Source organism: Rhodococcus sp. NPDC058532 (assembly GCF_042719255.1).
Taxonomy (GTDB): Bacteria; Actinomycetota; Actinomycetes; order Mycobacteriales; family Mycobacteriaceae; genus Rhodococcus_G.
This window is the reverse complement of record NZ_JBHXNU010000012.1, coordinates 112,738-159,264: the sequence shown is the minus strand read 5'-3', so window position 1 is coordinate 159,264 and position 46,527 is coordinate 112,738. Positions and strand designations below refer to the sequence as shown.

General features: G+C 70.1%; 54 protein-coding genes (1 of these 54 only partly in view). 22 read left to right on the top strand and 32 right to left on the bottom strand.

All coding sequences use genetic code 11. From position 1 onward, the window contains the following. Window positions 1–445: 445 nt before the first annotated feature. Complete coding sequence (locus ACFWQG_RS15885; protein ID WP_378508585.1) at window positions 446–1,150, bottom strand: TetR/AcrR family transcriptional regulator; 705 nt, start codon at window positions 1,148–1,150, stop codon at window positions 446–448. A gap of 112 nt (window positions 1,151–1,262) precedes the next feature. Between ACFWQG_RS15885 and ACFWQG_RS15880 the strand changes: the two genes are divergently transcribed. Beyond that, window positions 1,263–2,738: an MFS transporter gene (locus tag ACFWQG_RS15880; protein ID WP_378508584.1), complete on the top strand. Its 1,476-nt coding sequence runs from the start codon at window positions 1,263–1,265 to the stop codon at window positions 2,736–2,738. Between the two features lie 503 nt (window positions 2,739–3,241). On the opposite strand, the gene ACFWQG_RS15875 is transcribed toward ACFWQG_RS15880, so the two are convergent. Then, window positions 3,242–4,039, bottom strand: coding sequence for a helix-turn-helix domain-containing protein (locus ACFWQG_RS15875; protein ID WP_378508583.1), 798 nt, complete (start codon window positions 4,037–4,039; stop codon window positions 3,242–3,244). 138 nt (window positions 4,040–4,177) lie between these two features. Here ACFWQG_RS15875 and ACFWQG_RS15870 point away from each other — a divergent pair, with 138 nt between their 5' ends. Together ACFWQG_RS15870 and ACFWQG_RS15865 are read left to right on the top strand one after the other, a co-directional pair. Further along, window positions 4,178–4,399 carry a hypothetical protein gene (locus ACFWQG_RS15870; protein WP_378508582.1) on the top strand — a complete coding sequence of 74 codons (222 nt, stop codon included), beginning with the start codon at window positions 4,178–4,180 and terminating at the stop codon, window positions 4,397–4,399. 77 nt (window positions 4,400–4,476) lie between these two features. Continuing rightward, entirely contained in the window at window positions 4,477–5,421 is a 945-nt protein-coding gene (locus ACFWQG_RS15865; RefSeq protein ID WP_378508581.1) for an aldo/keto reductase, read from the top strand. 36 nt (window positions 5,422–5,457) lie between these two features. Here the strand turns inward: ACFWQG_RS15865 and ACFWQG_RS15860 are convergent, their stop codons facing one another. Further along, complete coding sequence (locus tag ACFWQG_RS15860; protein ID WP_378508580.1) at window positions 5,458–6,021, bottom strand: transposase; 564 nt, start codon at window positions 6,019–6,021, stop codon at window positions 5,458–5,460. 78 nt (window positions 6,022–6,099) lie between these two features. On the opposite strand from ACFWQG_RS15860, the gene ACFWQG_RS15855 reads away from it, so the two are divergent. After that, window positions 6,100–6,564, top strand: a complete 465-nt coding sequence (locus ACFWQG_RS15855; protein ID WP_378508579.1) for a MarR family winged helix-turn-helix transcriptional regulator — start codon at window positions 6,100–6,102, stop codon at window positions 6,562–6,564. A 64-nt stretch (window positions 6,565–6,628) separates the two neighbouring features. Here ACFWQG_RS15855 and ACFWQG_RS15850 read toward each other — a convergent pair whose 3' ends face one another. From ACFWQG_RS15850 to ACFWQG_RS15830, 5 genes are read right to left on the bottom strand one after another with little or no spacing between them, the layout of a single operon-like run. After that, window positions 6,629–7,552 (bottom strand): CopD family protein, encoded by a 924-nt coding sequence (locus ACFWQG_RS15850; RefSeq protein ID WP_378508597.1) that lies wholly within the window; start codon window positions 7,550–7,552, stop codon window positions 6,629–6,631. 41 nt (window positions 7,553–7,593) lie between these two features. Next, the gene (locus ACFWQG_RS15845; RefSeq protein WP_378508578.1) at window positions 7,594–8,121 is read right to left on the bottom strand and encodes a copper resistance protein CopC; all 528 of its coding nucleotides are present in this window, start codon (window positions 8,119–8,121) and stop codon (window positions 7,594–7,596) included. Beyond that, window positions 8,118–8,759, bottom strand: coding sequence for a YcnI family protein (locus ACFWQG_RS15840; RefSeq protein WP_378508577.1), 642 nt, complete (start codon window positions 8,757–8,759; stop codon window positions 8,118–8,120). Before ACFWQG_RS15840 ends, ACFWQG_RS15845 begins: the two co-directional genes overlap by 4 nt. 39 nt (window positions 8,760–8,798) lie before the next feature. Then, window positions 8,799–9,329 carry a hypothetical protein gene (locus ACFWQG_RS15835; protein ID WP_378508576.1) on the bottom strand — a complete coding sequence of 177 codons (531 nt, stop codon included), beginning with the start codon at window positions 9,327–9,329 and terminating at the stop codon, window positions 8,799–8,801. Window positions 9,330–9,345: 16 nt separating this feature from the next. Then, window positions 9,346–9,963: a DUF6474 family protein gene (locus ACFWQG_RS15830; protein ID WP_378508575.1), complete on the bottom strand. Its 618-nt coding sequence runs from the start codon at window positions 9,961–9,963 to the stop codon at window positions 9,346–9,348. 220 nt (window positions 9,964–10,183) lie between these two features. Here ACFWQG_RS15830 and ACFWQG_RS15825 point away from each other — a divergent pair, with 220 nt between their 5' ends. After that, entirely contained in the window at window positions 10,184–11,749 is a 1,566-nt protein-coding gene (locus ACFWQG_RS15825; RefSeq protein ID WP_378508596.1) for a TM0106 family RecB-like putative nuclease, read from the top strand. 46 nt (window positions 11,750–11,795) lie between these two features. Here ACFWQG_RS15825 and ACFWQG_RS15820 read toward each other — a convergent pair whose 3' ends face one another. The 3 genes from ACFWQG_RS15820 to ACFWQG_RS15810 all read right to left on the bottom strand — a co-directional run bounded on the left by ACFWQG_RS15820 (window position 11,796) and on the right by ACFWQG_RS15810 (window position 13,646). After that, window positions 11,796–12,563 carry an SDR family NAD(P)-dependent oxidoreductase gene (locus tag ACFWQG_RS15820; protein ID WP_378508574.1) on the bottom strand — a complete coding sequence of 256 codons (768 nt, stop codon included), beginning with the start codon at window positions 12,561–12,563 and terminating at the stop codon, window positions 11,796–11,798. 289 nt (window positions 12,564–12,852) lie between these two features. Further along, entirely contained in the window at window positions 12,853–13,206 is a 354-nt protein-coding gene (locus ACFWQG_RS15815; protein ID WP_378508573.1) for a TraR/DksA family transcriptional regulator, read from the bottom strand. 41 nt (window positions 13,207–13,247) lie between these two features. Then, window positions 13,248–13,646 (bottom strand): PPOX class F420-dependent oxidoreductase, encoded by a 399-nt coding sequence (locus ACFWQG_RS15810; protein WP_378508572.1) that lies wholly within the window; start codon window positions 13,644–13,646, stop codon window positions 13,248–13,250. Between the two features lie 117 nt (window positions 13,647–13,763). Between ACFWQG_RS15810 and ACFWQG_RS15805 the strand changes: the two genes are divergently transcribed. Both ACFWQG_RS15805 and ACFWQG_RS15800 read left to right on the top strand, forming a co-directional pair. After that, entirely contained in the window at window positions 13,764–14,345 is a 582-nt protein-coding gene (locus ACFWQG_RS15805) for a TIGR03086 family metal-binding protein (RefSeq protein ID WP_378508571.1), read from the top strand. A gap of 12 nt (window positions 14,346–14,357) precedes the next feature. After that, window positions 14,358–14,909: a YaeQ family protein gene (locus ACFWQG_RS15800; RefSeq protein ID WP_378508570.1), complete on the top strand. Its 552-nt coding sequence runs from the start codon at window positions 14,358–14,360 to the stop codon at window positions 14,907–14,909. Window positions 14,910–14,979: 70 nt separating this feature from the next. Here ACFWQG_RS15800 and ACFWQG_RS15795 read toward each other — a convergent pair whose 3' ends face one another. Together ACFWQG_RS15795 and ACFWQG_RS15790 are read right to left on the bottom strand one after the other, a co-directional pair. After that, window positions 14,980–15,600, bottom strand: coding sequence for a response regulator (locus ACFWQG_RS15795; RefSeq protein WP_378508569.1), 621 nt, complete (start codon window positions 15,598–15,600; stop codon window positions 14,980–14,982). After that, window positions 15,597–16,730 carry a sensor histidine kinase gene (locus ACFWQG_RS15790; protein WP_378508568.1) on the bottom strand — a complete coding sequence of 378 codons (1,134 nt, stop codon included), beginning with the start codon at window positions 16,728–16,730 and terminating at the stop codon, window positions 15,597–15,599. The genes ACFWQG_RS15795 and ACFWQG_RS15790 overlap by 4 nt, the downstream gene beginning before the upstream one ends. A gap of 142 nt (window positions 16,731–16,872) precedes the next feature. On the opposite strand from ACFWQG_RS15790, the gene ACFWQG_RS15785 reads away from it, so the two are divergent. Beyond that, window positions 16,873–17,460 (top strand): heme-binding protein, encoded by a 588-nt coding sequence (locus tag ACFWQG_RS15785; RefSeq protein ID WP_378508567.1) that lies wholly within the window; start codon window positions 16,873–16,875, stop codon window positions 17,458–17,460. 71 nt (window positions 17,461–17,531) lie between these two features. Continuing rightward, a complete protein-coding gene (locus ACFWQG_RS15780) occupies window positions 17,532–18,230 on the top strand; it encodes an ankyrin repeat domain-containing protein (RefSeq protein ID WP_378508566.1) in 699 nt (232 codons plus the stop codon). Window positions 18,231–18,319: 89 nt separating this feature from the next. Here ACFWQG_RS15780 and tnpA read toward each other — a convergent pair whose 3' ends face one another. Continuing rightward, window positions 18,320–18,736 (bottom strand): IS200/IS605 family transposase, encoded by a 417-nt coding sequence (gene tnpA / locus ACFWQG_RS15775; RefSeq protein ID WP_378508565.1) that lies wholly within the window; start codon window positions 18,734–18,736, stop codon window positions 18,320–18,322. 22 nt (window positions 18,737–18,758) lie between these two features. Here tnpA and ACFWQG_RS15770 point away from each other — a divergent pair, with 22 nt between their 5' ends. Then, window positions 18,759–19,907, top strand: a complete 1,149-nt coding sequence (locus tag ACFWQG_RS15770) for an RNA-guided endonuclease InsQ/TnpB family protein (protein ID WP_378508564.1) — start codon at window positions 18,759–18,761, stop codon at window positions 19,905–19,907. 91 nt (window positions 19,908–19,998) lie between these two features. Here ACFWQG_RS15770 and ACFWQG_RS15765 read toward each other — a convergent pair whose 3' ends face one another. From ACFWQG_RS15765 to ACFWQG_RS15750, 4 genes are all read right to left on the bottom strand, one after another. Further along, window positions 19,999–20,703, bottom strand: a complete 705-nt coding sequence (locus ACFWQG_RS15765; RefSeq protein ID WP_378508563.1) for a TMEM165/GDT1 family protein — start codon at window positions 20,701–20,703, stop codon at window positions 19,999–20,001. A 276-nt stretch (window positions 20,704–20,979) separates the two neighbouring features. Then, window positions 20,980–21,507: a peptidase gene (locus ACFWQG_RS15760; RefSeq protein ID WP_378508562.1), complete on the bottom strand. Its 528-nt coding sequence runs from the start codon at window positions 21,505–21,507 to the stop codon at window positions 20,980–20,982. Window positions 21,508–21,615: 108 nt separating this feature from the next. Further along, window positions 21,616–22,446, bottom strand: coding sequence for an SMP-30/gluconolactonase/LRE family protein (locus tag ACFWQG_RS15755; RefSeq protein ID WP_378508561.1), 831 nt, complete (start codon window positions 22,444–22,446; stop codon window positions 21,616–21,618). 138 nt (window positions 22,447–22,584) lie between these two features. Then, window positions 22,585–23,208 carry a superoxide dismutase gene (locus tag ACFWQG_RS15750; protein WP_378508560.1) on the bottom strand — a complete coding sequence of 208 codons (624 nt, stop codon included), beginning with the start codon at window positions 23,206–23,208 and terminating at the stop codon, window positions 22,585–22,587. Between the two features lie 244 nt (window positions 23,209–23,452). On the opposite strand from ACFWQG_RS15750, the gene ACFWQG_RS15745 reads away from it, so the two are divergent. Further along, window positions 23,453–24,619, top strand: a complete 1,167-nt coding sequence (locus ACFWQG_RS15745) for an acyltransferase family protein (RefSeq protein WP_378508595.1) — start codon at window positions 23,453–23,455, stop codon at window positions 24,617–24,619. A gap of 9 nt (window positions 24,620–24,628) precedes the next feature. Beyond that, complete coding sequence (gene msrA / locus ACFWQG_RS15740; protein WP_378508559.1) at window positions 24,629–25,297, top strand: peptide-methionine (S)-S-oxide reductase MsrA; 669 nt, start codon at window positions 24,629–24,631, stop codon at window positions 25,295–25,297. 38 nt (window positions 25,298–25,335) lie between these two features. Here msrA and ACFWQG_RS15735 read toward each other — a convergent pair whose 3' ends face one another. After that, window positions 25,336–26,265: an LLM class F420-dependent oxidoreductase gene (locus ACFWQG_RS15735; RefSeq protein WP_378508558.1), complete on the bottom strand. Its 930-nt coding sequence runs from the start codon at window positions 26,263–26,265 to the stop codon at window positions 25,336–25,338. Between the two features lie 253 nt (window positions 26,266–26,518). Here ACFWQG_RS15735 and ACFWQG_RS15730 point away from each other — a divergent pair, with 253 nt between their 5' ends. The 4 genes from ACFWQG_RS15730 to ACFWQG_RS15715 all read left to right on the top strand — a co-directional run bounded on the left by ACFWQG_RS15730 (window position 26,519) and on the right by ACFWQG_RS15715 (window position 29,501). Next, on the top strand, window positions 26,519–26,863 hold the full coding sequence (locus ACFWQG_RS15730; protein ID WP_378508557.1) for a rhodanese-like domain-containing protein: 345 nt from the start codon (window positions 26,519–26,521) through the stop codon (window positions 26,861–26,863). An 87-nt stretch (window positions 26,864–26,950) separates the two neighbouring features. Beyond that, a complete protein-coding gene (locus ACFWQG_RS15725) occupies window positions 26,951–27,772 on the top strand; it encodes a DUF4328 domain-containing protein (RefSeq protein ID WP_378508556.1) in 822 nt (273 codons plus the stop codon). Continuing rightward, complete coding sequence (locus ACFWQG_RS15720; RefSeq protein ID WP_378508555.1) at window positions 27,769–28,524, top strand: glycerophosphodiester phosphodiesterase; 756 nt, start codon at window positions 27,769–27,771, stop codon at window positions 28,522–28,524. The genes ACFWQG_RS15725 and ACFWQG_RS15720 overlap by 4 nt, the downstream gene beginning before the upstream one ends. Before the next feature lie 41 nt (window positions 28,525–28,565). Next, window positions 28,566–29,501 carry a DUF5926 family protein gene (locus ACFWQG_RS15715; RefSeq protein ID WP_378508554.1) on the top strand — a complete coding sequence of 312 codons (936 nt, stop codon included), beginning with the start codon at window positions 28,566–28,568 and terminating at the stop codon, window positions 29,499–29,501. A 68-nt stretch (window positions 29,502–29,569) separates the two neighbouring features. Here ACFWQG_RS15715 and ACFWQG_RS15710 read toward each other — a convergent pair whose 3' ends face one another. The 3 genes from ACFWQG_RS15710 to ACFWQG_RS15700 are packed head-to-tail and all read right to left on the bottom strand — an operon-like array spanning window position 29,570 to window position 32,450. Continuing rightward, complete coding sequence (locus tag ACFWQG_RS15710) at window positions 29,570–30,193, bottom strand: lactate utilization protein C (RefSeq protein WP_378508553.1); 624 nt, start codon at window positions 30,191–30,193, stop codon at window positions 29,570–29,572. Next, a complete protein-coding gene (locus tag ACFWQG_RS15705) occupies window positions 30,190–31,704 on the bottom strand; it encodes a LutB/LldF family L-lactate oxidation iron-sulfur protein (protein WP_378508552.1) in 1,515 nt (504 codons plus the stop codon). Before ACFWQG_RS15705 ends, ACFWQG_RS15710 begins: the two co-directional genes overlap by 4 nt. After that, the gene (locus ACFWQG_RS15700) at window positions 31,701–32,450 is read right to left on the bottom strand and encodes a (Fe-S)-binding protein (RefSeq protein WP_378508551.1); all 750 of its coding nucleotides are present in this window, start codon (window positions 32,448–32,450) and stop codon (window positions 31,701–31,703) included. Before ACFWQG_RS15700 ends, ACFWQG_RS15705 begins: the two co-directional genes overlap by 4 nt. Before the next feature lie 188 nt (window positions 32,451–32,638). On the opposite strand from ACFWQG_RS15700, the gene ACFWQG_RS15695 reads away from it, so the two are divergent. Both ACFWQG_RS15695 and ACFWQG_RS15690 read left to right on the top strand, forming a co-directional pair. Then, a complete protein-coding gene (locus tag ACFWQG_RS15695) occupies window positions 32,639–34,306 on the top strand; it encodes an L-lactate permease (protein WP_378508550.1) in 1,668 nt (555 codons plus the stop codon). 23 nt (window positions 34,307–34,329) lie between these two features. Beyond that, entirely contained in the window at window positions 34,330–35,043 is a 714-nt protein-coding gene (locus ACFWQG_RS15690; RefSeq protein WP_378508549.1) for a FadR/GntR family transcriptional regulator, read from the top strand. On the opposite strand, the gene ACFWQG_RS15685 is transcribed toward ACFWQG_RS15690, so the two are convergent. The 5 genes from ACFWQG_RS15685 to ACFWQG_RS15665 form a co-directional block, all read right to left on the bottom strand. After that, complete coding sequence (locus ACFWQG_RS15685) at window positions 35,044–35,592, bottom strand: ferritin (RefSeq protein ID WP_378508548.1); 549 nt, start codon at window positions 35,590–35,592, stop codon at window positions 35,044–35,046. A 127-nt stretch (window positions 35,593–35,719) separates the two neighbouring features. Continuing rightward, window positions 35,720–36,265 (bottom strand): ferritin, encoded by a 546-nt coding sequence (locus tag ACFWQG_RS15680; RefSeq protein WP_378508547.1) that lies wholly within the window; start codon window positions 36,263–36,265, stop codon window positions 35,720–35,722. Window positions 36,266–36,291: 26 nt separating this feature from the next. After that, window positions 36,292–37,476, bottom strand: coding sequence for an LCP family protein (locus ACFWQG_RS15675; RefSeq protein ID WP_378508594.1), 1,185 nt, complete (start codon window positions 37,474–37,476; stop codon window positions 36,292–36,294). A gap of 288 nt (window positions 37,477–37,764) precedes the next feature. Continuing rightward, window positions 37,765–38,577 (bottom strand): CPBP family intramembrane glutamic endopeptidase, encoded by an 813-nt coding sequence (locus tag ACFWQG_RS15670; RefSeq protein WP_378508546.1) that lies wholly within the window; start codon window positions 38,575–38,577, stop codon window positions 37,765–37,767. Between the two features lie 31 nt (window positions 38,578–38,608). Further along, a complete protein-coding gene (locus ACFWQG_RS15665) occupies window positions 38,609–39,376 on the bottom strand; it encodes a DUF2470 domain-containing protein (protein ID WP_378508545.1) in 768 nt (255 codons plus the stop codon). Between the two features lie 129 nt (window positions 39,377–39,505). On the opposite strand from ACFWQG_RS15665, the gene ACFWQG_RS15660 reads away from it, so the two are divergent. From ACFWQG_RS15660 to ACFWQG_RS15645, 4 genes are all read left to right on the top strand, one after another. After that, window positions 39,506–40,234 carry a hypothetical protein gene (locus tag ACFWQG_RS15660; protein WP_378508544.1) on the top strand — a complete coding sequence of 243 codons (729 nt, stop codon included), beginning with the start codon at window positions 39,506–39,508 and terminating at the stop codon, window positions 40,232–40,234. Between the two features lie 123 nt (window positions 40,235–40,357). Continuing rightward, the gene (pheA, locus tag ACFWQG_RS15655) at window positions 40,358–41,278 is read left to right on the top strand and encodes a prephenate dehydratase (protein ID WP_378508543.1); all 921 of its coding nucleotides are present in this window, start codon (window positions 40,358–40,360) and stop codon (window positions 41,276–41,278) included. A gap of 1 nt (window position 41,279) precedes the next feature. Continuing rightward, window positions 41,280–41,945: a histidine phosphatase family protein gene (locus tag ACFWQG_RS15650; protein ID WP_378508542.1), complete on the top strand. Its 666-nt coding sequence runs from the start codon at window positions 41,280–41,282 to the stop codon at window positions 41,943–41,945. Window positions 41,946–42,056: 111 nt separating this feature from the next. After that, the gene (locus tag ACFWQG_RS15645; protein WP_378508541.1) at window positions 42,057–42,407 is read left to right on the top strand and encodes an antibiotic biosynthesis monooxygenase; all 351 of its coding nucleotides are present in this window, start codon (window positions 42,057–42,059) and stop codon (window positions 42,405–42,407) included. An 8-nt stretch (window positions 42,408–42,415) separates the two neighbouring features. Here the strand turns inward: ACFWQG_RS15645 and ACFWQG_RS15640 are convergent, their stop codons facing one another. The 5 genes in view from ACFWQG_RS15640 to ACFWQG_RS15620 are tightly spaced (at most 27 nt apart) and all read right to left on the bottom strand, a layout consistent with a single transcriptional unit that may run on beyond the window. Continuing rightward, on the bottom strand, window positions 42,416–43,573 hold the full coding sequence (locus tag ACFWQG_RS15640; RefSeq protein WP_378508540.1) for an acyl-CoA dehydrogenase family protein: 1,158 nt from the start codon (window positions 43,571–43,573) through the stop codon (window positions 42,416–42,418). Between the two features lie 20 nt (window positions 43,574–43,593). Next, window positions 43,594–44,577: an NAD(P)H-dependent flavin oxidoreductase gene (locus ACFWQG_RS15635; protein ID WP_378508539.1), complete on the bottom strand. Its 984-nt coding sequence runs from the start codon at window positions 44,575–44,577 to the stop codon at window positions 43,594–43,596. Between the two features lie 23 nt (window positions 44,578–44,600). After that, the gene (locus tag ACFWQG_RS15630) at window positions 44,601–45,221 is read right to left on the bottom strand and encodes a TetR/AcrR family transcriptional regulator (RefSeq protein WP_378508538.1); all 621 of its coding nucleotides are present in this window, start codon (window positions 45,219–45,221) and stop codon (window positions 44,601–44,603) included. Window positions 45,222–45,245: 24 nt separating this feature from the next. Next, on the bottom strand, window positions 45,246–46,007 hold the full coding sequence (locus tag ACFWQG_RS15625) for a 3-hydroxyacyl-CoA dehydrogenase (protein WP_378508537.1): 762 nt from the start codon (window positions 46,005–46,007) through the stop codon (window positions 45,246–45,248). 27 nt (window positions 46,008–46,034) lie between these two features. Beyond that, window positions 46,035–46,527, bottom strand: the end of a protein-coding gene (locus ACFWQG_RS15620; RefSeq protein ID WP_378508536.1) for a thiolase family protein. It continues 701 nt past the right edge of the window; the window shows 493 of its 1,194 coding nt (coding positions 702–1,194); its start codon lies beyond the right edge, outside the window; its stop codon occupies window positions 46,035–46,037.

The following is a 46,527-nucleotide window of genomic DNA, read 5'->3' as shown; positions in this document are numbered from 1 at the left end:
TACTTGCCGTATCGGGTAGGTCCAGGATCTTCGGCGTAGTCGTGGTGCCGCAGCGGTGCGGATGCTTGGCTCGGGCAGCATTAAGCACCCGCCGAGGATCGGCGGCCTTGTCCGCTGCCTAACCGAAGTGGATGTCGGCGGGCGTGTGTCGCTCGATGCCGGTGTGGCGGTGCTCGTGGTTGTATTACTCGGTGAACAGAATTATGAATTCCCTTGTCTAGAACGGTGATTCAAATAGATCAGGGAGCTCCGGTTTGTATTGCCGGTCTGAACACTGCCTCCGAATGCGGGTTGTCATCTGAGACCCGCGAGTTCATGGACGAGTTCGTGCACACCTGCAACCACCACCGGCATCCCGGGATCGGCATGCACACCCCCGTCGACGCCAATTTCGAACGAGTAGCGCGATTCGCAGGGGTGTCTCGCGGTAGTCAGTGTCCGCACGTTAACGCGCGGTTCGGAGGTGCCATCGAATCTGTGTGATGACGGTTCCGACGAGCGTCTCGAACTGTTCGTCGGGGGTGGGCGTGGGGAACGTGGAGGCTTCCCGGAGCACTGGGATGTCCAGATCAGAGTGCTCGGTCAGCCACATTTCGGGGACGAGCGGGGCCCGTTCCGCTTCGTCGACGCCATCGGACTGATCGGTGCGGTGGTCGACCATGAGCGCGAAGGCGAGGATGAGCAGTGCCTGGTGACGATGCACGTCGAGTGCGGCAGGAAGGCTGAGGCCGACGGCGCGTAGGAAGGCTAGGAATCGGTCGAGCTGGATCAGTCGGTTGGGATGGATCGAGGCTGGCGGCGCATCCTCATCCAGGGCGATCAGGAGAGCCCGTGGCCAGCGGCGGTACAGCTCGCGCAGTGAGTTGGCGTAGTCCGTGACCGAGGCTTCCCACGCTTCGGGGTTCAGCTCGGGCGGGTTCCAGGCGGTGATCATCAGCCCGACGGCCAGGTCGATGACCTCCTGACGATCTTCGACGTAGTTGTAGAGCGCCCGCACGGTCACGCCCAACTCAGCGGCCAGCGCGCGCATCGTGATCGACCGGAATCCTTCTGCGCCAGCCATCTCCAGTGCCTTGGCGCCGATGATCTCGCGGGTCAGCACGGGACGACCCTTGCGGGTGGCTGGACGGCGACGCTGCGAGCTGGCCATGGCCCCATCGTAGGGCTTCCTCATTAAACTTCACATGCGTTGACTTTTATCTTCCGACGACCCACGATGAGTAAGGCAACCCTTCACCGCACACCGAGAAGTCGAGGACCGCATGACAGCCGAGAAGTCCCGCCGCCTGCCACCGTTCAGCGGTGTCCTGGTACTGGTCATGGCCTCCACCGGGCTGGTGGTCATCGACATCACGATCGTCGCGCTCGGGCTACCGTTGATCAGCTCCGATGTCGCCGCTGGGGCCTCTGCCGAGTCGGTGGTGGTGACCTACATGGTCGCGATGGGGGCGCTCACCCAGGTTGTCGGAAGCCTGTCGGACCGGTGGGGCCGCAGGTCGTTGTTCCTCTCCGGGATCGTGGTCTTCACCCTCGCATCCCTGGCCGCGACACTCGCACCGACGCTGTGGTTCCTGAACGTGGCCCGCGTGATCCAGGGCGCCGGGGCGGCGGTCATCATGGTCAACGGCATTCCGCTGCTGGCTGGCCGCTACGCCGGCGAGGAACGCAACCTCGCCATCGGCGCCTGGGGGTCCTTCGTGACCGCGGCCGGGCTGCTCGCCCCCACGCTGGGCGGAGTCTTGATCGACGCCTTCGGGTGGCGGGCGATCTTCGCGATCAACCTGCCGCTGGGCGTCGCGACCTTCGCGCTGGCTGCTCGGGTGCTCCCCCGTACACCACAGGCGGCCACCCCCGATGCCGGGCCGGATTGGCTCGGCAGCCTGCTGCTGATGGCTGGCCTGGGCTCGGCCACCATGCTCATGCTCCGCCCCGAGGGGCCGTGGAGTAGCCAGGACGCTGCGCTGTTGGTCGTCGCTGTTGTGCTCCTGGCGGCGTTCATCGTGGTGCAATTTCGTGTGTCATCCCCGACGCTGGAACTGCGGTTGTTCGCCCAGCCCGCCTTCAGCGGGGCGATGCTGGCGGTGTTCCTCTCTCGGGTGCTGACCATCGGCGGCACGGTCTACCTCGTCCTCTACTTCGCCGATGCCCTGCGCCTGAGCCCGATTGCCGCCGGACTGCTGATGACCCCGATCTTCATCGCGCAGATGATCACCGGACTGGTTGGCTCCAAACTGCTCAGCTATTGGGCGCCCGGCCTGGTGATCGGCCTCGGCTACGCGCTCAAAGGCGCCGGACTCATCGCACTCGCGCTGCTCATCACTCCCGACACTGCGTGGTGGGTGCTCCTCGTTCCTCTCCTGGCGTGGGGAGCAGGCGGCGGCATCGCCGGGGCTCCCGTGATGGCAGTCGCGGTCAACGTCACGGCTCCCGAACGGGTCGGCATGGTCGCTGGCAGCGTCTCCGCCCTGGCCTCCATCGGCGCCGGTGTCGGCACCGCAGCGCTCGGTGCCGTCTACACCCTGTACGGCGGCGCCGACCCGCAAGCGGTCACCGACGGCACCCGAGCCGTTCTCACCGCGTCCGCCCTGCTCTCCGCCCTCGCGGTGGCCACCACTCTGCTCCTGATCAACCCCCGCCGCGTCCCGGCGCCAGCCCGCCGCCACGAGGAACCGGCCGACAGGATTCCCGCGGGACTGGACCGCCTCAGGGAGCAGGAATCAGACACCAGAAAGGTGTAGACCACTGCATCGTCCCTCACGCAACAATGGCGACCGGTCGGCCAATGCTGGAGCAATGCCAAGGACAGCGCTTCGCGGCGGGAAGTCGTCGCCTGGCGTTCTCGACACCGCGCCTGTGAATGCTCACTGAGTTGCTGCGACGGCAGCTTCTAACGGGGGCGAGATACGGTCGCAGCCATGTTCCCGTGGGCCATGCGGGTGGTCCCTGCCTGTCAGGGTGAGTTGAGCCCTGCTCCACCGTCCCTGATTGAGATCTGACCCTCGACCATTGCGGGCGTGGTCCCGGATTCAGGACACGGCTGAACTACTGGCCTGACCGGAATTTCCACTTGTGTCCGCGGTCGACCCTGCTCGGGCCTGTGGTCAGGTGACTGCTTGTTTTGAGCCGGCCGCGGTGTCGAACAGGTGCGCCGCCAGGCCGAGTCCGGGCGGGAATGTTGATGGATCCAGGCTCAGCTCAGAGCGTCAAGAGGAATTGTCAATAGTTGTGGATCTGGGCTGAATCACTCCCCCGAAACGGGGGCGGTGTAGACGGAGATGCGTAGTCCGTCGTCGGGTAGGTGCAGGGTCTCGAAGTCGTAGGCGACAGCACCGAGGTCGGGGTGGTTGAACGCCTTCCTGGCGTGCCGGCGAGGCCCGACCGCATGATCTGCCCACAGGCGCCGGAACAGCGGGTCGGCGGCCTCGAGTTCGGCTACCACCGCGAGCAGGGGCGGGTCGGTGGGGCAGTGCGCGTTCATCGCGCGCAGTTGGGCGACACTCGCCCGCGCCGTGGCCTCCCAGTCGACGAACAGGGTGCGGGCGGGCGGGTGGGTGAAGATGTAGCGGACAGTGTTGCGTCGCTCGCGAGGCCACGAGCCGATGCCATGGAACAGGGCAAGACCCTCCGGGTTGGCGGCGACCATGTCGCTGACCCGGTTGAGCACATACGCAGGTGCCGGACTCAGCCGGGCCAACAACACATCAATACCGGGCCGCACCACCGTGGTGGGGGCCGGTGCATTGGCCGCGGGCGGGTCGGAAGCGAGTGCCGCCAGGCGCATGAGATGGCGCTGGTCGTCGGCGGTCAGTTGCAGTGCCCGGGCCAGGCTGTGGAGCACGGCACGACCGGGCCGGCGTTCGCGTCCCTGCTCCAATCGCGTGTAGTAGTCGAAGCTCACCCCGGCGAGGGTGGCCAGCTCTTCCCTGCGCAGCCCGGGGATGCGACGCAGTCCCGGGCCGGTGGGCAGGCCGACGTCGGACGGACGGACGAGCGCTCGTCGCGACCGGAGGAACTCGCCCAGAGGGCCGGATGTGCTCACCTCCTAGATTCTGCCGACAACCGGTGCGGGCGTTCCTGGCCCCGTCACTGCCAGGAACAGTTCGGCCTTCACGCCAGGTGCCCGCGGTTCGACACTCGACTGCACAGAACGACCGGCAGACGAACCTGGAGGTTTGAAGTGACGACGACTCGTGCACCGCGCCGATGGAAGGTGTGGCTATTGACCGTGTGCGGGATCTACCCGGTCCTCACCGTGCTGGTGACGCTGTTGACCCCGATGCTGGACGGTGTCCCGCAACCGGCCCGGCTGGCGCTGATCGTGCCCGTGGCCGTCGCATCCATGGTGTGGGTCATCACCCCTGCCCTCACCCGACGTCTCCACGGATGGCTGAGTCGATGATGCCCGACGCCAGCACCCGGATCCGGACGGGAGACCGACCGATGGAGTACCGACGGCTCGGAACGAGCGGCCTGCCGGTGTCGGAGCTGATCCTGGGATGCATGACCTACGGCGATCCCGGGCGCGGAACCCACTCCTGGACCCTGCCAGCCGAGGAGGCGAAGCCGTTCTACCGCAAGGCCATCGAGGCCGGGATCACCACCTTCGACACGGCGAACATGTACTCCGACGGCACCAGCGAGGAGATCACCGGCCAGGTGCTGGGTGAGTTCGCCCGCCGCGACGAGCTCGTGCTCACGACCAAGGTGTTCTTCCCCATGCGCCCTGGACCGCATGGATCGGGGCTCTCCCGCAAGCACATCCTCTGGCAGATCGACGAGAGCCTGCGCCGCCTGCGCACCGACTACGTCGATCTCTACCAGATCCATCGGTGGGATCCCGAGACCCCCATCGAGGAGACCATGGAGACCCTGCACGACGTCGTCCGCGCCGGCAAGGCCCGCTATATCGGCGCTTCCTCGATGCGCGCCTGGCAGTTCGCCAAGGCCCAGCACACCGCCGATCGCGGCGGGTGGACCCGCTTCGTCTCGATGCAGGACCAGTACAACCTCCTCCAACGCGAGGAAGAACGCGAGATGCACCCGATGTGCCAGGACTCGGGCGTCGGCGTGCTCGCGTGGAGCCCACTCGCACGCGGGACACTGGCGCGAGCGAACGGCACATCCAGTGCCCGCGCCGAAACCGACACCGTTCTCCGGTCCTACTACCGGCAGACGGTCGAGTCCAACCGGGCGATCGTCGACGCCGTCGGTGTCGTCGCCGAACGGCATGGCGTGTCTCGGGCGCAGGTGGCACTGGCCTGGGTCCGCCAACGGGACCAGGTCACCGCTCCCATCATCGGTGCGACCACGCTCGAACACCTCGAGGATGCGATCGCGTCACTCGGCGTGACGCTCGAACCCCACGACATCGAACTCCTCGAAGCGCCGTACACCCCACGTGATCCGGAGGGCTACCGGTAGTCAGGAAGCGCATCAGTCCCTCACCCAACAGGAGAATTATTCGAGTTCCTGTGGACCTGGGCATGTCAGGCAACCTCGGGCACCGGCATGTCCGGTGACGGTTCCGGGGGTGTCGACGGGTCGTTCGAGGAGCTTGCCCTTGTGGAACAACGCACCGGCGCGGACCAACGCCACCAGATGCGGTGCGTTGACGGCCCGACACCAGGCCTGGACGGCCTCAATCAGCTTGTAGGCCATCGCCATCCCCGCCGCCTTCGACCCCGGGCCCATGGTGCCCTTCGTCCGCAAACGCACTGTCGCGAAGGTGGATTCGATTGAGTTGGTTGGTGGTGCGCAGGTGCGCCCAGTGCTCGGCCGGATACCGGTAGTGCTCGAGCAGCACGTCGGTGTCGTCGGTGATCTTCGCGACCGCCTCGGGTACTTCGCGCCGTAGTCCTGTGCGCCCGCCGCGATCGCGAGCTGTGCCTTGTCGATGTCCTCCGCGTTGTAGATGGCCTTCATCGCCGCCAACGCGCCCGGGTGCGCGGTCTTCGGGAGCGAGGACAAGACGTTGGACTGTTTGTGGAACCAGCAGCGCGGCTCTCGGGTATCGGGGAACACTGCCCGCAGCGCCTCCCAGAACCCGAGCGCGCGCTATCGTTGGCCCTGGTAAAGATTAGGTAGACCTATAATTGGGGCATGAGCACGCCCCAGTACACCCATCGGCTGGCACGACGTCCGGGATTCGTCTTCGTCCGTGCCGCGCTGCGAGTCAGGCAGTTGTACGCAGACGCGCTCGCTCGGGTCGGACTCCTCCCCAACCAACATGCGATCCTGAGCACGCTCGAAGAGTTGGGTCCGGCTCACCAGAAGATGCTTGCCAGTCGTGTCGTCCTCGATCCGGGAGACATCGTCGCGTACCTGGATGGACTTCAGAACGGCGGATACGTCGTCCGTCAACGAGACCCCAAGGACCGGCGACGGCAGATCGTGGCGATTACAGATGCCGGTCGAAAGCTGCTTGCCGAGAGTGACCGGGTCCTCGATCGGGTCGAGCAGGAAGTCTTCACACAGCTCAGCGAGAACGACCGAGGCGAACTCGTCCGGCTGTCCGCGGTTCTGTATGCCGCGGCACACAAGGACGCTCCGCCAGCACAACCGTGATTCCACTGGCGCCTCGGCCCAGCCGGAATTGTCCTGGGAATAAACGACGTCGCGGCGCCGGACCTCAACCGGTCGTGGCGAGGCCCGCGGCGAGGCCGAACACCACTGCGAGGGCGACCACCTCGATTGTCGAGCGTCGCAACGACTCCCGCTCGGTGGCACGGTGGGTCGCGGCGGCGGGCACCCAGGTGCGCCGCCACCACCAGCCGAGCGCGGCCAGGCCGGCCAGCGCGACGGCCTTGGCGAGCAGGATCCGGCCGTAGCCGGTGTCGACGAGCGCGCCCGGGCCGCCGAGCGCGACGGCGCCGTCGACGATCCCGGTCACCGCGAGGACCGCGACACACTTCCATGCCAGCGTCGAATAGCGGGGGAGCAGTGTCGCCCACGGGCTGCGGCCACGCAGCAGCCACGCCATCGCGACGAGCGGGCCGAACCACAGCGCCGCCGCGAGGACGTGGGCTGCCACCAGCGCCGACCCGAGGACCTGCGCGGACATGTGCCCGGTCACCGGCCGGGCGAGCAGCGCGACGGCGGCGACCGCGGCCACCGGCGTCACCGACCGGGTGGAGTCGCTGCGGTGGCCGAGCGCCGCCGCGACCGCGACCGCGGCGGCGCACAGCACCGTCGCCGCCCCGACCTGCCCGACGCTGATGCCGCCGATGAACCGTCCGAACGCGGCCGGGGTCAGCGCCCCGACCGCGACCTCGGATGCCGCGGCGACCAGCAGGATGAGTTCGGTCGCCGCCCACGCCGCCGCCGTGACCGACAGCGGACGCCACAGCCGGGCATGCGGCACCGCGGGGCGCCGGTCGTCGCGTTGCAGCCAGGAGAGGACGCACAGGCCGAGCACGGTCGATCCGAGCAGGTCCGACAGTGCGCGGACCGCGGCCGCCGGGTCCGGGCCGTCCGGGGTCGCGAGCAGCCACGCCAGCGCGACACCGGCGGGCGCGGCGACGAGGCACGCCGTGCCCGCGCGCCCGCCCGGCAGCCGCGGCCGCCGGACGGACGCGCGGGCGCCGGACGTGCCTGTCACTTTCCGGGTTTGCGCAATGCGAACGCCAACCCGCCACCGAACACCACGACCGCTGCCCCGACGAGAACCCAGATCAGCCAGGACTGATCGGACGTGTCGTCGGTACCGGTCGCTGCCTGCCCGCCGGGCTTCGGACCGGGCGTGCCGGTGCCCTCGACGGTCAGGGTGAACCTGCTGGTGCCGCTCACCGGGTGCCCGTCCGCGGACGTGACGCGGTACGCGATCGTGTACTCGCCGGTCGGGCCGAGTTCCCCGACGGGAACGCTGATCGTCGACCCGGACACCACCGGATCACCCTTCGACCACAGGTTGCCGTCCGGACCGACCACGGTCAGGGTCGCGAAACTGCTCTGCACCGGCTCGTTGAAGGTCAGCGTGACCCGGTCGGGACCCGCCGTGACCTGCGCCCCGGCCTCGGGATCGGAGCCGGTCACCGCGGAGTGCGCTCCGGCGACCCCGACACCGAGGACGGCGGCCAGCGCGGTCAACGCGCCGAGCACCAGGATCCGGATCCGGGCGCTCATGAGCGCCTGCTCCGGATCGTGGCGCCGAGCCCGAGGGCGGCGCCAAGCGCGCCGAGGAGCAGGCCGATGCCGCCGAGCCAGCGGGCGGTGCTGTCGGTGGTGTCGGCTGTCGCGGCTGCGCCGTGCGCGTCGCCGGGGGCGGCGGCCGCGCTCAGCGTCAGGCTCGGGGCGGGCTTGTCCGGTTCGGCGCCGTCCGCGCCGGGCTGCTGGTTCCAGGCGACGACCTCGCCGTCGCTGTAGGTCTGCACCGTGTCGAACGACACCGTCTCGGTCTCGGGGAGCGGCCCCGCCGACAGCGCGAACTGCTGGAACTGGCCGGGGCCGACGGACACACCGGGGTCGGCGGTCCAGGTCACCGAGGTGGCCTCCCCGGTGGACGGGTCCTTGACGACCTGCGAGGTCCAGCCCGGGATGGGTTCGGTGCGCGCGGACTTCAGGTTCGGCAGGGTGACCTCGAGGCGGGTGGTTCCGGCGGTCTCGGACTCGGTGGGCACCTTGAAGGTCAGCACCGTGTAGCCGCCCTGCGCGGCGTCGGGGGCCGCGACGGACACGTGCGCGGTGGCGACACCGGACCCGCACAGCAGCAGGCCAGCGGTCGCGCACGCGGTGAGCACGGCGCGGGAGGAACGGATGTTCATTTGTCTCTTTCGTTTCGGGGAGATCGGGTCATCGGCTGGTCAGGCCGCGACCGGGGGTCCCCGTCTCGAGAGGGCATGGTGGAGCAGTCGATGCGGGAGCGTCTCCGGCTCCGGGGGGGTGCGGCGCCCCGGCTCGGGCCGGGGGTCGGGTGTCGGGCCGCGCAGCACGATCCGCAGCACCCGGGTGATCGGCCCGTACAGCTTCTCCGCGGCCAGGATCAGCGCCGCGCACACCAGTGTCGCCGCGGCGTGCGCGGCCAGCATTGGGAGCGCGCGGGGTCCCTGGTCCGCGTGCTCGTGGATCAGGGTCGTCGACAGGGCCAGGTGCCCGGCGAGCTGTCCACCCGCCAGCGCCGCGACCAGGGAGAGGCGGCCACCGCGGTGGCCGCCCGCGACGCCCCCGGCGACCGCACCGACGCCTCCGCAGCACAGGACGAGCAGGGTCAGCGCCGCCGAGGTCGGGTGGCCGCCCCCACCGACGCCGTGTCCGGCGACCGCGAGCGCCGCCGTCAGCGCACCGACCGCGCCGCCACGCAGGGTGGCGGCGTCGCGGGTACTGGTCGACGGCACGGGGGAACCGATCGGGTCAGCGGACGCCGAGTCGGGCGAGGAGGTCGGCCTCGACGCCGTCGAGTTCGGCGGCGACCGCGTGGTGCGCGGCCTTGCGACGCTGCGCGGGCATCTGCTCGGCGGCGTGGACCGCGGTCTCGAGTTCGCCGAGACGGCCGCGGACGCCGGCGAGGAACGAGGTGGTCTCGGCGTCCGGGAAGCGGGCCGAGATCTCGTTCGTGGTCCGCTCGGCCCCGGCGATCCGGGCGCTGAGCCGCGCGCCGTGCCCCGTGTAGGCACCGAGGTCCTCGGCGGCGATGCCCATCCGGTTCGCCTTCTGCTGGTCGAGCTTGCCGCGGACCAGGACGGCCCCGCGGTAGGCGAGCGGCGCGAGGACCGGGGTGAGCAGCCGTGCGATGCCGAGGTAGCGGCGCACCTGGGCGACGCTGACACCGGACCGTGACGCCGCCTTCTCCTGCGCCTTCAGGGTCGCGACCTGCGCCTTTTCGATCTTCTTCGCGGACTTCGCCTCGGTTCGCAGCTTCTTGCGTTCGTTGCGGGCGCCGTGCTTGGCCTCGAGCTTCGCCTTGTGCTTGAGTGCCTTGGCCTCGGCGCGCCGGGTCGCGCGCGACTTGCGTTTCTTGAACAGACCCATCCGGGTGGCCCCTCCATCTGGTGCTCGTGCGCCGAAACCCTGCCGAGTACAGCGTATCCGTGACTGCTCCGCGCGTGTCCGCGGCGTCGGCAAGGAGTGCCGCGTGCACCGGGTGTCGGACCGGCGGACCATACTCTCTGTCATCGTGAATTCTTTGCAAGGCCCGGGGGAGCCGATCCGGCCCGACACCGAAACCGCCGCGTCCGAGCGGCGGCGGCCGGTGCTCGTCGACCCGAGGGCGCTGACCGGGTGCCGACACCGGGTTCACCTCGACACCGCATTCCCGGAGGTCGTTGCCGACGTTCCCGAGGACATCGGGGTGCAGCAGCGGCGGGAGGCGGCGCGGGCGTTCCGGGAGGCGATGCGCGAGCGGTTGATGGCGCCGCGGGCCGGCCGCACCGGGCTCATCGTCGATCCCACCGGCCGCGCCGCGGATCGGGCCGCCGCCACCCTGCAGGCGTGCGTCGACGGCGTCGATCGGATCTGGGGTGCCGTGCTGCCCCTCGAGCCGGACACCGGGCGCCGGGGCCGGGCCGAACTGCTGATCCGGGACCGGGAGCGGGGCGGCTACTTCCCGCTGATCGTCGTCAACCACAAGGTCACCGACCCGGGCAGCGGAGCCGTCACCTCCGGTCTCGACGACTGGGCGCCGCGGGTCGACGAAACCAGGAAGGTGCGGGCCCAGCTGCGCGACCAGTTCCGGCTCGCCCAGCTGCACCGGATGCTGGCGCGGCACGGCCACGCAAGTCCCCGCCTGCTCGGCGGCGCGGTCGGCTACGGCGGCGAATGCATTCTCGTGCACGACCTGGCCGCCGTGATGGATCAGTACGACGAACGGTTCGCCGATCGGCTCGCCGTTGCGCGGGGCGAGGTTGCGACGGTGCCGTCGCAGGTGGGTGAGTGCCGATCCTGCCCGTGGTGGCCGGACTGCCGGGCGGCGCTGACCGAGGCGCGGGACGTGAGCCTGGTCGCGACGGGATCGCGTGCGGACGTGCTGCGCGGGGTCGGGGTGCACACCATCGACGCGCTCGCCGACTGGGCCGGTCCCGCGCCGGAGGAGTGGCAGGGCAACGGATTCGACGACGCCGTCGTGCTGGCGCGGGCCTGGCTGGCCGGGGTGCCGCTGGTGCGTCGCTCCGCGGAGGTGACGGTGACGCGCGCCGACGTCGAGGTGGACGTCGACATGGAGAGCTACCAGGAACACGGCGCCTACCTGTGGGGCACGTTGCTCACCGAAAACGGTGTGACGCAACCTTATCGGCCGTTCGTCACGTGGGATCCCCTGCCGACGGTCGACGAGGCGCGCTCGTTTGCCGAGTTCTGGTCCTGGCTGACCGGGACGCTGAATCGCACCCTGGCGGCGGGGAAGACCTTTGCCGCGTACTGCTATTCGAGGTCCGCGGAGGACAAGTGGCTGCTCGAGTCGGCGGCCCGGTTCGCGGGACTGCCCGGCATCCCCACCAGGGCCCAGGTCCGGGCGTTCATCGACGGACCGCACTGGGTGGACATCTACCAGGCCGTCAGCGACCAGTTCATCTGCCCGAACGGCAAGGGGCTCAAGAAGATCGCACCCGTCGCCGGCTTTCACTGGCGAGACGCCGAGGCGGGCGGTGAGGCGTCGATGAGCTGGTACCGCGAGGCCGTCGGCTACGACGGCGCCCCCGACATCACCCAACGGGAGCGGCTGTTCGTCTACAACGAGGACGACGTGCGCGCGACGAAGGTGCTGCGCGAGTGGATGACCGACCGCGCGGCGGCCGAGGTGCCGCTGGCATCGGAGCTGTAACGGCGGCCCCGGTTTCCTGCAGCGGCGCCTCCGGCCGTCGGATGGTCTATCGCGGGGTCATCCGCAGGGCGCCGTCCATGCGGATGGTCTCGCCGTTGAGGTAGTCGTGCTCGACGATCATCTGCGCGAGCTGCGCGTACTCGGCGGGCAGGCCGAGGCGGGACGGGAACGGCACGCCGGCCTCGAGGCCCCTGCGGTACTCGTCGGTGACGCCGGCGAGCATCGGGGTGTCGATGATGCCGGGGGCGATGGTGTTGACCCGGATTCCGTACTGGGCGAGGTCGCGCGCGGCCGGGACGGTCATGCCGTGCACGCCGCCCTTCGACGCCGAGTAGGCGATCTGCCCGATCTGGCCTTCGAACGCCGCGACCGAGGCGGTGTTGATGACGACCCCGCGCTGACCGGAATCGTCGACGGCGTCGGTGCCGGCGATCGCGTCCGCGGCCAGGCGCATCACGTTGAAGGTGCCGAGCAGATTGACCGTGATGACCGTGCGGAACAGCTCCAGGTCGTGCGGGCCGTTCTTGGACAGGATGCGGCCCGCCCAGCCGACACCGGCGCAGTTGACGACGGTGCGCAGCGGCACCCCGGAGGCAACGATCTGGTCGACCGCAGCCTGCACCTCGTCGCCGCTGGTGACGTCGGTGGCGATCAGCGTGACGCCGGCGGGGACGTTGTCGCCCGCACGCTCGATGGACTGGGCCAGGTCGAGCCCGAAGACGGTCGCGCCCGCCGCGGCGAAGCGCTTGGCGGTGGCGGCGCCGAGGCCGGAGGCCGCTCCGGTGACGAGTGCTGCGGTGCCCTGAAGTTCCACGGGTCCCTCCCCTTTCTCGACGGCCATTACTTGGTCGTCCTAGTACTTGGGGACACGATAGCGCAGAACGGGCCAGTTGAGTTAGAAGTGGTTCACCGAATGGCAGAACATGGGTGCCTCATCCGGTCGGGTGCAGGCGTTGCGTACAACAGTTGACCTGCGCATAAGTGGATTTCCGATTTCGCTGACCGGGTCCATAGCCGGTCCCTATGCTGGCGCGGTCGGGGGGCGTTCGCAGACGGTGGTCGCCCGTCATGGGAGTACCGCGCTCAGGAACCCGGATCGCCGGTCATGCGCAGTCAATGCACCGCCGCGCCGCGGGCAGCGCGTCCAGGCGTTCCGGACCGATCGGGCGCCCGCACCGCTCGCAGACGCCGTAGCTGCCCGCGTCGAGGCGGCGTTCGGCGGCGTCGAGTTCGTCGAGCTCGTGGCGGGCCTCGGTGAGTAGCGACGCCGTCTGGGCGCGTTCGAAGGCGACGGTCGCGCCCTCCGGGTCGTGCTCGTCGTCGTCGGTGGTCAGGTGCGAGCCCTCGATGATCTCGTCGAGTCGGGCGGTGAGGAAGTCGATGCGGTGCACCGCGTCTGCGCGTTCGGCGGCAATGCGTTGACGCGACGTGACGATGCCCGATTCCGGAAGCGTCATACCCGGTTCAACGTGAAACCATGCCGATCCGATACCCCGGGTCACTCGGTCGGGTGGAAGTCCGTGAGCTCGTAGTGCAGGGTCGGCGTCCGCATCGCCCGGTGCGTCGCGCGTACCAGCAGGTGCTGGAGTACTGGGAACCGGTGGTCGATCGCCCGGGCAGCCGCGGCGTTGTCGGCGCCCGACAACAGGTGCGCCGTCGCGGCGACCGGTTCCGGTCCGGTCGGCTTGCCCGACCAGGTGCAGGGTCGAATCCGGACCTCCGGGAAGTTGCGCAGGCGCTTGTTCTTCGATGCCCGGCCCGGGGTCCGGAAGTAGGTGTGGCCGCCGTCGACGGCGACGTTCACCGGTGTGTCCACCCAGGTCCCGTCCCGTTTCCGGGTTTGCAGGAGCACCACCTTCGCGGCGGCGACGGACTCCGGGGGTCTCTGCTCGGTCATGTCCAACCCTCCCGTGGGTGACGACGCGACACCCCCAGTGTCCTCCCCGCACCGATGATTTTCCCGTGCCCGCCGGGTCCACACATCGACGACACACAGTCACCGACGGAGGCAGCCATGACCATTGACCACGATCTCGGCCCGGCGGCGGGGCAGGTGTCCGGGCTCATCGCGGGTGTGCGTGAGGACCACCTGAGCCTGGCAACACCGTGCGAGCAGTGGACGGTGGACGACCTGCTGCGGCATCTGCTCGACCTCACCGCGGCCTTCGCCGCGGCCGCCAGCAAGGCGCCGTATCCCGCGGGCGTCTCCGGGGGACTGGCGGGTGACTGGCGGAACCGCCTGGACACCCAGCTCGACGATCTGGTCGCCGCGTGGCGCACCGCCGAGGCGTGGGAGGGCGACGCCTCGGCGGGCGGCGTCACGATGCCCGCGCCGGTGATGGGGGTCGTCGCGCTCGACGAGCTGGTCCTGCACGGGTGGGACCTCGCGCAGGCCACCGGCCAGCCCTACGACGCCGACCCCGCCTCCGTTCGGGCCTGCCTGGGGTTTGCCGCGTCGATGTCGGTGCCGGGGGAGGAGGCAGGCCGGGAGGGCCTGTACGGGCCCGTGGTTCCCGTCCCGGACGACGCCCCCGACCTCGTGCGGCTGCTCGGGTTCGCGGGCCGCGATCCGGGCGACGGGTGGCGGGATCGCTAAGCTCCTGCTCTCATGGCACTCAGCGCAACCCTGTACACCTTCACCCTCCAGCTGGCCGACGTCGATCGCGGGGTCTACCAGGACCTGGAGCTGCGGGTCGCGCGGCATCCGTCCGAGACAGCCGAGTTCATGCTCACCCGGCTGCTGGCCTACTGCCTCGAGTACGAGGACGGCATCGCGTTCAGCGACGGCGGCGTCTCCAGCACCGACGAGCCCGCCGTCCTGGTCCGCGATCTCACCGGCCGCATCACGGCGTGGATCGAGGTCGGCGCACCGGACGCCGACCGCGTTCACCGGGCGGCCAAGCTCGCCGACCGGGTCGCGATCTACACCCATCGCGACCCGGCCAAGGTCCTGGCCCCGCTCACTGGCAAGCGGATCCACCGCGCCGACGCGATCCCCCTCTATAGCTTCGACCGCGACTTCGTCGACGCCGCCGCCGCGGCCGTCGAACGCCGCAATACCGCCACCGTCTCCGTCACCGAACGCGAAGTGTTCCTGGACCTGAACGGCACCGGATTCGGCACGCCGATCGAGGAGCGCCGGCTGACATCCACCCCGTGACCGGGTGAAGGGCACCTGTGCCCCGGCTGCCGCCGTGCGGGTGCCCGTCACCCCGGGGTGCGGCAAGTGTTCAGCGAATCCCGTCCCGCCGCAAGGCAATCGAGACGGCCGCGGCACGATTGTCGACGCCGAGCTTGGCGTAGATGTGCGCCAGGTGGGTTTTCACGGTTGCCTCGCTGATGAACAGGCGCCTGCCGAGTTCCCGGTTCGTCAGGCCCTCCGCCAGCAATCCCAACAGTTCCGCCTCCCGCGCGGTCAGCGCCTGGTCGGGGCGCCGCATCCGGTCCAGCACCCGGGCCGCGACCGGCGGGGACAGGGCGCTCTCGCCCGCGACGGCGCCGCGAATCGCGGCGAAGATGTCGCGGGGGGCGGAGTCCTTGAGCAGGTAGCCGATCGCGCCGGCGTCCAGCGCCCGGACCACATCGGCGTCCGTGTCGTAGGTCGTGAACACCAGCACCGCCTGACCCGGTGTGTCGGCCCGGATCCGGCGGATCGCGTCCACGCCGTCGATGCCCTCGCCGAGCGCGAGGTCCATCATCACCAGGTCGGGGGAGTGGCGCGCGGCAAGGTCGACGGCGTCTTCGCCGGATCCGGCCTCGCCGACCACCTCGATGTCCGGCTGCGAGTCCAGCAGGGCCCGCAGTCCCGCCCGCACCACGAGGTGGTCGTCGACCAGCAGCACCGAGATCACGCCGCACCGCCGACCGGGATCTGCGCGGCGACGACGGTGCCCTCGCCCGGCGTGCTCTCTACGGCGAAGGTGCCGCCGAGGGCCTCGACCCGCTGCCGCATCGCGGGCAGCCCGAAGCCGTCCCGGTCACCGACGACGAAGCCGACGCCATCGTCGAAGACATCGAGCGCGATCGCGCCAGGCAGATAGGTCAGGGTCACCCCGACAGTGTGCGCGTCCGCGTGCCTGCGGACGTTCGACGCGGCGCTCTGCGCGACCCGGAGCAGCGCGTGCTCGACCTCGGACGGCAGCGCCATCACCGTCCCGACCACCCGGAGATGCGCGGCGGGGACGTACCCGCGGACCGCGGCGAGCAGCGCGGCGTCGAGCGACTGCGTCCTCAGGTCGGGGGAGCCGAGATGGTGCACCAGATCTCTTGTCTCGGACAGGTTCTCGCGGAGCAATCCCGTTGCTGTGCGGATCTCGTCGTCCGCGCGCGGCCCCGGCCCCACCTCGTCCGCGGCCTCGAGGTGCAGCAGCGCGCTGGTCAGTCCCTGCGTGACGGTATCGTGGATCTCGCGGGCCAGCCGCTCGCGTTCGGTCAGCACACCCGCCTCCCGCTCGGTCTCGGCCAGTTTCGTTTTCGCGTCGATGAGCTCGGAGAGCAGCTGCTCCCGCTCGACGGCGCCGCGTTGGACCTGCCCGTAGGCGAGGACGATCAGCGCGCCGGTGCACAGCGGCGCGAGCAGCACCGGCCACTCGGTGCGGCCGCTGAACGACATGAACTCGACGCCGGCGAACACCGCCAGCGCGGCGACGACCGGGTACGCCGCCCACCGCGGAAACGCCCGCGTGCACAGGAAAAAGATCGGGAAGGCGGTCCACGCGAAGCTCGGCGTCAGCCACACCAGCACCACCCACGATGTCAGCACCGGCCACACCCACGGCCGCCACGCACCCCCGCGGCGGGAGAGCACCACGATCACCCCGTACAGCGCGGCGAGGACGGCGATCAGGCCCGCGACGACCACCCAGCGGCCGCTGACCCCGTGGTAGGTCAGGTAGCGGGCCGTCGACGCCGCGAGCAGCAGGTAGAACGAGAGGTGGATCGCGACCGCGATCGGTCCCCGGAAGGGTGTCTTGTCCGGCACCGGGCCGATCCTACGGGCGGTGGTCCCCGACCGGATCGCCCATTCGGATGATCCCGCGGCAGCCGCGCGGGCGATGCCGCGGCACGGGGCCGGCGGCCAGGCTTGGAGCCGATCGAGTTTCCGATGCCCGAAAGGTTCGACGATGACCACCTCCCGCCGCCTGCCCCGCGCCCTCGCCCTCGCCGTCCCCGCGGTCGCCCTGCTCGCCGCAACGGCCTGCGGGTCCCCCGAGAACGCCGCCTCCTCGGCGACGACCGCGGAGGTGACCCCCGCCGCGGCGGTGCAGCAGGCCCCCGGCGGCGACCAGGGCACCATCACCGCGAACCGGCTCTCGGTCGGGGCCGCGGGCCGCGCGGCCCAGGCCGCCCTCGCCAGGTGCCAGGCCGACGGGCTCGGGTTCGTCACCATCGCGGTCGTGGACCGCGCGGGCAACGTGCAGGCGATGCTCCGCGGTGACAACGCCGCCCAGCACACGGTCGAGTCGGCCCGGCAGAAGGGCTACACCGCAGCCGCGTTCGGCGCCGACACCTCCGACCTCGTCGCCAGGGCGAAGGGAGACGGCCCGACCGTTGCCGACCTGCCCGGCACCCTGTTCCTGCCCGGCGGCGTGACCGTCAAGGCGGGGAACGCCTCGATCGCGGGCATCGGGGTCGGCGGGGCGCCGGACGGCAACGCCGACCAGGCTTGTGCCGCTGCGGGTCTCGCCGCGATCGAGGGAAGCCTGCGGTGAGGACCACGGTCGGAGTGATGCTCCTCGCCGTGGCGGTTCTGGCCGTGAGTGGCTGCGGGAGCGGCATTTCCGTGGAGAACCCCACCCCGCAGGCTGCCGCCGACGCGGGGACCGCTCCGCCGATGACACCGGAACCGGCGGTCGTTTCGAATCCCGGTCCGCCCGTGTCGACGCCGGAACTCGAGCGGGCACTGTTCGCGGCGGCGGTCACCGACGACGCGGACTCGGTGCGCGCCGCCGTGCGTCGCGGCGCCGCCATCGAGGCACGGGACGACGGCGGCCGCACCCCGCTGGTTGCGGCGACCAAGGCGAACGCGGCGGCGGCAGCAGCGGCCCTGATCGCGGCAGGCGCGGACGTGAACGCGAAGGACGACATGCAGGACTCGGCCTTCCTATACGCCGGCGCCGAGGGCCTCGACGAGATCCTCGCGGGAACGCTCGGGCACGGCGCGGACGTGCGGAGCATCAACAGGTTCGGCGGCACCGCGTTGATCCCGGCGGCCGAACACGGGCTGGTCGAGACGGTGCGCACGCTGATCCGAGCCGGCGTGCCGGTGAACCACGTCAACCATCCGGGGTGGACGGCGCTGCTCGAGGCCGTCGTCTACGGCGACGGGTCCGCCCGGTACGTCGACGTCGTTGGTCAACTGCTCGACGCGGGTGCCGATCCGACGATCCGGGACTCGCAGGGCCGCACCGTGCTGCAGCACGCGCGCGGGCTCGGGCAGCACGACATCGTGGCGCTGCTCGTCGCGCGGGACGGGACCTGACCGCCGCTACCGGAATGTGCGCTAGTGCTCCGTCGTTCACGGCGGAGGTGAAAGCACACGCGGGAGGCCCACCAAGGGCCGAGCGTGCCCTAGACCGGACGGTCCTGCTGCTCGATGTACTGCCGCAGCACCGAGAGCGGGGCACCGCCGACCGAGCCGGCGAAGTACGAACCCGACCACAGCCGTTGCGCCCGCCAGTAGTGCTGAACCAGCTCAGGGAACTCCTGCCGCAGCCGCCGCGACGACACACCTTTGAGGCTGTTCACCAGTTTCGACACCGCGACCTTCGGCGGGAAGTTCACGAGCAGGTGGACATGGTTGCTTTCGCCGTTGAACTCGACCAGTTCGACCTCGAAGTCGGTGCACACGTCTCGCATGATCGCCTCCATCCGTTGCAGGTGCTGGTCGGTGAACACTCGATGCCGGGATTTGGTCACGAACACCAAATGGGCGTGAAGGAGAAAAATGCAGTGTCTACCAGTGCGAATGTCGTCGCGCTCTGCCATAAACCAATGGTAGACTGTTGGGGTGCAGCTCCGATACCGGTACCGCCTCAACCCCACATCGGGGCAACAGGCGGCGCTGGCGCGAGCATTCGGATGCGCCCGAGTGGTGTTCAACGACGCGATCGCCGCCCGCGAACATGTACGACGGACCGGTCTGTCGTACCCGAAAGATGCGGAGCTGTCGAAAGCGTTGACCGCGGTGAAGAAAACGCCCGAGCGGGAATGGCTCACCGAAGTATCGTCGGTCGTGTTGCAGCAGGCCCTCGCCGACGCTTTCGCCGCGTACCGCAACTTCTTCGCCTCCCTCTCCGGGAAACGCAAAGGCACGAACCTGGGGGCACCCCGGTTCCGGTCCCGCCGCGACAATTGGCAGTCGATCAGGTTCACCCGCAACGCCCGCTTCACGGTGACCACGGGTGGGAAACTGCGACTCCCGAAGATCGGCGACGTGCCGGTGCGTTGGTCCCGCGACCTGCCAGCGGAACCGTCGTCGGTGACGATCGTCAAAGACGGTGCGGGCCGGTACTTCGCATCGTTCGTTGTTGAGATGGACGCCGAACCGTTGCCGTCGATCGAGTCCGAAGTGGGCATTGATCTGGGCCTGACCACGTTCGCGGTCCTGTCGAACGGCAAGACCATCACGTCCCCGAAGTTCTTCCGCCGCGCCGAGCGACGGTTGAAGAAGGCACAACAATCCTTGTCCCGCAAGGACAAAGGATCGAAGAATCGGGCCAAGGCGCGCCTGCGGGTCGCCAAGGCTCACGTGAAGATGGCCGACGCCCGACGCGACTTCATGCACAAGCAGTCCACGGCACTGATCCGCGAGAACCAAGCGGTCTACGTCGAGGACTTGTGCGTGAAGGGACTGGCCCGCACCCGCCTCGCAAAGTCGGTCCACGACGCCGCCTGGGGCATGTTTCTCCGCATGGTGGAGGACAAAGCCGCCCGATACGGGCGGACGGTCGTGAAGGTCGACCGGTGGTTCCCGTCGTCCCAGACCTGCTCGGTGTGCGGGCGGGTCGACGGACCGAAACCGCTGTCGATCCGATCGTGGTCGTGCCCGTGCGGCACGGTCCACGACCGCGATCTGAATGCTGCACGAAACATCCTCGCCGCCGGACGGGCGGAGAGGCGAAACGCCTGCGGAGAGACTGTCAGTCTTTCCGTCTAGCGGAAAGCGATTCTCTGTGAAACAGGAACCCACCGAGAGCGCCCACGCGGGTGCTGGTAGGAATCCCCGGCCTTCAGGGCCGGGGAGGACGTCAACTGTCGAGGTGCTCGCGCGACTCCGCGGCGGGCAGGGGCGCCGCCCGCCGGGACCGCGCCCGGTGCACGACCCCCGCCGCGATCGCGGCCGCCAGAATCGCCGCCGCCGCGATCGGTCCCGCCGGGCTGCCGGGGAACAGGCCGTCCAGCAGCAGCAGGACACCGAACACCAGGAACAGGGTCGCGGCGGCGAGCTGAATGAACCGCTCGGGCAGGTGCCTGCCGAGCACCGCGCCGACCACGATCGCGAGGGCGTCGGCGGCGACCATGCCGACCGTCGAGCCGATCCACACGCCAACCCAGTCGTTGTCCGCGGCGAGGGTGATCGTCGCCAGCATCGTCTTGTCGCCGAGCTCGGCGAGGAAGAACGCCGACGCAACGGCGAGGAACGCGGAGGTGCCGACCCGGCCGGCCTTGCCCTGCTCGTCCTCGCTGAGGCTGTCCCCGCGCAGCGTCCATGCCGCGAAGCCGATGAAGGCCAGGCCGCCGATGATGCTGATCAGGTGGGTCGGGATCGCGACGCCGAGGTAGTGGCCGACGGCGACCGAGACCAGGTGGACGACGGTGGTGGCGACGGTGATGCCGCCGATCACCACCCACCAGCGGTAGCGCAGTGCGAACGTCATCGCCATCAATTGGGATTTGTCGCCAAGTTCGGCAACGAAGATGACCCCGAAACTCAGCAGCAGGGCGGCAAGCACATTCACTCCTCCGGTCGAATTCTCGGAGGATGTTGGGACGTTCCTCCGGTCCCCGACGCGGGATGCGTCGACGACCGAAGGTCTCGCCCACCGGCATTCGCCGGTTCGAGCAGCCGGGCGGACCCAGGGATTCAAGGAACCGTGGGTCTGGCCAGTATGTCGACTGCTCGATTGGGGGCTACTCCCCTTCGCTGATCGCAACAGTACCCAGAGGACGGCAATTTGCCAACTGTCACAACAAGTTTGGAAACCCGAACTTTGAACTTCCGGTGTTGCTCAGGCGGCGAGCAGCATGGCCAAAACGGCGGTGTCGGGGTCGCTGCTCGGGTCGAGGCTTACCCGGCTGACCATCGAGGTGACCGTGCCGTCGGGTTCGGCCTCCACCCACGCGGCCCGATGGTCGAGGCCGAGATACGGCAGTCCGGGTAGCAGGACGCAACCCGACGCGACGCCGACGCATTCCGGCAGGGACGGCACCGTCTCGGAGGGGGGATGCAGCATCAGCAGGGCCGGCGGCTGGTGGTCGGCGAAACATCCAGGGGAGACGGCGGATTCGCCGACGATGGGGCCCTCGGCGACGACCAGGCCCACCGTGTCCGGCTGAGGATCATCGGGCAGGTCCTCGCGCGCGCCGAAAACCGTTGATGTGGAGAGCAATCCGGGGATCGATGCCACTCGGACCGCGAGCACCAGCAGCTGCGCCCACTCCTTGGTGGTGTCCGGCCAGCGGCCGGAGATGACGAATCCGCGCAGGATCCCCGCGGCATGGAACGGGGAAACCCCGATGTAGTCGCTTCGACTCATGCCCGCCCCCTGACCACACTCGCTCGTCCCGGCAGCGTCGCCGGCGGATACCTCCAGAATGCGCCCGAATCGGCTGGCAGACAACTCCGGTCGAGTGCCAGGACGGCGTCAGAAGCCGGGTCCCGGAACGGTCACCCGCAGCCGGAGCGCCGCGCCGGAACCGGCCGCGACCGCCGCCATCGGGTCGGTGCTCGGGGCGGTGCAGACGAATAGGTCCCGCCCATCCGCGCCGCCGAGCGCGACGGCGTACGGCCTGCGCACCGTGAACCGGTCGCCGACCGCGCCCTCGGCGTCCACCAGGAGGACGTCCCCGGTGGTCGGGGAGACCACCCAGATGCCGTTCGCGGCGTCGATCGCCAGGCCCTCCGGCCGCATGTCCGAGCCGAATTCGGCGAAGGTCCGCTGCTGTTCGAGGCCGCCGTCGGGGGCGATCGTGAACGTGGTGAGGCGGGGCGGCACCGCGCGGCTCTCGGCCACCGTGAGGGTGCCGCCGACGGCGTCGACGACCAGGCCGCCCGGGCAACGGAGCGAGCAGGCGACGTCGTGCACGGTGCCGTCGGGTTCGACCATCGCCAGGTCGTCCGTCGCGTGGTCGTCGCCGCGGCACCCGACATACGCCCGCCCGGTGACGTCCACCGACAGGTCCGCGAGCCGACCATCGGTGACCCCGGCGAGGTCGGCGTGCACGACAAGCTCCCCGCTCGCCTCGCGGCGCAGCAGCAGCCGGTCGGTGCCGCAGGCGATCAGCAGCCGACCGTCCGGCAGAAACCCGAGGCCCGCGGGGTGGCCGGGCAGTTCGGCGACGGTGTTCAGGGCGCCGGTGCCCGGGTCGAGGGCCAACACCGTGCCTGCGCCCTGGTCGGCGACCCAGAGGTGTCCGGCGTGCCACCGCGCGCTCACCGGGAACGTGAGCCCCTCGACGAGTGTGTCCACCGTCATGGTCACCACTCCACGATACGACTTCTCCCGGACGACGAACCCCCCGAAACGGCAGTCGCCGCGCTCCGTAGGGGGCGCGGCGACTGTGAGCTGTGAGCACTTCTGGCCCCGTCATGGGCCGAAAGGACTCACGGGCCGTCAGGCAATCAGGCCTGCGGTGGCGGTGCGGGCCTTCTCGAAGCGCGCGGACACGTCCGCCCAGTTGACGATGTTCCAGAAGGCGTTGACGTAGTCGCCCTTGACGTTCTGGTAGTCGAGGTAGAAGGCGTGCTCCCACATGTCGAGCATGAGCAGCGGGGTCAGGCCGATGGAGATGTTGCCCTGCTGGTCGTAGAGCTGGACGATGATCAGCCGCTGGCCGATGGAGTCCCAGGCGAGGATGGACCAGCCGGAGCCCTGGATGGCGTTGGCGTTGGCGTTGAAGTGGCTGCGGAACTTGTCGAAGCCGCCGAACTGGTCGTCGATTGCGGCGGCCAGTTCGCCTTCGGGCTTGTCGCCGCCGTTCGGGGAGAGGTTGTTCCAGAAGACGGTGTGGTTGGTGTGGCCGCCGAGGTGGAAGGCGAGGTTCTTCTCGTGCAGGTTCACCACGGGGGCGAGGGCGTCGGCGTCGCGGAGTTCCGCGAGCTTCTCGAGGGCGGTGTTGGCGCCTGCGACGTACGCGGCGTGGTGCTTGTCGTGGTGCAGCTCCATGATCTTGCCGGAGATGTGCGGCTCGAGGGCGGCGTAGTCGTAGGGCAGTTCAGGCAGCGTGTAGACAGACACTTCGGTCCCTTCCTTACGGGCGCGGGTGACGCCCGGCGTGTACCTATTCGATCCTTGCTCGGGCTCTAACCCAAACTCATTGGTACACCGTCCGCAATATTTGGCGTCACGCGCCCGGCGCCTTCCGGCGCTTCCCGGGCGGCGTCGGCGTCGTGTCTGCGCAGGGTGGGGCCCCGTCAATTCGTCCCGGTGGTGAACGGAACATTAAGATCGAGTGGTGCCCGAGCCGACCGTCCCACCCCCGGTGCGCGGTGTCGGCACCGCCGCGGCGCGGCGGCCCCACTTCGGCGGCGCGAACCTACTGCGGACGCTTGCGGTGCTGGCGGTCCTCTACTCGCACATCTCGTACTACCTGATCGACGACCTCGGCACCGGCTGGTGGATGATCGACACCGTCTACGAGGTGTTCGTCAAGGGCCTGAGGCTGCACCAGCACCTGTCGTTCCTCGGCGTCGCGGTGTTCATGGTGCTCACCGGGCTGCTGCTGACCGCGTCCGTGTCCGGTAACCATCCGGGCCGCTTCCTCGTCAACCGGGTCGGGCGGCTGCTGCCCGCGCTGTGGGTGGCGGTCGCGTTGGCGGTGCTGCTGGTCAAGGTCGGGATCAACGGCATGTTCAGCGGTCACGACGGCATCACCACCGGGCAGGCCGCGCTCAGCTTCGTGCTCGGCGGGTTCTTCCTCAAGCCCGAGGTCGCGGTGCTCGGGGTGACGTGGACGCTGGTCGTGCAGATCACCTTCTACGTGTACAGCGTCGCGACCCGTCCGCTGCTGCGCCGGGCCCCGGCCGCCGTGCCGATCCTCGGCGCCGCGCTGTGCTGCGCTGTGCTGATCTACAACCAGTACATTCCGCAGCCGTACTCCGTCCCGATGCTCACCAAGGTGGCCGCGACCCTGCCCGCGGTGTTCGTCGGCCAGGTCATCTACATGGCATGGACCCGGATGGCGAGTTGGCGGTGGCTCGCGGTCGCCGCGCTCGCGCAGGTGGAGGTCGTGCTGCTGGCCACCGACATCCGCGCCTACTGGGCCGGTGACCGATACCTGTGGACGATCGTGGTCGTCGCGAGCGCGGTGCTGGCGCTGGCGCGGTACGACGGCCCGATCGCCCGTTGGTCGGTCGTCCGCTGGACCGGAACCCGCAGCTACGCCATCTATCTGCTGCACACCCTCATCCTGTACCGGGCATACGACTGGACCGTCGGGCTCGTCGGCAAGACGGGTGCGGTCGTGGTGTTCCTCGCCGCGACGGCGGTCGCCTCGGAGCTGCTGTACCGGGCGGTGGAGGTGCCTGCCGGCCGCTGGATCGGGTCGGTGGCGGCGCGGGTCGGGGCGCCGAAGGCCGACCCGGGGGGTGCTGCCCGCCCCGGATCCGGGGCCGTCCGCGACGGATCCGAGGTGGCGGAGCGCGCGTAGCATCGGATCATGTCCTGGTTCGACGACATCCTCCGGCAGTCCACCGCGAAGTCCGTCCTGGTCACCCCCGATCAGGCCTTGCCGGGGCGGCCCGACCCGCTGCCGGTGCCCGCCGCCCACCACGTGAACGGCCACCGCCTGACGCCGCCGTTCCCGGACGGGTTGCAGACCGCGGTCGTCGGGATGGGGTGCTTCTGGGGTGCCGAGAAGGAGTTCTGGCAGGCCGGCGGCGTGTACAGCACCGCGGCCGGGTACGCGGGCGGCTTCACCCCCAACCCGACCTACGAGGAGGTGTGCTCCGGCCGCACCGGGCACACCGAGGTGGTGTTGGTCGTCTTCGATCCGGCGGTGATCACCTATGCGGCGGTGCTCCAGCTGTTCTGGGAGAACCACGACCCCACGCAGGGGATGCGTCAGGGCAACGATCAGGGCACCCAGTACCGGTCGGCGATCTACACCGTCGACGCGGAGCAGGCGGCGACGGCCACCGCCACCGCCGCCGCATACGGGAAGCGGCTCGCCGCCGCCGGATACGGCGAGATCACCACCGAAATCGCTCCCCTCGCCGCGTTCTACTACGCCGAGGACTACCACCAGCAGTACCTCGCGAAAAACCCCGGCGGCTACTGCCCGGTGCACGCGACGGGCGTCAGCTGCCCGATCGGGCTGGACGCCTGACCTGCTGTTTGGTGCTGCCCGCGCCATCCCTGAGGGGGTCAGCCCAGCTGCGGCATGACCTCGCTTGCCACCAGGTCCAGGTGGTCGAGGTCGTCGAGGTCGAGGGTCTGCAGGTAGATCCGGCTCGACCCCTGCTCGCCGTAGCGGCCGATCTTGTCGACCAGCTCCGCGGGTGACCCGGCGAGACCGTTCGTTCGCAACTCGTCGACCTCGCGGCCGATCGCGGCGGCACGCCCCGCGACCTCGCCGTCGTTCCGGCCGCAGCACAGCACCAGCGCGTTGGAGTAGACCAGGTCGGCGGGATCCCGGTCGATCGCGCGGCAGGCCGCCCGGACCCGCTCGAACTGGGTGGCGGTCGCCTCGAGCGACCCGAACGGCAGGTTGAACTCGTCGGCGAACCGTGCGGTGAGCGCGGGCGTGCGGGTTCGGCCGTTGCCCCCGATCAGGATCGGCGGTCCCGGGTGCTGATGCGGCTTCGGGAGGGCGGGCGAGTCGGCGACGCGGTGGTGCGCGCCGTCGTAGGAGAACGTCTCGCCGATCGGCGTCTTCCACAGGCCGGTGATCACCTCGAGGGTGTCCTCAAGGCGGTCGAACCGCTCCTTCAGCGACGGGAACGGGATGCCGTATGCAAGGTGCTCCTCCTCGTACCAGCCCGCGCCGATCCCGAGGTCGATGCGACCGCCGCTCATCGCGTCGACCTGGGCAACGGAGATCGCGAGCGGCCCCGGGTGCCGGAACGTGGCGGAGGTGACCAGGGTGCCGAGGCGGATCGTGGACGTTTCGCGGGCGATGCCGGCGAGGGTGATCCAGGCGTCGGTGGGGCCGGGCAGTCCGGTGGTGTTCATCGCGAGGTAGTGATCGGAACGGAAGAACGCGCCGTAGCCGGCCCGCTCGGCGGCCTGCGCGACGCGGCGCAGCTGATCGTAGGTCGCGCCCTGCTGTGGTTCGGTGAAGATTCTCAGTTCCATGGGTATCCACTGTGCACCATCGCGCGGCCCGCCGCGCCGTCCGACGGGGTGTGCACGACCTGTGAACAGGGCTGTGGAAACTGTGGACAACTCGGTGGACAACCTGTGAGTTTCGGCGCGAACCCGGACGTCGGGGCCGGATTTGTCGTGGGCAACCGGGTAGCGGCCATCCCCAGCCTGTGGAATCCGCTCCTGTGGAGCAATCCACCAGGCTCGGCTGCCGGGCGGGGCGGGAACGTGACACTATCGAATCGTGAGCTTTGGTGACGTTCCCTCGGTCCCCGTCACGGAGGTGCCCGTGCCTCCGTACGCCGCGGCGGTGCTGCTCGATATCCGCGAGGACACCGAATGGGCCGACGGCCACGCGCCCGACGCCCTGCACATCCCGATGTCCGACGTGCCCGCTCGGCGGGACGAGATCGACATCGACGCCGAGGTGTACGTGGTGTGCCGGTCCGGCGGCCGCTCGATCACCGTCGTCACCTACCTCAATGAGTGCGGCTTCGACGCGGTCGGCGTCACCGGCGGCATGGTGGCCTGGCAGCAGGCCGGTCGACCGCTCGTCGCGGACGACGACAGGTCGGCGAAGATCTACTAGATGAGCGCCGTCCAGGTCTGTGTCCGCTGCGCCGCACGCTGGCCCGTCGTCGGCGCGCCTGCCCAATGGTGTCCGGGGTGCCGCGGGGTGCTGCTTTCCCCGACGCTGACCGGGCACCCGGAGCCCGCGTCCCGCCGGAACTTCCGTTGGATCGCCCGCTCACCGGCGACGGCGCCCCGCACCCCGCCGAACCACACCGCAGGTCCGGACCGGACACCGTCCTACCCGCAGCCGCCCCGGTGGGGTCTGACGGATCAGCCACCGGCCACGGCCGAGGAGCAGGCGACCCGCACCGAACGGCTCGCGGAGCTGGCGCCGACCCTGCTCACCGCGACCGCCCTGCTGTTCGTGTTCGGCGCGGCCGCCGAACTGTTCCGCTACGTCCTGCTGTTGCGCAACCGGACCACGCTGATCTCCCCGACGATGCTCGTCGTCTCCGACGGCCTGGTCTTCACGGCCGGGGTGATGGCGCCGTTGGTGGCCTTCGCGGCCGCGGCCGCTTCGGTCGCCTGGCTGCTCGGCGCCCGCCGGGACGCGTGGCGGGCGGCGGGCCGCACCGATCCGCGGTCGCCGACCTCGATCGCGGCGGGCTGCCTGATTCCGGTGGCGAACCTGGTCTGGCCCGGGGTGTTCCTCACCGAACTGGCCGGACCCGACTCCCGACTGCGGGCGCTGGTCCGGATCTGGTGGGCGACCTGGGCGCTCGGTGGGGCGTTGCTGATCGTCGCGTTCGCCTGGCGCTCACACGATTCCCTGCAGGGCCGGGCCAACGGGGTGCTGCTGGCGGTGCTGGTGAACCTGGTGGCTGCCGCGGTCGCGACGCTCACCCTGATTGTGACGCGGCACGTCGACCGACTCGACCTCGCGGGCCGACCCCGCTCCGCCGTCCGGTGGCTGGTGACGACATGAGCCCGGATCGCCGGGGCCCCCTCGTCGTCGCGCACCGCGGTGCCTCCGCGGCGCTGCCCGAGCACACCCTCGCCGCATACGAACTCGCGCTCGACCAGGGCGCCGACGGGCTCGAATGCGACGTCCGGTTGACCCGGGACGGTCACCTGGTGTGCGTGCACGATCGCACCGTCGACCGAACCTCCTCCGGGTCCGGCAGGGTCAGCGAGATGACCCTGCGCCACCTGTCCGCCCTGGACTTCGGCGGCAACGGGGAACCGGTGTTGACCCTCGCCGAACTGATCACCCTGGTCCTCGACCACCCGGCCCCGACCAAGCTTTTCATCGAGACCAAGCATCCGGTGCGTTACGGCGGGCTGGTCGAGAGCAAGGTGCTCGCCGAGCTGTCCCGGTTCGGCCTGTCAGCCCCGGTGTCCGCCGATCATTCGCGGGCGGTGATCATGTCGTTCTCGGCGGCCGCGGTGTGGCGGATCCGCCGGGCCGCGCCGCTGCTGCCGACGGTGCTGCTCGGGGAGGCGTCCCGGTATCTCGGGGGTGGTGCGGCGACCACCGTCGGCGCGACCGCGGTCGGCCCGTCGATCCGGACGCTGCGCGAGCATCCCGACCTCGTCGACCGGGCCGCCGCCGCGGGCCGGGCCACCTACTGCTGGACGGTGGACGAGCGGGACGACGTCGAACTGTGCCGCGATCTCGGCGTCGGGTGGATCGCGACGAACCATCCCGGCCGCACCAAGGGGTGGCTCGACGGCTGAGCAGCCGGAGCGATGCGGCGGGTGCGTGTAGGTTTCCCGACGTGGGTAAGAGCAAACGAAACAGTGGTCCGAAGCCGGGCAGCAACCGCGCCGCCAAGCTCGCCGAGCGGCGAGCCGAGCAGGAGGCGGCCGCGTCGACGGCGGTGCCGCGGCCGTTCGAGGGGCTCGCCGCCGAGTGCGACCTGATCGCGCTGCGCGAGTTCGTCCCGTCGGCGACGGCGCCGCTGCCGGTGCGGTCGGAGGAGCGTTCGGTCGTCGTCGCGACGGTGCTGCCGGGTGCGGTCGCCGCGTTGGTGCGCGACGAGGAGCAGGCCACTTCAGCGGCCGGCACCGCCGGCGTCGGCTTCGTCGGGTTGCAGGTGCAGTCGCAGTCCCCGGACCTGGCGGCGGACCTCGGTGCCGCGGCCCACTGGGCGCAGACGGCGACGCCGGGGGAGTCGCTGACCGCGGCGAACCCGCAGGCCGACGGGCCGCGGTTGGCCGATGTGATCGACCCCGCTGCCGCGTTGGACGTCACCGTGCACCAGGACTTCAACTGGTGGATCCCGGCGGGTGTCACCCCGGCGCCGGAGGTCGCGGCCACCGTCGAGCAGGCCAATTCGGTGATCATGCCGTCGGCGCGGTTGGAGGCGGACGGCGTCGTCGCCGCCTGGTGGGTGGACGCGGGGGAGAAGGCGCACCTGCGGTGGGTTCGCCCCGAGGACGAGGATCAGCTGATGCTGGCCCTGGCCCGGGTGCACGCCGCGGGCGGCCTGCACCTCGGTGAGGGTTCCCGGTACGCCGGGTCGTTCCGCACCCACGGCCTGCTGGTGCCGGTCTTCGACCTCGACCCGGAGAAGCACGCCCAGGAATGGGCGGCCGCCACCGCGGACCTCGGCGACCGCCTCGCGCAGGCCCTCGCCGTCGACGCCCCGCTGAACTCCGACGAGCGCCGCGCCCGCGACGGACTCCGCGGCCGCCAGGTCACCCTGCGGTAGGCGGCTCCGCCGCCCGTGAGTCTTTCTGGCCCCCTTGTGGGCCAGAAAGACTCACGGGCGCGGAGCGCCTATCCAGCGATGACGACGTGCAGGGTGCGCGGGCCGTGGACGCCCTCGACCCGCTCGAGCTCGATGTCGGAGGTGGCCGACGGCCCGCTGATCAGGGTGGTCGGCCGTTCCGGAACCAGGCGCGCGAGAGCCTCCGGGACCCCGACCTCGACGCTGTCGACGGTCACGACGCACAGGTGCACGTCCGGGACCAGGGTCAGGGCGCGGCGGCCCTGGTCGGGGCTGCCGTCGAGGAAAATGGTGCCGGTCTCCGCGGCGGTGACGGTGGACGCGGTCACGACCGCGTCCAGTTCCGACAGCCGTGGCGCGGGGGTCTCGGACGAGTCCACCTGCACCTCGCCGCCGAAGGTCGACAGCCACGAATCATCAAGCCCGGCAGGAACTCCGACGCGGTGCGCGCCGATCTCGCCGAGCACCCGGGTGATCGTGTCGGCGACCTCGGCTGCGGCGCACCGATGGACGTGCGCCTTGTAGTCGACGAGACGGTCAACGAGCAGGTCGATGCGGTCGCCGTCGGGCATGGTTCGCCCGGTCCGGTACGCCCGCGGAATATCTTGCGGTGCAGGAGGAGCCAGCTTCTGTGCGTCCCGGATCCGGGCGAGGACCGTCTCGCGCGCGCTCATTCCCGTCCCTCCGCTCGCGCGGCGTCCATCGCCGACCGGCCCTCCGCGGACTCCCACCACTGCCGGAACGTCTGCTTCGGGGGCGCGGGGAGGTCGCGGGCCGCGGTCCAGCCGTTCAGCGGTGGGGGCAGCGTGGAGATTTTCCCCTTCTTCCCGGCGACCAGCCGCCCGAGGCCCGCGGCCTTCTGCGCCACCGTGAATCGCCGCGCCGAACTCATCGCGATCGACGCCGCCCGCATCGCTGCCTTCTCCGCACCGAACCCGGCCTGCTCGACCTTCTGGTGACGCAGTTCGACGAGCAGTGACGGGATGTCGATTTTCACCGGGCAGGCGTCGAAGCAGGCGCCGCAGAGGCTGGACGCGAACGGCAGGCTGGCGTTCGGGTCGTCGTCCGCGTCCATCCCGGCGAGCTGCGGGGTCAGTACCGCGCCGATCGGCCCGGGATAGGTGGAGCCGTAGGCGTGTCCTCCGGTGCGCTCGTACACCGGGCACACGTTCAGGCACGCCGAGCAGCGGATGCAGTGCAGGGCCTGCCTGCCGATCGAGTCGGCGAGCGCGGCGGTGCGTCCGTTGTCGAGCAGGACCAGGTGGAAGGCCTGCGGGCCGTCGCCTGGCGTCACGCCGGTCCACATCGAGGTGTACGGGTTCATCCGCTCACCGGTCGAGGACCGCGGCAGCAGTTGCAGGAATACCTCCAGGTCCGCGTACCGGGGGAGCACCTTCTCGATGCCCATCACCGTGATGAGGGTCTGCGGCATGGTCAGGCACATCCGGCCGTTGCCCTCGGACTCGACGACGCCGAGGGTGCCGGTCTCGGCGATCCCGAAGTTCGCTCCCGACACCGCGACGGGCACGGTCATAAACTTGTGCCGCAGGAACTTTCGTGCCGCAGCCGCCAGGTGGGCTGGTTCCGCGTCGAGGTCCGGGTCCACGCCGGCCATCTCGCGAAGGAAGATCTCCCGGATCTCCGAACGGTTCCGGTGGATTGCCGGCACCAGGATGTGCGACGGCTTGTCATGTCCGAGTTGGACGATCAGCTCGGCGAGGTCGGTCTCGTATGCGGTGATGCCGTTGGCCTCGAGATGTTCGTTGAGCTCGATCTCCTGGGTGGCCATCGACTTCACCTTGATCACCTCGGTGGCGCCGGTTGCCCGGATCAGGTCGGTGACGATCGCATTGGCCTCGTTCGCGTCGGCGGCCCAGTGCACGACTCCGCCGCGCGCGACCACCGCGGCCTCGAGCTGCTCGAGCAGCTCCGGTAGTCGGTTCATCACGTCGGACTTGATCGCGGAACCGCTGTCGCGTAACTCCTCCCAGTCCGGCAGTTCGCCGGTGACCGCCAGCCTTTTGGCACGGATGGTGTGGGTGGCCTTGCCGATGTTGCGGCGCAGCTGCGCGTCCGCCAGCTCGTGGTGCGCGGCCTTCGGGAAGGTCTCGGTGCCGCGGAGGAACCCGACTCCCTGCGGCGCACGGGGCGGGACGGGGGGGAGTCCGAGGCCGACGGTGGTCATGCGGGCTCCTTCGGCGGGGTGGACGCGAGAATCTCGGCGAGGTGGATGGTGCGGGTGCCCATCTGCAACCGGGACATCCCACCGCCGATGTGCATCAGGCAGGACGAGTCACTGGCGCAAAGGGATTCGGCTCCGGTGGCCGCGACGTTGCGGATCTTGTCGGCGAGCATCGCGGTGGACGTCTCCGCGTTCTTGAGCGCGAAGGTGCCGCCGAAGCCGCAACAGGAGTCGGCCTCCGGGAGTTCGACGAGGTCGATGTCGCGGACCGCCCGCAGCAGCCGCAGCGGCTTGTCGCCGACCCGCAGCATGCGCAGCGAGTGACAGGTGGGGTGGTAGGTGACGCGGTGCGGGAACCAGGCGCCGACGTCGGTCACCCCGAGCACGTCGACGAGCAGTTCGGACAGCTCGTAGGTCTTGGCCTTGACCGTCTCGACCCGCTCGCGCAGCGCAACCCCGCCGTACCGGGCGGCGACGATCTCGTGTTGGTGTCGCACCGACCCGACGCAGGACCCGGACGGGGCGACGACCGCGTCGATCGCGGCGTCACCGAACTCGTCGGCATAGTTCGCCACCAGGGGCAGCGCGTCGGGTTGATACCCGGTATTGACGTGCATCTGGCCGCAGCACGTCTGGCCGGGTGGGAACACCACCTCGTGGCCGAGCCGGGTCAGCAGCAGTGCGGTGGCTCGGGCGGCGTCGGGGAACATCGTGTCCCCGATGCAGGTGGCGAACAGCGCGATTCGCATGGAGATCTCCGCAGTCGTCGTTGTGGTCAGACCACAGTAACCCACGGTCAACGCGTTTTCGCAAGATCGGCAACGATTCCGACTCGGAGCTCGATTGTGACCCCGGTCATGGTGTACCTTGCTGTGGTCTGACCACACAGTCACGACGAAACCCGCCGCCACCAGCGGCGCCGTCCCAGGAGTTTCATGTGGCAATCGACCACCTGGCGGTGACCTTCACCCCGGCCACCGACGCCGTCGCGCACAGCCTGACCGCCTCGGCGCTGGTCGGCCTGACGCCGTTGCTGACGTTCTTCGTGCTGCTCGCCGGTTTCAAGCTCAAGGCCTGGTACGCCGGCCTCGGGGCCCTCGCGGTCGCGGTGGTGGTCGCGATCGTCGGCTTCTCGATGCCGGTCTCGCTGACCGGGCTGTCGGCGCTGCAGGGCATCGCGTTCGGGCTCTTCCCGGTGATGTGGATCGTGGTCACCGCGATCTGGTTCTACGAACTGACCGTCGTCAGTGGGCGGTTCGAGGACCTGCGGCGGGTGTTCAACTCGATCGGCCGCGGCGACATGCGGGTCCAGGCGATGCTGATCGCCTTCTGCTTCGGCGGGATGCTCGAGGCGCTCGCCGGATTCGGTGCCCCGGTGGCCATCACCGGCGCGATGCTGATCGCCCTCGGCATGCCACCGATCCGGGCCGCCGTCACCGTCCTTGTCGCGAACACCGCCCCGGTCGCGTTCGGCGCCATGGCAATTCCGATCACCACCGCCGGAAACCTGACCGGCATCCCGGCGACCGAGATCGCCGCGGTCGTCGGCAGGCAGACGCCGGTGCTGGCGCTGTTCGTGCCGCTGCTGCTGCTCTTCCTGGTCGACGGGCGTCGCGGCATGCGGCAGGTGTGGCCGATCGCCCTTGTCACCGGCGTGGTCTTCGCGTTCGCCCAGTTCTGGTGTTCGAGCCACTTCTCCTACGAACTCACCGACGTCGTCGCCTCCCTCGCCGGTCTGGCGGCCGCCGTGCTGATGCTGCGCTTCTGGGCGCCGACCACCCCCGACGACCAGCGCTCCCACGTGGAACCGGAACCGCTCGGTGCGTCCCGGGTGTTCCTTGCCCTGTTCCCCTACCTGCTGGTGGTGGTGGTCTTCGGTGTCGCCAAGCTGTGGACCCTCGGCGTCGACCTGCCCGCCTGGCTGTCCGGCACCGACCGCCGGGTCGAGTGGCCCGGCCTGTACGGGAACCTGCTCACCGGCAGCGGCGAGCCCGCATCCAGCGCCGTCTACACCTTCTCGTGGTTGTCGAACCCCGGCACCCTGCTGCTGATCTGCGGTGTCATCGTCGCCGTCGTCTACCGCTTCTGGACGAGCAACGGGCAGTTCCCGATGTCGGTCCGCGCCGCGGCGACCACGTTCGGCGTCACCCTCGTCAAGATGCGCCTTGCCATCGCTACCGTCGCCACCGTGCTCGGCCTGAGCTACGTGATGAACCAGTCCGGGCAGACCGTCGCGATCGGTACCTGGCTGGCAGGCACCGGTGCGGTCTTCGCGTTCTTCTCGCCGATCCTCGGCTGGCTGGGCACGGCGGTGACGGGTTCCGACACCTCCGCCAACGCGTTGTTCGCGAAGCTGCAGCAGACCGCGGGACAGCATGCGGGGATCGACCCGACCCTGCTGGTCGCCGCCAACACCTCCGGCGGCGTCGTCGGCAAGCTCGTCAGCCCGCAGAACCTGACCATCGCGGCGACCGCGGTCGGTCAGGCGGGAAGCGAACCGGTGTTGCTGCGCAAGGTGATCGGCTACAGCCTCGGCATGCTGCTGATCCTGTGCACGCTGGTGTACCTGCAGTCGACGCCGGTGCTGGGATGGATGCTGCCATGAGCGGGCGCCTAGGCTGACCACCCATGTCGTCGCTGTCGTCCCCGCCGTCCGCCCCCCGCGCCTGGGAGCAGGTGCTGGCCAGTCTCGAGCGGATGCTCGTCTCCGGTGAGGCCCGTCCCGGCCAGCGGCTGCCCAGCGAACGGGCGCTGGCCGCGGACCTCGGGGTCGGCCGCTCCTCGGTGCGTGAGGCGCTCCGGGTGATGGAGGCGATGGGGCTGCTGCGCGCCCAGACTGGGTCCGGGCCGAACGCTGGCGCGATGATCGTCGCCCGACCCACCGGGGGAATGTCGATGCTGATGCGGATGCAGGTTGCAGCGCAAGGGTTTCCGGTCGACGACGTGGTCCGGACCCGGCTGATTCTTGAGTCGGAGGTGATGCGGACGCTGGCCGCGCAGCGACCGGTGCCCGACCTCGGCCCGGCCGTCGAATTGCTCGACGCGATGGACGGCGCTTCGCTCACCGCGACGGAGTTCCTGATCCTCGACTCCCAGTTCCACGTCGCCCTCGCGGACGCGGCCGGGAATCAGGTGGTGGCGGCGATGATGGCGGGTCTGCGTGCGTCCATCGAGTCGTACGTCGTCGGCGGCGTCGACCCGGCGGGCTGGCCGACCATCTGCAGCCGGCTGCGGCACGAGCACCGGGGCCTCGTCGAGGCCGTCGAGGCCGGGGATCCGCAGTTGGCCCAGCACCGGATCCGGGACCACATCCGCGGCTACTACGAGGGCGTCCGGTCCTGACTAGATCGCGCCGCCCGCGATCGGGGGTGCGCCGACCGAGCCGTCGGGGCCATTCATCTCGCGCGCGACGAACGCCTCGAGGTCGAACAGGTTGGTTCCGGCCCGGTCCGCGACGGTGAGCAGGGTGTTCATCGTCGCGACCTCCTCGACCTGCTCCTTGAGGAACCACTGCATGAACTGCTCGCCGAGGTAGTCGCCCTCGTCGCGGGCCGTGCGGGCGAGGGCGACGATCTGCTCGGTGACCGCCTTCTCCTGTGCCAGTGCGAGCGCGATCGGCTCCCGCGGGGCGCCGAAGTGCGATTGCGCCGGGTCGACACCGGTGAGCGCGACCTCGATGTCCCGGTCGAGGAAATACTGCACGATCATCATCGCGTGATTCCGCTCCTCGACGGACTGGGCGTAGAAGTGCTGCGCCAGTTGCGGAAGATCCGCATTGTCGAAGTACACGGCGATCGCGATGTACTGATGCGACGCATTGAACTCGTTGCGGATCTGCTCGTGGAGGAGGGCGTGAAACTTGGTCTGGTTCGCGTCATCCGGTGTGGGCATGGCAGCGACAATAACGCTGGTCAGGGCGCTCCGCATCCAAGCGCAACCTTATTGAGGGCAGTGTTTCCTAACTGAGTTCACCCTATTTTCCGGGTGCCCGCCGGGGCCGCGCGCGTGGCCCAGCCGGTCAGATCGGTCCGCCGGCGGGCCGCGGTGCCGACGGATCCGGAGCGGCGGTCGAGTTCAACTCGCGGGCCACGAATTCCTCGATGTTGAACAGGTTTCCGCCCGCCCGATCGACGATCGTCAGCAGCGTACTCATCGACGCCACCTCCTCGACCTGCTCCTTGAGGAACCACTGCATGAATTGCTCGCCGAGGTAGTCGCCGGTGTCACGGGCGGTGCGGGCGAGGGCGGTCACCTGCTCGGTCACCGTATGCTCCTGCCGCAGAGCCAGTTCCACGGGTTCGCGAACCGAGGTGAACGTGGTCACCACCTCGCCGACGCCGGGCACGTGGACGTCGAGGCCGTTGTCGACGAGGTACTGGATCATCATCATCGCGTGGTTGCGTTCCTCGTTCGCCTGCGCGTAGAAGCGCTGCGCGAGTTGCGGCAGGTCGTGACTGTCGAAGTACACCGCGACCGCGATGTACTGCTGGGACGCGGTGAACTCGTTGCGGATCTGCGCGTCGAGAAGGGCGTGGAACTCGCTGCGCTCACTGGTCTCGGACATGCGGCCGAGCCTACCGTCGCCCCGGATCAGTTGGTGGTGACCAGGTCCGCGGGCACCGGCTCGTCGTTGGCCAGCGCATCGAAGAACCGGGAGGCCGCGTCCCGGTCCCAGCGCAGCACGTTGCCGGATCCGGCGACGTCCTCGAACCCGCCGATCGGGACCGTGGTCGTCACCAGGTCGCCGCGCATCGCCAGGGCGAGCGCGCCCAGGTGCCACAGGTGATCGTCCTCGTCCACCTGCAGCGACCCCGCCGCCTCGGTGATCATCGGCCACAACCGCAGCGGATTGATCATCGTGCCCAGACTCGTCGCCTTGTCCAGCATCGCCGACATGAACAGGCGCTGGTTGTTCATCCGATCCAGGTCGGCGAGCGGGGTTGCGCGGCTGCGGACGAAGCCGAGCGCCTCGGGCCCGGTCAGATCCTGGCACCCGGCCTGCAGGTTGATCCCCGCGAGCGGGTCGTCGATCGGGTACGGCACGCACAGGTGGACGCCGCCGATCGCGTCGACGATGCCGGCAAAGCCGCCGAATCCGATCTCCGCGTAGTGGTCCATCCGCAGGCCCGTCGCCTCCTCGACGGTCTGCACCAGCAGTTGCGGTCCGCCGCCGTCGATCGAGAAGGCCGCGTTGATCTTGTCGCTGCCCCACCCGGGAATGTTGACGTACGAGTCGCGGGGGATGGACACCATCGTCGCGCCGCCGCTCTTCGGGATGTGCACCACGATGATGGTGTCGGTGCGCTTGCCCTGGATGTCGCCGCCCGCGGCCAGTTCCCGGTCCTGCTCGGCGGTCAGGCCCGCGCGGCTGTCGGAGCCGACCAGCAGCCAGTTGGTGCCAGGGGTATCGGCGATCCGTCCTGGATAGTCGGCGAGCGCGTCGATCCGATTCAGTGAGCGGTCGAGGTAGACCACCGAGCCGACCATGACCAGCAGCAGCACCAGCACCGTCAGCCCGAGGCGGCGGCCCCAGCGGGCGCGACGCCTCGGTGCCGGCTCCGCTGGCGGTGGGCCGGCGGGGCGTCGTGGGCGCGGCGGCGGTGGCGGCGGCGGGACCGGGGTCCCGGCGCGGCGCTCCGGGTACGGACGGGGGGTCTGGGTCGGGGCGTGACCGGAGGCCGCCCTGGGGCGGGGTTGCGGCGCGGGGCGGGGCGGTCGCGGGTCCGGTTCCTGGGACCACGCCCGCGCCGGGGCGGGGCGGCCGTCGCGGCGGATGACCTGTGTGCCCTCCGGCGGTGGCGCGGGCCGATTCCGCGGCGGGGGCCCGCCGCGGACCTGGCCCGGACGGGGGTCCGGGTGCCGAACGGGGTACTGCTGCGGCGGCACGCTGCCCCGGTGCGGCTGCGGTCGCCCCGCGCCCTGCGGTGCGGGCCCCGAACCGTGCCCGCGCCGCGGATCGGCCCCGCGCCCCACCGCGGGGTCACGGGGGTCGCGATATCGGGGGTGGTCGCCGCTCACCCAAGAAACTGTACTGGCGACCACCGGATTCCTGGTCGACGTCGGTCAGGGCAGCCACGGCAGGTGGTCGTGCAGCACGGTGTAGCCGACGAACGCGACGGTGTCGATCAGCCAGTGCGCGACGACCAGCGGCCACAGCTTTCCGGTCCGCTGCCAGTACCGGCCGAACACCAGGCCCATCACGACGTTCCCGAGGCCGCCGCCGATGCCCTGGTAGAGGTGGTAGCTGCCGCGGAGTAGGGCCGACGCCCCGAGCGCGGCGTTCTCGCTCCAGCCGAGTCGCCGCAGCCGGGAGAGCAGGTAGGCGACCACCAGCACCTCCTCGGCGGCCGAGTTGGCGAGCGCCCACAGCACCAGCGCCGGCAGCCGCCACCAGTGGTCGTCGACGGTGCTGGGGACCACGGTGAGGTTGGCCCCGACCGCGGTCGCGGCCAGGTAGAGGACCAGCCCGGGCAGCCCGATCAGCGCGGCGAGTCCGACACCCGGCAGCAGGTCGCGTCGCCAGCGCGGGCGCGGGCCGAGACCGATCCGTTCCGGCCCGAGCCCGCTGCGCCACAGCAGGTACAGGCCAAGTGCCGCCCACGCGCAGAGTCGGGCGATGCCGAGCAGTTGCCTGCCGAGGTCGATCCAGCCGATGGTGGAGCGGGAGGCGTTCAGGGCGACGGACTGGTCGGACAGTTGGCCCGGTGCCATCGCGGTCTCGATCAGCGACAGGGCACCGGACAGCCCGCTGAGACCGAAGGTGACCAGCAGGACGACCGTGACCTCGACCCACAGCGCACGGCGCTGCGCCGGGTCCAGTGGTGGGTCCGTCGGTGTTGGCGGGGTCGGCCGGAGCCAGTCGTCGAGCCGGGTCACGTGACGACGATAGGCGCGAGCGCGGCGCGCCTCAGTGTCGGGCGCGCAGGCCGTTGAGGAACGGGCAGCCAACGAGGATGCGCAGCGCCCGGTTCAGTCCGGCGGCGTCGTCGACGGGTTCGCCAAACGGCAGTCGGACGTCGTTGTCGCCGGTCGGTCCCTCGACCCGCAGTCGGATGCCGTAGCGGTCCAGCCCGAGTGGGCGGACCCGTCCGTGGCGCAGATGCGACGGAAGGCGCTGCGCCAGTTGATGAACGAGGTCGCCGTGGCCCGCCTCCAGATGCTCGAGCCAGCAGTCCTCCACCGACCAGAACGGGTCGAGCGGCGCGGTGAGGAGGTCCCCGAGCGGCACCGGTTCGGCGCCGTGGCTGTCGGCGACGACGACGGAGTCGAGCACCAGTCGCAGCAGGGTGGTGGTGTGGCCGACGTCGAGCAGGGCCGGGTCCGGGTGGTCGGCGGCGACGGCGGAGGCGAGGGCGCGGACCGCCTCGGCGGGGACGGCGTGCAGGCTGCCGCGCAGCCACACCAGGGAGCGGACCGGTTCGCGCAGGACGAGCGGTGCGTGGTCGGTGAGTTCGAGGACGGCGGGCAGGCCGCCGCGGCCGGCCTGCCAGGTCAGCGCGGTGACCGCGGTGCCGTCCGGGACGGCGAGGACGACGTCACCGCCGGAGCGCAGGTGGTGGACCGCGACGGTGACCGGATCGCTGCCGTCGGCGGCGAGGACCGCCTGCCCGGCGCGAGCGCAGGCGGTGCGGACGCGTTCGGCGGTGGACGGGCCGAGGACTGCGGCGGCGGTCATGATGCTCCTTTTCGGTCCGCGCGGGGTGGATTCCCGAGATGCGGCGGCGGTCACAATAGGTTAGCCATGCCTAAGTTAGATGAGAGGGGCGGGCCGCGCAAGGGTTCGCGCCGGGGATACCGTTGACCGGTGGCCACCCTGCTCAACCTGCAACCACCCGCCCCCAGCGAACCCCAGCCCCCGTTCGCGGGGCTGATCTCCCGGGCCCGCCCCGACGCCGACAGCGCCCGTGGTCGCGCACGGGACGCGCTGGTCGGTCCGCCGGTGCGTGCCGCGTCCGCGCTCGGCGACACGAACGGCCTCGACGGCCCGCTGTGGCTGCGTCTGGACCTCGCTCCCGAATCGCTTGTCGTTCCGGTGGAGCCTGCGCGGATCGAGGTCGACTGCCCCCTCGAGCACCTCGCCGACGCGCTCGCCCTTGCCGCGGGCGACCCGGTCCGGCTGCCCGGCCTGCTCGCGATCCGCGTCCACCCCGGTGCGGCCGGACGCGGGTGGGCGGCCGAGTCCGCCGAGCGCATCGTCGCCGCAGGCGCGCAGCCGGTACTGTCCGCCGGGCTCGACGCCGACGACGTCGCCGACTTCCTTGCCGTGCTCGCGCACTCCGACACCGGGTTCGTCGCGCACGCGGCCGACGGGGCTGAGGTGGTGGCGATCCTCGCCGCCACCGTCGCGGCGCTGCGCGGTGACGACATCCCGGCCGCGTATCGGGCGGCCGACCCGGGCCCGGTCGCCGCGCTCAGCGCGGCCGCCGCAGCCGCGGTGCGGGAGGTGCTCGTCGGGATCGCCGTTCCCGACGCCGACGCGGTCGCCGAGCAGCTGCGGGCACGCGGCATCCACGCCGACATCGGCCTCGCCTGATCCCCGCCCGCCCCCGCTGGCTGAACGGACGCGTCACTCGATCAGCGGGGTGCCGTGGCGGCATGTCGGATTCGGCGTGTCGGGCTCGGGGAGGGGGTTGGCGGGGGTGCGTAACCTGGACGGGTGCCGCGCATCGCTTACTTTGGACCCTCCGGAACCTTCACCGAGATGGCGCTCGACCAACTCGAGTCGTCGGGTGCCTTCGACGGTCCGGTTGAGCGGGTCGTCGCCGCCAGCCCGCCTGCCGCGCTGGCGGCCGTTCGGGACGGATCGGTCGAGGGGGCGGTGGTGCCGATCGAAAGTTCCGTCGAGGGTCCGGTTCGGCCGACGATGGACGCGCTCGCCGCTGGCGACCGGTTGCAGATCGTCGCGGAAACCGAACTGGACGTGGCCTTCACGATCGTGGGCCGGCCGGGCACAGACCTCGCCGACGTCCGCACCATCCGGGCGTACCCGGTCGCCGAGGCGCAGGTGCGGAACTGGATCGAGGCGAACCTGCCGGACGCCGTCGTCGAATCGGCGTCGTCGAACGCGGGTGCCGCCGAGGACGTCGCCGCAGGCCGCGCGGATGCCGGGGTGTCCACCGCCCTCGCCAGCGACCGCCTCGGGCTCGCTGTGCTCGCCGAGGGGGTCGCCGACTTCTCTGGTGCCCGAACACGTTTCGTTCTCGTCACGCGACCCCGCCCGGTGCCCCCGGCGACCGGCTCCGATCGCACGTCGGTGGTGCTGCAGCTCCATCACGAGCCCGGATCCCTGGTCGGGGCGATGGCCGAATTCTCCACCCGCGGAATCGATCTCACCCGAATCGAGTCCAGGCCGACCCGGGTCGAGTTCGGAACCTACCGCTTCTACCTGGACTGCAGCGGGCACGTCGAGGATTCGGCGGTGGCGGAGGCCCTGAAAGCCCTGCACCGCAAGCACACGGTCCGGTTTCTTGGGTCCTGGGCGACGGCAACACCCGGCCAGGGCCGACCGCCGTCCGACCAGGAGGCGAGCGGCTGGCTCGAGCGGATCCGGGGCGGCGAACCGGAAGGAACGAACTGACGTGGCGGGCAAACTGATCCTGGTCCGGCACGGACAGACCGAGGCGAACGTCGCCCGCCGGTTGGACACCCGGCTGCCGGGCGCGCGCCTCACCGCGATGGGGGAGGGGCAGGCGCAGGCGTTCGGGACGGCGTTGGCCGGTCCGCCCCCGAAGGCGGTGGTCGCGTCGGAGGCGTTGCGCGCCAGGCAGACCGCCGGATTCATCGAGCGGGCCTCCGGGATCGTGGTGCAGGTGCACGAGGGTATCCACGAGGCACAGGCCGGCGACCTGGAGGATCGTGCCGACCGGGCCTCGCACCAGATGTACGCGTCCGTCTTCCACGCCTGGCATCAGGGCGAGCTCGGCGCAAGGATGCCGGGTGGCGAGTCCGGTGCGGACGTTCTCGAGCGGTACCTGCCCGTCGTGGAGTCGCTGCGCGGCCGCTACCTCGACGGCACCGACGAGGACGGCGACGTGCTCGTCGTCAGTCACGGCGCCGCGATCCGACTCGTCGCCCGGCACCTCGCCGACGTCGACGGCACCTTCTCCGCGGACACTCACCTGGACAACACCCAGACCATCGAGCTGGTCCCGACGGCCGCCGGGTGGGAGTGCGTGCGCTGGGGCGCGCTGCTGGCCCCCTTCCGCCCGCCCGCCGTCGACATCGTCGACGACCCGATGGGATGACCGCCGCGGGACCGGCCCGCACCCGGGCGAACCGTGCTGGTCACCGCAGCCGTGCCTGGTAAGTTCGGAACGCACACGGCGCGTCCGTCGTGCGTGAGCGAGGCAGGGGCAGTGACCGAATCCGATGACCCCGGCAACCCGGGTGCGGTTGCCAACGTCACCACGACGATCGTGCGCCGGATCATGTCCGGTCGCGACGACGCCTTCGCCGATTGGATTCAGAGCGGTCTCGGGCTCGCCCGGATGTTCCCCGGCTTCCTCGGCGGCGGCTGGCTGAAGGAGAGCAGCACGTCGGACGTGTGCGTGATCGTGCTCCGGTTCGAAACCCGTGATGCACTGGACAAGTGGATGACCTCGACGCTGCGGGGCGGCTGGCTGCGGATGGGCGAACACATTGCCGTTGACATCCCGGTCGAGCATGCGTCGACGGTGGTCGACCTCTTCGACCGCCCGCGCAGCTGACCGGGCCGCTACCTAAACCCGGCAGCGATGTCGCGGCCGATGATCTCCTTCATGATCTCGGTGGTGCCGCCGTAGATGGTCTGGATCCGGGCGTCGACGTAGGCGCGGCCGATCGGGTACTCCATCATGTAGCCGTAGCCGCCATGCAATTGCACACCGCGGTCCACGACCCGCTTCTGCAGTTCCGAGGCCCACCACTTAGCCTTCGACGCGTCGACCGCGGTCAACTCGCCCGCGTTCAACGCGATCACGCAGCGGTCGACATGCGACTCGGTGACCTCGATCTCGGTGAGCATCTCGGCGAGGGCGAAGCGGGTGTTCTGCAGATCTCCGATCGGATTGCCGAATGCCTTGCGCTCGAACGCGTACGCCGTCGTCCACTCGTACGCGGCGCGCGCGGCGGTGATCGCGCTGACCGCGATCCCGATTCGCTCCAGCGGCAGGTTCTCCATCAGGTGGACGAACCCGCGGCCCTCGGTGCCGAGCAGGTTCTGCGCAGGCACCCGGACGTCCTCGAAGACGAGTTCGGCGGTGTCCTGCGCGGCGAGACCGACCTTGTGCAGCTTCCGCCCCCGGCTGAACCCGGGTGCGTCACGCTCGACGACGATCAGCGAGAAGCCCTTGCTGCCTGCGTTCGGGTCGGTGCGGCACACCACGATCACGAGATCGGAGTGAATGCCGTTGGTGATGAACGTTTTCTGCCCGTTGATCACCCATTCGTCGCCGACCCGCACGGCGGTGGTCCGAATGCCCTGCAGGTCGGACCCTGCGCCGGGCTCGGTCATCGCGATCGCGCCGATCAGCTCTCCCGACGCCAATCGGGGCAGCCAGCGTTCCTTCTGTGCGTCGGTGCCCAGGTGCAGCAGGTACGGGATCACGATGTCGTCCTGCAGGCTGAGGCTCGCACCGAACGAGGTGCTTCCGGTGCGGGCGATCTCCTCCGCGACCACGTGCCGGAACCGGTAGTCGGTGACACCGGACCCGCCGAACTGCTCGGGGACGCCGAGGCCGAGGATGCCGGACTTGCCCGCGGCGAGGTACGCCGACCGGTCGATCAGCCGGTCCTCCTCCCACTGCAGGTAGTGCGGCTCGACCTCGCGGGCCAGGAACTCGCGGACGGTGTTGCGGTAGTCCTCGTGGTCGGCTTCGAAGTGGGTGCGCTTCATGGTCGCTCTCCTCTGGTGGATCAGGTGTGGACGGGATTCAGCAGTCCGGCAAGACGTTCGGATATCAAGGCCTCGGCGTCGGCGACGATCCGTTCGACGAGGTCTCCGGCGGTGGGGATGTCGTGGATGATGCCCTGAACGGTGCCCACCGACCAGATGCCTGCCTCGGGGTCCCCGTTCTCGTAGACCAGACGTCCGCGAGCGCCGGCAACCAGCTCGCGCACATCCTCGAACAGTCCGCCCCGGCTGAGGATGTCGACGACCTCGCGGCTGACGGTGTTGCTCGCGACGCGCGCGGTGTTGCGCAGGGGCCGTAGGATCAGTTCGGTGTCGGTCTCGTTCGCCGCGACGATCGCCTCCTTGATCGTGCGGTGGATCGGTGACTCCTCGGTGCACATGAAGCGGGTGCCCATGTTGATGCCGTCGGCACCGAGCGCGACCGCCGCGACCAGACCGCGGCCGTCACCGAAGCCGCCGGACGCGATCATCGGGATCGTGATCTGTTCCGCGGCAGCGGCGATCAGTACCAGTCCGGGGACGTCGTCCTCACCGGGGTGCCCCGCGCATTCGAAGCCGTCGATGCTGATGCCGTCGACGCCGAGGTCCTGCGCCGCAACCGCGTGCCGGACGCTGGTGCACTTGTGCAGCACCTTGATCCCGGCGGCGTGGAAATCGGGTAGGTGCGGTGCGGGGCTGGAGCCCGCGGTCTCGACGACCGTGACCCCGGAGTCGATGATGACCTGCCGGTACTCCTGATAGGGCGGCGGGGTGATCGCCGGAAGGATGGTCAGGTTCACGCCGAACGGTTGGTCGGTCAGCTCGCGGGTGCGGGCGATCTCCCTGGCCAGCTCCTCCGGAGTGGGCTGCGTCAGGGCGGTGAGCATGCCGAGCGCACCCGCATTGGCCACGGCAGCAACGAGTTCGGCGCGTCCGACCCACTGCATGCCGCCCTGCACGATCGGGTGACGGACGCCGAAGGTTGTGGTGAATGCGGTGGACAGCACGATGGTCTCCTCGCGGTAGGGGCTCAGGGCGATGCCGGATGGCCGACGATGCGCAGGGCGATGTCGGTGTAGCGGGCGGCGACGGCATCCGGGGTCAGCGGCCCGTCGATCTGGTACCAGCGGGCGATCGACTGACCCATGCCGAGTAGGGCACGAACCGTCTCGGGGATGTCGTCGACGGCGAACACTCCCTGCCGGGTGCCGTCGGTGACCAGGCCGAGTGCGATCAGTTCGAGTTCCTTGCGGGTGGTCGCGTAGGTGCGTCGGTTTGCCGGCGACAGGTGCCGCACCTCGGAGTCGAGCGCGGACTGCCTGGCGCGGTGCGTCATGTTCAACACGACCGCGTCGAAGAAGTAGGTGAACCGCAGCACCGGGTCCTCGCCGCCGTCGGCGACCGCGGACCGGCAGCGGCCGATCAGGTCACGGACGGTCGCGTCGACGATCGCGACGAGGACCGCTTCCTTGTTCTCGTGGTGGTAGTACAGCGCGGGCACCGTGACCCCGACCCGGCGGGCAAGCTCGCGCACGGTTGTTCCGTGGAAACCGTTCTCGTGGAACGCGTCAAGCGCATGGTCGAGGATGGGGCCGAGCCGCAGTGGCTCGAAGTGCCGCCAGGCGGTGGTGGTCGTCGGCAATGACGGCATCGGCCCCTCCTCGCGACCGGCGGGTCAGCGCGGGGCCATGCGGATGGCGCCGTCGAGGCGGATCGTCTCCCCGTTGAGCATCGGGTTCGACACGATGTGCGCGGCGAGGGCGCCGTACTCCGCTGGATCGCCGAGGCGCGACGGGTGCGGCACCTGGCCGCCGAGCGAACGCTGCGCCTCCTCGGGTAGCGAGCCGAGCAGTGGGGTCTTGAACAGGCCGGGCGCGATGGTGACGACGCGGATCAGCAGGGAGGCCAGGTCGCGGGCGATCGGCAGCGTCATGCCGACCACGCCGCCCTTGGACGCGGAGTATGCGGCCTGGCCGATCTGGCCGTCGAAGGCGGCGACGGAGGCGGTGTTGATGATGACGCCGCGCTCGCCGTCGACCGGTTCGGTCCTGGCGATCCGCTCGGCGGCCAGGCGGAGCACGTTGAAGGTGCCGAACAGGTTGACGTCGACGACCTTCTTGAACGCGTCGAGCGGGAAGACGCCCTGCTTGCCGACGGTCTTGACGGCGTTGCCGATGCCCGCGCAGTTCACCGCGACCCGCAGCGGGCCGAGCGATTCCGCGACGTCGAGTGCCTCGGCGACGGCCGCCTCGTCGGTGACGTCGGCGGCGGCGAACCGCACCCGGTCACCCAATTCCTTGGCAACCACCTCGCCGTTGGAGGCAGGCAGGTCGATGATGACGACCTGGGCACCGTCGGCGAGCAGGGCCTTGACGGTGGCGAGCCCGAGGCCGGACGCGCCGCCGGTGACGACGGCGACGCTGTCGTTGACGATCATGAAGGTCCTTTCGAAAGAGGGTGTGAGTCAGAGTCGTTCGATGATGGTGGCGTTGGCCATGCCCGCGCCCTCGCACATGGTCTGCAGGCCGTAGCGGCCGCCGGTTGCCTCGAGGTGGTGCACGAGGGTGGTCAACAGCCGGGTGCCCGAGGAGCCGAGCGCGTGGCCGAGGGCGATCGCACCGCCGAGCGGGTTCAGTCGGGCCGGGTCGGCGTTGAATTCGTGGGCCCACGCCAGCGGCACCGGGGCGAAGGCCTCGTTGACCTCGTATGCGTCGATGTCGTCGATGCGCAGTCCGGCCCGCGCGAGCACCTTGTGGGTCGCCGGGATCGGTGCGGTCAGCATGAACAGCGGGTCGTCGCCTGCGACGGCGAACGAGTGGAAGCGGGCGCGCGGGGTCAGCCCCAGCCTGTTCGCCATCTCCTCGCTCATGATCAGTACCGCCGACGCGCCGTCGGTGAGCGGCGACGAGTTGCCGGGCGTGATCTGCCAGGGTGCCTCGGGGAAGCGAGCGGCGACG

What these genes read in the sequence shown, in the direction of transcription:
- ACFWQG_RS15885 (WP_378508585.1), bottom strand. Translation starts at nt 1,150, where the DNA reads ATGGCCAGCTCGCAGCGTCGCCGTCCAGCCACCCGCAAGGGTCGTCCC.
- ACFWQG_RS15880 (WP_378508584.1), top strand. Translation starts at nt 1,263, where the DNA reads ATGACAGCCGAGAAGTCCCGCCGCCTGCCACCGTTCAGCGGTGTCCTG.
- ACFWQG_RS15855 (WP_378508579.1), top strand. Translation starts at nt 6,100, where the DNA reads ATGAGCACGCCCCAGTACACCCATCGGCTGGCACGACGTCCGGGATTC.
- ACFWQG_RS15845 (WP_378508578.1), bottom strand. Translation starts at nt 8,121, where the DNA reads ATGAGCGCCCGGATCCGGATCCTGGTGCTCGGCGCGTTGACCGCGCTG.
- ACFWQG_RS15840 (WP_378508577.1), bottom strand. Translation starts at nt 8,759, where the DNA reads ATGAACATCCGTTCCTCCCGCGCCGTGCTCACCGCGTGCGCGACCGCT.
- ACFWQG_RS15830 (WP_378508575.1), bottom strand. Translation starts at nt 9,963, where the DNA reads ATGGGTCTGTTCAAGAAACGCAAGTCGCGCGCGACCCGGCGCGCCGAG.
- ACFWQG_RS15815 (WP_378508573.1), bottom strand. Translation starts at nt 13,206, where the DNA reads ATGACGCTTCCGGAATCGGGCATCGTCACGTCGCGTCAACGCATTGCC.
- ACFWQG_RS15810 (WP_378508572.1), bottom strand. Translation starts at nt 13,646, where the DNA reads ATGACCGAGCAGAGACCCCCGGAGTCCGTCGCCGCCGCGAAGGTGGTG.
- ACFWQG_RS15805 (WP_378508571.1), top strand. Translation starts at nt 13,764, where the DNA reads ATGACCATTGACCACGATCTCGGCCCGGCGGCGGGGCAGGTGTCCGGG.
- ACFWQG_RS15800 (WP_378508570.1), top strand. Translation starts at nt 14,358, where the DNA reads ATGGCACTCAGCGCAACCCTGTACACCTTCACCCTCCAGCTGGCCGAC.
- ACFWQG_RS15785 (WP_378508567.1), top strand. Translation starts at nt 16,873, where the DNA reads ATGACCACCTCCCGCCGCCTGCCCCGCGCCCTCGCCCTCGCCGTCCCC.
- tnpA (WP_378508565.1), bottom strand. Translation starts at nt 18,736, where the DNA reads ATGGCAGAGCGCGACGACATTCGCACTGGTAGACACTGCATTTTTCTC.
- ACFWQG_RS15760 (WP_378508562.1), bottom strand. Translation starts at nt 21,507, where the DNA reads ATGAGTCGAAGCGACTACATCGGGGTTTCCCCGTTCCATGCCGCGGGG.
- ACFWQG_RS15755 (WP_378508561.1), bottom strand. Translation starts at nt 22,446, where the DNA reads ATGACGGTGGACACACTCGTCGAGGGGCTCACGTTCCCGGTGAGCGCG.
- msrA (WP_378508559.1), top strand. Translation starts at nt 24,629, where the DNA reads ATGTCCTGGTTCGACGACATCCTCCGGCAGTCCACCGCGAAGTCCGTC.
- ACFWQG_RS15735 (WP_378508558.1), bottom strand. Translation starts at nt 26,265, where the DNA reads ATGGAACTGAGAATCTTCACCGAACCACAGCAGGGCGCGACCTACGAT.
- ACFWQG_RS15720 (WP_378508555.1), top strand. Translation starts at nt 27,769, where the DNA reads ATGAGCCCGGATCGCCGGGGCCCCCTCGTCGTCGCGCACCGCGGTGCC.
- ACFWQG_RS15710 (WP_378508553.1), bottom strand. Translation starts at nt 30,193, where the DNA reads ATGAGCGCGCGCGAGACGGTCCTCGCCCGGATCCGGGACGCACAGAAG.
- ACFWQG_RS15705 (WP_378508552.1), bottom strand. Translation starts at nt 31,704, where the DNA reads ATGACCACCGTCGGCCTCGGACTCCCCCCCGTCCCGCCCCGTGCGCCG.
- ACFWQG_RS15700 (WP_378508551.1), bottom strand. Translation starts at nt 32,450, where the DNA reads ATGCGAATCGCGCTGTTCGCCACCTGCATCGGGGACACGATGTTCCCC.
- ACFWQG_RS15690 (WP_378508549.1), top strand. Translation starts at nt 34,330, where the DNA reads ATGTCGTCGCTGTCGTCCCCGCCGTCCGCCCCCCGCGCCTGGGAGCAG.
- ACFWQG_RS15685 (WP_378508548.1), bottom strand. Translation starts at nt 35,592, where the DNA reads ATGCCCACACCGGATGACGCGAACCAGACCAAGTTTCACGCCCTCCTC.
- ACFWQG_RS15680 (WP_378508547.1), bottom strand. Translation starts at nt 36,265, where the DNA reads ATGTCCGAGACCAGTGAGCGCAGCGAGTTCCACGCCCTTCTCGACGCG.
- ACFWQG_RS15665 (WP_378508545.1), bottom strand. Translation starts at nt 39,376, where the DNA reads ATGACCGCCGCCGCAGTCCTCGGCCCGTCCACCGCCGAACGCGTCCGC.
- ACFWQG_RS15640 (WP_378508540.1), bottom strand. Translation starts at nt 43,573, where the DNA reads ATGAAGCGCACCCACTTCGAAGCCGACCACGAGGACTACCGCAACACC.
- ACFWQG_RS15630 (WP_378508538.1), bottom strand. Translation starts at nt 45,221, where the DNA reads ATGCCGTCATTGCCGACGACCACCACCGCCTGGCGGCACTTCGAGCCA.
- ACFWQG_RS15625 (WP_378508537.1), bottom strand. Translation starts at nt 46,007, where the DNA reads ATGATCGTCAACGACAGCGTCGCCGTCGTCACCGGCGGCGCGTCCGGC.